We start from the raw sequence: 50,608 nt of genomic DNA on the forward strand, positions 1-50,608 counted from the left end.
GAGCACGACCTTGCCAAGGTCGGGGTCGCGAGTTCGAGTCTCGTTTCCCGCTCCAGTTTAAATACTGTGGCGTCTATGCGGTGCAGTGGTGGTGAAGGTTTTCAAGGCGCTTCACGCCGATAGTGGTAAAGCTTCAAATTGCGGGAATAGCTCAGTTGGTAGAGCACGACCTTGCCAAGGTCGGGGTCGCGAGTTCGAGTCTCGTTTCCCGCTCCAAATATGTAAACAGACGCCCCGACTTGTTCGGGGCGTTTGCTTTTGTACTGAAAAAAGCTCTCCAGCCTCTCATGGCTTCATTTCCCTGGTTCCCAGGACACGGATCGCCCGTTTGGGTTGTACGTGGTGGGCGCACCCTATAACGAGAAATGCTCCCCATCTTTCGATGCGGAGCATTTTTGCGTTTTTGCTTTTCCCAAACCAACAACCTGGCAAGCAAGTTGCCAGGTCATGGCACGCCCGGCCGTGTTGCGGGGCAGTTGCGAACCGCTGTAGTCCACACGTTCCAGGCGGTCCAGGTCGTCGTAGGCGAAGATTTCCTCAAGCAGCAGCACGCCGGACTGATGGCGGGTCCGGATGTGCAACTGGTCATCGTCACGCCATTTCTGCTCCAGCACCTCTACCGTTCCGTTGTCCAGTGTCCTGATGATGAGTTCGAGGATGCATGGCTACCTGGTCAGAGCCGGGGGGCAATTGAATGCCACTGGCGCCACCACCCAGCGCATCAGGGCAAACGCAGGCAGTGAGTTGAACCTGCAAGGCACCACGGTCGATGGGGGAACATTGGAAGGCGTGACGCTCATTTCGGCAAACGGGACTATCAGCGGTAACAGTTCCATACGCGCCGACCTGTTCGGGTTGAGCCTTGCTCGTCAAGGGGTGGTGGGCTCAACGGTGACAGTCAGTGACAGCCATATTGAAGGGGGACAGGGGGGGCGTCACTGAGTGCCGGCTCTGCACTGGTGCTGGAAAACAGTTCACTGGTCAGCAATGGCAACTCGGGGGCGGCGCAATTGTTCGGTAACGCCAGTCTGATTGCCAGCGGCAGCACCATCAGTGGGGCACGCACCGGTCTGGAGATTCTCGCCGACCCAGATTTTGCCGATGCGGCCACGGTAAGCCTGGTTGGGTCTCATGTCGAAGGCCTGGACGGTTCTGCAATCGTCGTAGGCGATGCTTTACTGGGGCCTGCGAGTGCCAATATCCAGGTCGGAGCGGGTTCGACCCTCACGGGCAGCAACGGCACCCTGCTGGAAGTGGTGGGCAACTCCACGGCGAACCTGAGCGTCGACAACGCTCAACTGGTAGGGGATGTACGTGCCGAAGAAGGCTCGACCGCGAATGTGAGCCTGGATAACCATGCCAGTCTTGTCGGCCGCCTGGAAAATGTGGCAAGCCTGACGCTGGCCAACCAGGGGCGTTGGACCATGGTCGAGGACAGCCAGGTCGGCCACCTGCAGATGAACGGCGGTGAGGTACGCTTTGGTGAAGCCAACCAATACCAGCGTTTGACCCTGGGTAGTTTGGCGGGGAGCGGTACTTTCATCATGGACGCCGATTTCGCCAACGGGCAAACCGACTTCCTAGAAGCGACCGGGAATGCCAGCGGTAATCATAGCTTGCTGGTCGGTAGCAGCGGCGCCGAGCCCACCGCGCCGAATTCATTGCACCTGGTCCACATCGAGAGTGGCGATGCTTCGTTCTCGTTGCTCAACGGGCCGGTCGATCTGGGCGCGTTTTCCTATGCCTTGGCACAGCGTGGCAACGATTGGTTCCTTGATGGCTCGAGCAAGGTCATCAGCCCTGGCACCGCATCGGTGCTGGCGTTGTTCAATACTGCGCCGACGGTCTGGTATGGGGAGTTGACCAGCTTGCGTGGGCGCATGGGCGAATTGCGCCTGGACGAGCGCAAGGCAGGGGCCTGGGCCAGAGCTTATGGTAACCAGTACAACGTCGGCGAGCAGGCAGGTTACAAGCAGACGCAACAAGGGTTTTCCCTGGGGGCGGACACGCCGTTGCCTTGGGGCGACGGGCAGTGGTTGGCGGGGGTCATGGCCGGGCACAGTTCGTCCGATCTCAACCTGACCCGTGGCGGTTCTGCCGAAGTCAAAAGCTACTACCTCGGCCTGTATGCCACTTGGCTCGATGCAGGTAGCGGCTATTACTTCGATGGCGTGGTCAAACTCAACCGCTTCGACAACGATTCAAAGGTGACTCTGAGCGATGGCGAGCGTGCCAAGGGCAGCTACGACAACCTGGGTGTCGGTGGATCTGTGGAGTTCGGCCGTCATATCGCCTTGGGCGACGGTTATTTCGTCGAACCGTATACACAGTGGTCGGCAGTGAGCATCGCGGGCAAGGACTACAGCCTGGACAACGGTCTCAAGGCACACGGTGACGACACCCGATCACTGCTGGGCAAGGCCGGCGCCACCCTGGGGCGTACGTTCGTCCTGGGTGAGGGGCGTTTCGCCCAGCCCTATCTTCGCGTCGCGTATGCCCATGAATTCGTGAGCGGTAATGAGGTGAAGGTCAATGATCATCGTTTCGACAATGACCTGGCCGGTTCGCGTGGTGAACTGGGGGTCGGAATAGCGGTGGCGCTGGACGAACGTCTGCAGATGCATGCCGATTTCGATTACAGCAACGGTGAGCGGATCGAGCAACCGTGGGGTGCGAATATCGGCGTGAGCTACCGCTGGTAACGTTGGCCAAGGGTGAGCGAGTGCTCACCCTTGGCGTTCTGGTTTTGGAGGAAGGCAACATGCCTATGGATTCATCACACGGCGCCAATTTTCTCGACCCTCCTTCGACACCAGCGGCGCTGGAGGACATCCCGGATGGCGCGCCTGGGTTGTTGCCGGTTGCAAAGCTGGGCCTTCCCTTGCGGATCGAGGTTCCAATGTGGCCGATTTCCAATCCAGGGCCGGGTGGCAACCGGGAAACTCTCTCTCTTTTCTGGAATGGCGACTTCATTGATGACAAGACCTGGTACGCCGAGATCGATCCTGCTGAGTTGTTCATCGATGTACCGGTCGACTACTTGCTCAAGGAAGGCGAGGTTCTGGTTACCTATTGCGTTCGGGGCTCTAACGGAGTGAAGACTGAATCCAGCGCCCTGACCTTGACCATCGATCGCACTGCACCGATTCTGGGAGGAGACAGAGGACGGCTTGAATTTCCTGACCTGGGCTCACAGCCGGTAACTGACAAGTTTCTCAAGGACCATGGCGAAGTGTTGCGGGCGAGCGTGCCGGACTATCAGGGATTCATGCCGGGCGACACGATCGTCTACTACTGGGATGACGAGCCGCTGGACAACACCCAGGTAGGCGAACGCACCTTGACCGCTGCGGATGCCGGCCAGCCGGTGCTCATTGAATATGACGGCAAGATGATCCGGGAGCGCGGTGATGGTGGCCGCTATGCGCAGTATCTGCTGCGTGATCGTGCCGGAAACACCAGCATGACGTCTGTGCCCAAGGCCGTCACCGTCGATGCCAAACCTGTACCTCGTGTATTGCCCTGGCCTGAAGTGCCGCTGGCGGCTGGCAGTCAGGAGCAGGTGGTTCTGCAACTGAGCGACATGTATGAGCCACTGGAAATACGGATACCCGATTCGGCTGTCATTCATCCGGGCGAGCCGTTCACGGTGGAATGGGCACCTGGATTTTTCGGTGAGCAGTTGCTGCCGGGTGTGGAGGGGGGGCGTCGCTACTGCATTGGCGAGCGTCACGTAGTTGCCATGAGCGGCAAGACGGTACCGCTGCGTTACAAGGTAGACGCAAGCGATGGCCCTTGGGTATCGGCTGTCAGGCAGGTCATGGTACAGCCGTTTCCACGCAACATGATGACTATCCCAAAGCTATCGGGTACCGAAGGTAATACCTTCTCATTGAAGGAGCAGGCGCAGAATCCTGCGATTACCCTGGCGCCCTGGAAACTGATCGGTCTGGACCAGAGGGTTCGCATCGACGTTACTGGGGTATCCGCTGAGGGTGCCGGTAGTGCTCTGCCAGTCATGCACGATCATGCGATCACCGAGGAAGAGGTGACCTCAGGGATCGGTGCAAACGGTGATGTAACGGTGCCACTGACATTCTTGGGCAGTTTGCAGCTGGGGCAGCAATTCTCGGTAGAGGTGAGGGTCAGTTTCGACGCCGGCCAAACCTGGCCGGACTTGCCGAATTTCGAGCCGCTACATATCACCTTGCAGCCTTGAGAGTCAGTGGCTGCCGGATGACGGCAGTAGAGGCACCATAGTCGTTGAGGGTATTGAAAGTTACCTGCAGCCCTTGCAGCCTGCGGATTTGCGTCAGCCGGTAGGACTGTTGGGCGAAAGGAAGTGCCATGGCCATGGCGCTGGGTTTTTCCGATTGCCCGGCACCACTGACTTCCAGTTGGTCGAAAGTGAAGTGAAATGGTGTCGGGTTGTCGACCACCAGATACAGGGCGTCATCGCGTTGCTGCAGAAACCAGTTCAGTTGCTTGACGTTATCCTGCGGCAAGCCCTTGAGTTGGGTGGGGCGATAGAACAGCTTGATGCGGGTACGCATGGCGACGTTCAACTGGTTCCGGCCAGACGTTTCCTGCTGCGGAATTTCCTGGACATTGAAGAAGAACAGCGACTCACGGTCTTGCGGAAGGTCGTTGGGCAGTCGGTTGATCTGCACCAGTTGGTCTTTGCCAGGGTCCAGGCGGAACAGCACCGGGGTTGGCACCAACGGTACGGCGGTGAGTGTATCGTCCGCCTGGGTATTGACCCACGTCTGCACGGCGAAAGGCCTGTTGGTCGGGTTGGCGACCACGACCGAAGAGCTGCGAGCGTCGCTGGCGTGAATCACCCGGGTAGCGTTGATGGTCAGCGCGGCTTCGGCGGCTGGCAGTGAAAGGGCCAGGCACAGAGGGAGCAGGGCGCGTCGGAGGCGTTGGTATCCAGTGTTAGACATGATTTGCACAGGGCGTTGTGAAGTAGGGGCCGCGCCGCGCTCGGCGCGGCCAGGGGGCTATTTCAGGTCGAACACGAAAGGAATCGTGGCGTTGACTGGCCCGGCGGTGACAACGGCTGCGGTCGAGCGCAGGTTGGCGTAGAACAGCATGTTGCTTTCGCCGGTGTCGTTCAGGTCATATTCCTTGGATTCGGCTCCCCAAGGGATGATGGCGCCGGTGTTGTCCTTGATTGCCAGAGCTACGCCAGCGGCGCTGCCAGGGTGCAGTGCATGCAAAGCGTCGCCCGTGCCTGCCGGGCCGTCTTTGCCAGCGAAGGATACGACACCTGTCTTGCCGGTCGGGTCGCAACCGGTTCCGGCAGTGATGCTAATGCCAAAGCCCAGAGGGGTCGACTCTTTGTCAATGGCGCCCGTGAGCTTGGAAGCTTCAGCCTCAGGCAGCACGATTGGGTTCAGTGTCGCACCGCTATAAGGGTCGACAATCTCGATGGAGCAGGTGTTGCCGTTGACTTTGCCGGTGAAGAGGATGGTGTCGGTGTCTGGCAAGGCATGGGCCGTACTGGCGGCCACGGCCAAGCCGAGGGCGATCAAGGTCTTTTTCATTGGAAATACCCGTTGGTCAGTTTTTGAGTCCTGGTCAGCGCTGGTCAGCAATTGCAGGGCCGCATGCAGGTTAAGCAGGCCGGCACCGAGCGTCTGTAAGGCGAATCAACATGAGCACGGGGGATTGCGGTTGGCTACAGCGTCAAGTCGCGCCTCGATCAGGCGCGACTGTCGAGGTGGTCAGTGGCTGGCAGAGTCGCCTGGTAACGAGAGCAGTTGTTTTTCCTGGTGCCAGTCGAACGGCTCGTCGTTCTGCTCCGCTTCGTAGCGGCGCTCTTCAAGGCGCTGGTACAGGTCCAGCTCCTCGTCAGGCATGTAGTGCAGGCAGTCTCCACCGAAGAACCACAGCAGGTCGCGTGGTACCAGGTGCGCGATTTGCGGGTAGCGCTGGATCACCTGGCAGATCAGGTCCTGGCCCAGATATTGGCTTTCCAGCGGATTCTGCGGCAGCAGGCTCAGCAGTTCGTCGAAACGCTCGAGGAACAGGGCGTGGCTTTCCTCTGGTACCTGCTCGGCGTCACCCAGGGCCACCAGGATGGTACGCAGGTGGTTGAGCAGTTGCAGGTGGTATTCCAGGTGGGGGTTGGCCATTGGGGCGGTCCTCGGGGTGGTTGAAACGGGGGCGGAGTATACGCGGGTTACAGAAGGGGCCGCAAAACGGCCCCGCTGGCTCAGCGTACCTTGCCTGGTTCGGGCAGCAACTGTGTCTTGTCGAAGGCATCCACATCGATCACTGCCCGCCGGGCGTGCTCTGCCTCGTGCAGTCGTTGCCCCTCACCAGGCTGTAGCGCACCGCTTTCCACTGCCGCATCGAGTATCGACTGCCCCGTTGCAGGCCGAACCTTGCCTTCCTTGATAGCCTGGTGCAGTGCCTTGTGCAGTGGGGCCGCCCCATCCAGCAAGTCGGCGGCCCGCTGTAGTGCCGCTACCGGGTCGCCTTCGGCCTGCGGGCGGAAGCAACCTGCAAGCAGCTCCTCCAGGGCTGGGTCGCCCTTGCTGCGACCGATCAACGCCGCCACTTCGGCATCCAGTTCATCGCTTGGGCCGGTGTGGCGGCGGCCGAAGGGGAACACCAGCACGCGCAACGCACAGCCGACAAAGCGGTTGGGGAAATTGTCGAGCAACCGATCCAGGGCTGTTTCTGCCTGGCCCAGGCTTTCTTCCATCGCCCAGCGCAGCAAAGGTTGCATATGTTCCGGTGAGCCCAGGTCGTGATAGCGCTTGAGCGCAGCGCTGGCCAGGTACAGGTAACTCAGCACATCCCCCAGCCTTGCACTCAGCCGCTCGCGGCGTTTCAGTGCGCCGCCCAGCAGCATCATCGACAGGTCAGCCAGCATGGCGAAGGCTGCTGCCTGGCGGTTGAGTGCACGGAAGTAGCCTTGGCTCAGGGCATCGCCGGGCACGGATTCCAGTCGCCCCAGCCCCAGGCTGAGTATCAGTGTGCTGGCCGCATTGCCAGCGGCGAACATGATGTGTTTCATCAGCAGGTCATCGAATTCCCTCAATGCCTGGTCACCGTCCTCGCGCCCGGCCAGGGCCATTTCCTTGAGCACGAACGGATGGCAGCGGATGGCGCCCTGGCCGAAGATCATCAGGTTGCGCGAAAGAATGTTGGCGCCTTCGACAGTGATGAAGATCGGCGCGCCTTGCCAGTTGCGCCCCAGGTAGTTGTTCGGGCCCATGATGATGCCCTTGCCGCCATGCACATCCATGGCGTGCTGGATGCACTCGCGGCCACGCTCGGTGAGGTGGTACTTGAGGATCGCCGACAGCACCGAAGGTTTTTCGCCCAGGTCCACGGCCTTGGCGGTCAGCAGCCGCGCGCTGTCCATCAGCCAGGCATTGCCGCCGATGCGTGCCAGCGACTCCTGGATGCCTTCGAATGCGGCCAACGGAACATTGAACTGTTCGCGGATATTGGCATATTGACCGGTGACCAGGCTGGTGTATTTGGCAGCGCCAGTGCCTACGGCCGGCAGGGAGATGGAGCGGCCTACCGACAGGCAGTTCATCAGCATCATCCAGCCCTTGCCGAGCATGGCCTGGCCACCGATGAGGAAATCCAGCGGCACGAATACGTCCTTGCCGCTGTTGGGGCCGTTCATGAACGCGGCGCCCAGTGGCAGGTGGCGTTTGCCGATTTCGACGCCGGGCGTGTCGGTAGGGATCAGCGCCAGGCTGATACCCAGATCTTCCTGCTCGCCCAACAGGTGGTCCGGGTCGTAGGCCTTGAACGCCAGACCCAGCAGGGTGGCGACGGGCCCGAGGGTGATATAGCGCTTTTCCCAGTTCAGGCGCAGGCCGATGACCTCTTCGCCGTTCCATTGCCCCTTGCAGACCACGCCGGTGTCAGGCATGGCGCCTGCGTCGGAGCCGGCCAGCGGGCCGGTGAGGGCGAAGCAGGGGATTTCATCGCCACGCGCCAGGCGTGGCAGGTAGTGGTTGCGTTGTTCGTCGGTGCCGTAATGCAGCAGCAGCTCGGCCGGGCCGAGCGAGTTGGGCACCATCACGGTAGAAGCCAGGTCGCCGCTGCGGGTGGCCAGTTTCATCGCCACCTGGGAGTGGGCGTATGCCGAAAAGCCTTTGCCGCCGTACTCCTTGGGAATTATCAGGGCGAAAAAGCCATTCTGCTTGATATGTGCCCAGGCTTCGGCCGGCAGGTCCATGTCCTGGCCGATCTGCCAGTCGCTGACCATGGCGCACAGTTGTTCCGTCGGGCCGTCGATGAAGGCCTGTTCTTCTTCGGTCAGCTGCGGAGCCGGGTAGGCGAGCAGGGTGCGCCAATCGGGACGGCCGCTGAACAGTTCGCCGTCCCACCATACGGTGCCTGCGTCGATCGCCTCGCGCTCGGTCTGCGACATAGGAGGCAGGGTGCGCTGGAACCAGTTGAACACGGGGCCTGTGAATACCTTGCGGCGCCATTCCGGAAGCGCCACCAGGGCGACTTTCAGGGCCAGCACTATCCAGATCAGTGTCAGCAGCCAGCCGGGAGCACTGCTGAAAATGCCCATCAGCAGTACATAAGCCGCCATGATGCCAAGAATCTGCAAGGGCGCCAGGCGCCGGTGCGTGAGGTACGCCGCGCCGATCACCAGCACTACCAACCACAACAGCAACATAATCGGTCCTCCTTGGAACCAGGGGGGTAAGCCGTCCCAGACAGCTTAGACGCAACGCTGCGAACGGCCGGGTCAGAACAGTGACAGGGTATGGCGGTGGGAGTTTCAGTCCGGTGTTTGTCTGTACCGGCCTCTTCGCGGGTGAACCCGCTCCCACAGGTACTGCATCACTCTCAGGTCTGGCGCAGAACCCTGTAGGAGCGGGTTTACCCGCGAAGAGGCCGGTACAGGCGACGAAAGTCTGGAGTAGACTGCACCACCTCCGCATTCATAAGGACGTTGCCATGCTGAAGATCTGGGGCCGCAAGAATTCGAGCAATGTGCGCAAGGCGCTATGGATCGCCCACGAACTGGGCCTGGATTTCGAGTCGATCGACGCCGGCGGCGCCTTCGGCGTGGTCAACGAGCCGCACTACCGTGCCCGCAACCCCAACGGCCTGGTGCCGATGCTGGAAGACGGCGACCTGACCCTGTGGGAGTCCAATACCATCGTCCGCTACCTGTGCGCCGAGTACGGTGCGGAGCAGGGCTGGTACCTGGACGACCCGCGTCAGCGCGCCCTGGCGGACAAGTGGATGGACTGGACCACCTCGTCCTTCGCCACGCCATTCCGCCCACTGTTCTGGGGCCTGTTGCGCACCCCGGAAGACCAGCGCGACTGGGTGGCGATCAACGCTGCGCACAAGCAATGCGCCCAGCTGCTGGCCATTGCCGACGAGGCCCTGGCCAAACAGCCGTACCTTTCCGGTGACCAGATCGGCATGGGCGACATCCCACTGGGCAGCTTCATCTATGCCTGGTTCGAAATGCCCATCGAGCGCCCGGCCATGCGTCACCTGGAGGCCTGGTACGAGCGCCTCAAGGCCCGTCCTGCCTACCAGGCAGCGGTAATGACTGCGCTGACCTGATCGAACACCACGGCCACTTCGATAGTCATTATCAATACACATGACTGTACTTGTGCGGCCAGGCCAAGCACCATTGGCCGCACTCACTGCGCCAGTGCCTTTACCTGGCGTGTCCTGCACCTTTTTCTCGGTAAGTGACCCGCTATGAGTTCCGCCCTGTCCATCCGACAGCTGACCAAGACCTACGGCAACGGCTTCCAGGCCCTCAAGGGCATCGATCTGGATGTTGCCGAAGGCGATTTCTTCGCCTTGCTCGGCCCCAACGGCGCGGGCAAGTCCACCACCATCGGCATCCTCTCCACCCTGGTCAACAAGACCAGCGGCACGGTCAACGTGTTCGGCCACGACCTGGACCGCGAGCCGTCGGCGCTCAAACGCTGCCTGGGCGTGGTGCCGCAGGAGTTCAACTTCAACCAGTTCGAGAAAACCTTCGACATCGTCGTGACCCAGGCCGGTTACTACGGCATCCCGCCCAAGGTGGCCAAGGAGCGTGCCGAGCAGTACCTGACCCAGCTCGGCCTGTGGGACAAGCGTGACGTGCAGTCGCGTTCGCTGTCGGGGGGCATGAAGCGCCGCCTGATGATTGCCCGCGCGCTGATCCACGAGCCGCGCCTGCTGATTCTCGACGAGCCCACCGCCGGTGTGGACATCGAACTGCGCCGTTCGATGTGGAGCTTCCTCACCGAGCTGAACCAGAAGGGCATCACCATCATCCTCACCACCCACTACCTGGAAGAGGCCGAGCAGCTGTGCCGTAACATCGGCATCATCGACCACGGCACCATCGTCGAGAACACCAGCATGCGCCAGTTGCTGGGCAAGCTGCATGTCGAAACCTTCGTCCTCGACCTCAGGCATGACCTGGCCACTGCACCGGTGCTGCAGGGCTACCCGTGCCGGCTGCTGACCCCGCACACCCTGGAAGTGCAGGTGGACAAGGACATCGGCATCACTGCGCTGTTCGGCCAGCTGGCGCTGCAGAACATCGAGGTGCAGAGCCTGCGCAACAAGACCAATCGACTCGAGGAGCTGTTCGTGTCCCTGGTGGAAAAAAACCTGTCGAAGGTGGCCGTATGAGTGTGGAACTGCGCACCAACTGGGTCGCCCTGAACACCATCGTCTACCGCGAAGTGCGGCGCTTCCTGCGTATCTGGCCGCAGACCCTGCTGCCGCCAGCGATCACCATGGTCCTGTATTTCGTCATCTTCGGTAACCTGATCGGCCGGCAGATCGGCGACATGGGTGGCTTCACCTACATGGAGTACATCGTGCCGGGGCTGATCATGATGTCGGTGATCACCAACTCCTACGGCAACGTGGTGTCGAGCTTCTTCGGCAGCAAGTTCCAGCGCTCCATCGAAGAGTTGATGGTGTCGCCGGTATCGCCACACACCATCCTCGTCGGTTACGTGCTGGGTGGCGTGCTGCGCGGCCTGGCGGTGGGCGTGATCGTGACCTTCCTGTCGCTGTTCTTCACCCACCTGCAGGTGCACCACCTGGGTGTGACTGTGGTCGTGGTGCTGCTGACCGCCACCATCTTCTCGCTGCTGGGCTTCGTCAACGCGGTGTTCGCGCGCAATTTCGACGACATCTCGATCATCCCGACCTTCGTGCTGACGCCGCTGACCTACCTGGGCGGGGTGTTCTACTCGATCAACCTGCTGCCGCCGTTCTGGCAGACCGTGTCGTTGACCAACCCGGTGCTGCACATGGTCAACTCGTTCCGCTACGGCATTCTAGGGGTGTCGGATATCAGCATTGGTACGGCGATTACCTTCATGCTGGTCGCCACCGCGGTGCTCTACCTGGTGTGCGTTCGCCTGCTGGTCAGCGGCCGCGGCATGCGTGCCTGAAGCCTTGCACCGGCATTGGCGCAGACGCCACTGCCGGCCCACCCACCAGCGCCAGTAGAGCATGGTGGTGAAGTAGCCAAGGATGCCCAGCACCACACCGCACACTACCGAGCCGAGCAGGAAGGGTTGCCACAGCGTCGACAACTGGTCGGTGATCCACTGGAAAGTCAGTTCGTCGGGCAGGGTGCGCGGCGGTACCTGCATCAGCCAGGCACCGGTCATGTAGGTGACGAAGAACACCGGTGGCATGGTCAGCGGGTTGGTCAGCCATACCAGGCTGACCGCGATCGGCAGGTTGCCGCGCAGCGGAATGGCCAGCGCGGCGGCCAGCAGCATCTGCGCCGGCATCGGGATCAGCGCCGCGAACAGGCCGACGCCCATTGCCCTCGCCACCGAATGGCGGTTCAGGTGCCAGAGGTTCGGGTCATGCAGCAACTTGCCGAAAAAGCGTAAGGACTTGTGTTCCCGAATACTGGCCGGGTCCGGCATGTAGCGTTTGAAAAGTCGGCGCGGCATGTAGGCTCCCGGAGCGTTGATCCGGGCAGTATGCCCTGATTCCCGCTCAGCCTCGTTTAGAGTTTGTGACAATTGTTGAGCAAGCGCTGGCGGCAATTGGGCTATGCCTCAGAAGGTGATTTCGCTTCTGGAGCTCTACTTCATGCGCACAGGGATGTTTGCGCTCGCGCTCGGGCTGTTGTGTCTGGGCTTTCTCCCCGCATTGCCATCGGTCGGATGGCTGGTGCTGCTGGCTGTAGTCGGTGGCCTCGGCCTGTTCACCCGGCTGTGGCCGCTGGGCTGTTTTCTGTTGGGCCTGTGTTGGGCCTGCTGGTCTGCGCAGCAGGCGCTGGATGACCGCCTGGCCACCGGGCTGGATGGTCGCACCCTGTGGCTTGAGGGCCGGGTGGTCGGCCTGCCGACCCGGACTGCGCAGGGTGTGCGCTTCGAGCTGGACGCGGCCCGCTCGCGGCGGGCAGAGCTGCCGCAGCGCCTGCAACTGAGCTGGTTCGACGGCCCGCCGCTGCGCGCGGGCGAGCAGTGGCGGCTGGCGGTGACCTTGCAGCGCCCGGCCGGGCTGCTCAACCCGCATGGGCCGGACCGTGAGGCGCAATTGCTGGCGCGGCGGGTCGGTGCGACCGGTACGGTCAAGGCCGGGCAGTTGCTGGCGCCGGTTGTCGGCGGCTGGCGCGACACGCTGCGCCAGCGCCTGCTGGCAGTCGAGGCCAATGGCCGGCAGGCAGCGATGGTGGCGCTGGTGCTTGGCGACGGGGCGGGCCTGGCCCGGAAGGACTGGCAAACGTTGCAGGCCACCGGCACGGTGCACCTGCTGGTGATCTCTGGCCAGCACATCGGCCTGGTTGCCGGCTTGCTGTATGGCCTGGTTGCCGGGCTGGCGCGTTGGGGGCTGTGGCCCGCTCGTCTGCCGTGGCTGCCCTGGGCGTGTGGCTTGGCCATGGCTGCGGCACTGGCCTACGGTTGGTTGGCTGGTGGCGGTGTACCGGTGCAGCGTGCCTGCCTGATGCTGGCCGTGGTGTTGCTCTGGCGCCTGCGTTTTCGCCAACTGGGTGCGACCTTGCCGTTGTTGCTGGCGCTGGTTGCCGTGCTGCTGGTGGAGCCGTTGGCCGCGCTGCTGCCCGGGTTCTGGCTATCGTTCGCGGCCGTGGCCACGCTTGTCTATTGCTTCAGTGCCCGCCTGGGCAACTGGCGGCCCTGGCAGGCCTGGACGCGGGCGCAATGGGTGATTGCGATCGGCTTGCTGCCGGTACTGCTGGCTACGGGCTTGCCGGTGAGCTTGAGTGCGCCGCTGGCCAACCTTGTTGCGGTGCCGTGGGTCAGCTTGGCAGTGCTGCCATTGGCGTTGCTGGGCACTTTGCTGCTGCCGTTGAGCGGGATAGGGGAGGCGCTGCTCTGGCTGGCGGGTGGTTTGCTTGATGTGCTTTTCCGGCTGCTGGCGCTGGCGGCGCAGCAGCCGGCGTGGCTGCCACCAGCCCTGCCGTTGTGGGCCTGGCTGCTGGTGTGCCTGGGTGCGCTGCTGGTTTTGATGCCCCGTGGCGTACCACTGCGCGGGTTGGGTGGCGTAATGCTGCTGGCGCTGTGGGTACCCCGGGAGACGGTGCCGTTCGGCCAGGTCGAGGTCTGGCAGCTGGACGTCGGCCAGGGGCTGGCGGTGCTGTTGCGCACTCGGCATCACAACCTGCTGTACGACGCCGGGCCGGCCAGGGGAGAGAGCGACCTGGGCGAGCGGGTGGTGTTGCCGACCTTGCGCAAGCTGGGGGTGGGCAGCCTGGACTTGATGCTGGTCAGCCACGCCCATGCCGACCACGCCGGTGGTGCTGGTGCAATCATACGTGGCCTGCCGGTCAAGCGGGTGATCGGCGGCGAAGTGCTGGATGAAATGCGACTGCAACCTTGTGCCAGTGGCGAGCAATGGACGTGGGATGGCGTGCGCTTTTCGCTGTGGCGCTGGGCTGATGGACAGAGCAGCAATGACCGCTCCTGTGCGTTGCTGGTCGAGGCGCAGGGTGAGCGGTTGTTGCTGGCGGGAGATATGGAAGCCGGTGCCGAACGGGCCTGGCTGGCGGCCACAGAAGCGCCGCGGATCGACTGGCTGCAGTCGCCGCACCATGGCAGCCGCAGTTCGTCCAGCGAGGCCTTCATCCGCGCCACGGCGCCGCGCGGGGTACTGATTTCGCGCGGGCGCAACAACAGCTTCGGGCACCCGCATGCGCAGGTGGTCGAACGTTATCGGCGGCATGGGGTGGTGATGCATGACACGGCGGAGCAGGGGGCGTTGCGGTTGGTGCTGGGGAGGCTGGGGGAAGTCGAGAGTGTGCGCCGACAGCGGCGTTTCTGGAGGGATGCGGGCGGTGGCTGAGCAGGCCCTTTCGCGGGTAAACCCACACAGGGACGGCGTCGCACTTGAGATCACGCGGTACCTGTGGGAGCGGGCATGCCCGCGAACACCGGCAAAGCCGGTGCCATCCACCGCGTCGTCTTTTTCGCGGGCGCGCCCGCTCCCACAGGTACTGCGCTGGCTTCGAATTGACGCTGAACCTGTGGGAGCGGGTTCACCCGCGAAAGGGCCAGTTCAGCCACCCGACATCTCAAGGTAGAAACCGGGTAGGCCAATTCCCTGACCTCCGGCAGATGAGCCCCCGGCGCGCCTATGGTAGAGTGGCGGCCTTTTTCCGAAGGGGCGTTTACTGTGTGGGAATTGGTCAAGTCCGGTGGTTGGATGATGCTGCCGATCATTCTGAGCTCCATCGCTGCCATGGCTATCGTCGTCGAGCGCCTGTGGACCCTGCGCGTCAGTCGCGTCACCCCGCCGCACCTGCTCGGCCAGGTGTGGATATGGATCAAGGACAAGCAACTGACCAGTGACAAGCTCAAGGCCCTGCGTGCTGATTCGCCATTGGGCGAAATCCTTGCCGCCGGCCTGGCCAACTCGCGCCATGGTCGCGAAATCATGAAGGAATGCATCGAGGAGGCCGCCTCGCGCGTCATCCACGAACTGGAACGCTACATCAGCACCCTCGGCACCATCGCCGCCATGGCCCCGCTGCTGGGCCTGCTGGGCACCGTGCTGGGCATGATCGACATCTTCAGCGCCTTCATGGGCTCGCAGATGACCGCCAACGCCGCAGTGCTGGCCGGTGGTATCTCCAAGGCCCTGGTCACCACCGCGGCCGGCCTGATGGTCGGTATCCCGGCGGTATTCTTCCACCGCTTCCTGCTGCGCCGTATCGATGAGTTGGTGGTGGGCATGGAGCAGGAAGCTATCAAGCTGGTGGAAGTGATCCAGGGCGACCGCGAAGTGGAAGTGGCCGGAGGCAAGGCGTGAAGTTCCGGCGCAATCGCCAGCGGGAGAACGTCGACATCAACCTGGCGTCGCTGATCGACGTGGTGTTCGTCCTGCTGCTGTTCTTCGTGGTCACCACCACCTTCACCCGCGAGACCCAGCTGCGCGTCGAGCTGCCCGAAGCCGCCAGCGCCGAGCCGGCGGCGCTCGACCAGGGCAAGCTCGTGGAAATCACCATCAGCGCCGAAGGCGTGTACTCGGTGAACAACCACCTGCTGCCCAAAAGCGACCTGGCCACCCTGAGCGAAGCGATCGAGCGTGAGTCGGGCGGCGACAACAAGCTGCCGCTGGCCATCAGCGCCGACGGCAAGACCCCGCACCAGGCCGTGGTCACTGCGATGGATGCCGCCGGCAAGCTCGGTTTCAGCCAGTTGCGCATGACCACTGTCGAGGCGGCCCAGGGCACACCTTGATGGCCTTCGCCGACCGTCTGCTCGCCGCCTGGTACGCCGGGCACCCGGCCCTGGCGCTGCTGCGCCCGCTGGAGGCACTGTATCGCCGCGTGGTCACGCGCAAGCGGGCGCGTTTTCTCAGCGGCGAAAGTGCCAGCTACCGGGCCCCGGTGCCGGTCATCGTGGTGGGTAACATTACCGTGGGTGGTACCGGCAAGACGCCGATGATCCTCTGGCTGATTGAGCACTGCCGCAAGCAGGGGTTGAAGGTGGGCGTGGTCAGCCGTGGCTATGGCGCCAAACCGCCGCAGCTACCCTGGCGCGTGCAGCCCGATCAGGCGGCTGGGCAGGCCGGCGACGAACCGCTGCTGATCGTGCAGCGCACCGGCGTGCCGCTGATGATCGACCCCGACCGCTCCCGCGCCGTGCAGGCATTACTGGCCAGTGAACCCCTCGACCTGATCCTGTGTGACGACGGCATGCAGCACTATCGCCTGGCGCGCGACCTGGAGCTGGTGCTGATCGATGCCGCCCGCGGCCTGGGCAATGGCCGCTGCCTGCCGGCGGGGCCGTTGCGTGAGCCCGCCGAGCGCCTGCACGAGGCTGATGCAGTGCTGTTCAACGGCGCCAGCGCAGACCGCGCCGATGGCTTCGGCTTCTGCCTGCAGCCATCCGCCCTGGTCAACCTGCGCAGTGGCGAGCGCCGTGCGCTTGACCATTTTCCCGCAGGCCAACGCCTGCACGCGGTGGCCGGTATCGGCAACCCGCAACGTTTCTTCAATACCCTGCTGGGGCTAAACTGGCAGCCGGTGCCGCATCCCTTTGCCGACCATGCGCAGTTCAGCGCCCGGAGCCTGGCCTTCAGCCCGCCGCTGCCGCTGGTCATGACCGAGAAGGATGCGGTGAAATGCCGGGCCTTCGCCGCTGACGACTGGTGGTACCTGGCCGTCGAGGCGCAGCCCACGCCGGCTTTCAGCGCCTGGTTCGACAACCAGTTGCAACGCTTGCTGCGCAAGCCCTGAGCCCTTTTTCAATTCCCGGCCACCTGGCCTAAAGGAAGCCTCAAATGGACACCAAACTGCTCGATATCCTGGCCTGCCCGATCACCAAGGGCCCGCTCAAGCTCAGTGCCGACAAGACCGAGCTGATCAGCAAGGGCGCCGGCCTGGCCTACCCGATCCGCGACGGCATCCCGGTCATGCTGGAAAGCGAGGCGCGCACCCTGACTGATGAAGAGCGTCTGGACAAATGAGCCTGGATTTCACCGTGGTGATCCCCGCCCGTCTGCGCTCCACACGACTGCCGGGCAAGCCATTGCTGCTGATCGCTGGCAAGCCGATGGTGCAGCACGTGTGGGAACAGGCCCGCAAGAGCGGCGCGGGCCGCGTAGTCATCGCCACCGATGACGCCAGCATTCTGGAGGCCTGTCAGGCCTTCGGAGCTGAAGTGCTGATGACCCGTGCTGACCATGAGTCCGGCACCGATCGCCTGGCCGAAGTGGTCGCACACCTGGGGCTGCCGGCCGATGCCATCGTGGTCAACGTACAGGGCGACGAGCCGCTGATCCCGCCGGTGATCATCGACCAGGTGGCAGCCAACCTGGCGGCGCATCCGGAAGCCGGCATCTCCACTCTGGCCGAACCGATCCATGAGCCGGAAACCGTGTTCAACCCCAATGCGGTCAAGGTGGTCAGCGACAAGAATGGCCTCGCCCTGGCCTTCAGCCGTGCGCCGCTGCCCTGGGCCCGCGATGCTTTTGCCAAGGACCGCAACCTGTTGCCAGAAGGCGTGCCATATCGCCGCCACATCGGCATGTACGCGTACCGCGTCGGCTTCCTGCAGGACTTCGTCAGTTGGGGCCCATGCTGGCTTGAGCAAACCGAAGCGCTGGAGCAACTGCGTGCCCTGTGGCATGGCGTGCGCATCCACGTCGAAGACGCCATCGAGGCGCCTGCCGTGGGCGTGGATACCCCTGAAGACCTGGAGCGCGTACGGCGCTTGCTGGAGGCCTGATGCGCGTCCTGTTCGTCTGCCTTGGCAATATCTGTCGCTCGCCCACCGCCGAAGGCGTGCTGCGCCATCAATTGCAGGCTGCCGGGCTTGCCGACCGGGTGCATGTAGCCTCGGCCGGCACCGGCGACTGGCACGTCGGCAAGGCGCCCGACAGCCGCACCTGCAAGGCAGCGCTGGCGCGTGGCTATGACCTCTCGCAGCAACGCGCCCAGCAGGTCAAGGCGGCGCACTTTGCCGAATATGACCTGATCCTGGCCATGGACGAAAGCAACCTCGGCCATTTGCGTGCGATGCGCCCGCACACGGCAGTGGGCGAGCTCGACCTGTTCCTGCGCCGTTATGGCGCAGCGCTGGATGAAGTGCCGGACCCGTACTACGGTGGCGCCGACGGCTTCGAGCAGGTGCTCGACCTGGTTGAAGCGGCGTGCCAGGCGCTGGTCCTGGAAATCAAGGGGCGGCTATGACAGTGCAGTGGCAGGAGCAGGTATCGCTCAAGCCGTACAACACCTTTGGCATCGACGTGAAGGCGCGGTATTTCACCCAGGCACATGATGACCAGGAGGTGCGCCTGGCGCTGGCCCAGGCGCGGCAAGGCGGCGTGCCGGTGCTGGTGATTGGCGGTGGCAGCAACCTGCTGCTGACCCGCGATATCGATGCGCTGGTGCTGCATATGGCCAGCCGTGGTCGGCGCGTGCTCAGCGACGATGGCGAACGTATCGTGGTCGAGGCCGAGGCCGGTGAGCCGTGGCACCCGTTCGTGCAGTGGACACTGGCGCAGGGCTATTGCGGGCTGGAGAACCTCAGCCTGATCCCTGGCACCGTGGGCGCCGCGCCGATGCAGAACGTGGGCGCCTATGGCGTGGAGATCAAGGACGTATTTGTCGGCTTGACCGCCCTGGACCGCGAGACCGGCGAGTTGCGTGACTTCGGCCTGGCTGAATGTGCCTTCGGGTATCGCGACAGCCTGTTCAAGCGCAACCCTGGGCGTTGGTTGATCCTGCGTGTGCGCTTTGCCTTGAGCCGTACGCTACAGGCTCACCTGGACTACGGCCCGGTGCGCCAGCGCCTGGCGGAACAGGGCGTGACCGAGCCGACCGCGCAGGCGATCAGCGAGGCGATCTGCAGCATTCGCCGCGAGAAGCTCCCAGACCCGGCAGAGCTGGGTAATGCCGGGAGCTTCTTCAAGAACCCGGTGGTCTCGGCGGAGCTGGTCGAGCGTATCCGTGCGCAGTACCCGGGAGTGGTGGCGTATCCGCAGGCCGATGGCCAGGTGAAGCTGGCGGCAGGCTGGTTGATCGAGCAGGCTGGCTGGAAGGGCCACCGCGAGGGGGATGCGGGGGTGCATCGTTTGCAGTCGTTGGTGCTGGTCAACTACGGCCAGGCGAGCGGGGCGCAGATGCATGCACTGGCGCGGCGGATCCAGGCCGATATCCTCGAGCGGTTCGGGGTCGAGCTGGAGATGGAGCCTAACCTCTACTGATTCAGTGCCTGGGCTGGCCCTTTCGCGGCTGAAGCCGCTCCCACAGGGACTTCATAGGGCCTGAGGGTGGTGGGCACTGTAGGAGCGGGTTTACCCGCGAAGAGGCCGGTACAGGAAAAACGCCCAGCCAAGAAAAAGCCCCGCCAGTGCGAACTGGCGGGGCTTTTTCATTCAGCCTTGGCTATCAACCGTGATGAGGCTTTTGCTCATCGCTGGCTTCCAGGGCTGGCTCCTCGGTGGCTGCGGCAGCTTCCTGTGCGGCCTTGGCGGCAGCCTCGGCCTCACGCTTGCGGCGACGCACTTCACGCGGGTCGTTCGGCGCACGGCCGTTGGCCAGCATGACAGTGGCAGGTTCCACCGCCGCAGGGGCTTCGACCGGTGCAGGCTCGACGGCCACTGGGGCAGGCTCGGCCACCACTTCTGGCTGGGCTTCGACAACCGGGGCAGGTTGCTCGGCAACCGGAGCGGCCTCGATCACGGCCGGGGCCTGCTCGATTTCACCGGCCTCGACGGCAGGCGCTTCTACCGGTGCTTCGGCAACCACTACCGGTTCGGCAGCAGGTGCTTCGTCGACCACTGGCTGCGGAGCGACTTCGACCACTGGCTCGGCAGTTGCCTCGACCACGGCTACAGGCTCGCTGACCGGCTGCTCGACCACTGGGGCCTCGGCCACTTCTTCAGCCTTGGCGGCAGCTTCGACCTGCTCGAACTTCTCAGCCTGCTCGACCGGCTGGGCGACTTCGGCGGTGGCAAGCTCGGCCTGCTGGTTGGCCTGGGCTTCGGCGTCGGCACTGATGTTGCTGCTGGCGACAGCGGCAGTCACGGCCAGGCCGGCGGCCAGTTCGGCACCCAGCTCGGTGGCCTGGTGCTGTTGTGGCTGCTCTTCGCTGCCTTCTTCCTCGCTGCCATCGATCAGCTCGCCGTTGGCGTTGCGCTGACGCTCACGACGGTTGCTGCGACGACGCTGGCCACGGGAACGGCGGCGCGGGCGCTCGCCATCGGTGCCTTCCTGTTCGTCCTGCAGCAGCTCTTCGTTCGGCAGTTGCTCTTCGGCCAGCTCGGCAGCCTGCTCGGCGGCTTCTTCGGCTACGCGTGGCTGACGCTCTTCGCGTGGTGGGCGAGGGGCACGTTCTTCGCGTGGAGCACGTTCTTCACGAGGTGCGCGCTCTTCACGAGGAGCACGTTCTTCGCGAGGTGCGCGTTCTTCACGTGGAGCACGTTCTTCACGAGGTGCGCGCTCTTCACGTGGTGCGCGTTCCTCGCGAGGTGCACGCTCTTCACGCGGGGCACGTTCTTCACGGGCTACACGTTCCTCGCGCGGCTGACGTTCTTCACGCTCGGCAGGGGTGGCGTCCAGTGGCTCACGCAGTTCGCGCACACGCTCTTCGCCACGATTGCCACGGCGGTCTTCGCGTGGCTGGCGTGGTGCACGTTCTTCACGCGGTGCACGCTCTTCGCGTGGGGCGCGTTCTTCACGAGGTGCGCGTTCTTCGCGCGGGGCACGTTCTTCACGAGGAGCACGTTCTTCACGAGGTGCGCGCTCGGCACGTTCTTCACGCGGCTTGCGTTCTTCGTCGCGACGGCCGTTGCGGTTGCGGCTCTGCTGACGGCCGTTGCGGCGTTCTTCGTTGCGTGGGCTGCGCTCGGCGGCCGGCTTCTCGGTGGCAGTGACAACCGGCGCTGCGGCAGGCTCTTCCTTGCCGGCGAACAGGCTTACCAGCGACTTCACCAGGCCCTTGAACAGGCTTGGCTCCGGGGCGACCGGGGCAGGGGTGACCGGTGCGGCAGGCTGCGGTTCTTCGACAGTGGCCGGTACCGGCGCGTTGGCGCGGGCCGGGGCGGTCTTGACTGCGGCTTCCTGGCGAACCAGGGTGCGGGTGGCGGTCGGCTGCGGCGCTTCTTCGGCTTCGGCGGCGGCGATCTCGTAGCTGGACTGGTTGCTCAGCACTTCCGGATTGTCGTCGCGCAGGCGCTGTACTTCGAAGTGAGGAGTTTCCAGGTGATCGTTCGGCAGGATGATGATGCGCGCACGGGTGCGCAGTTCGATCTTGGTGATCGAGTTGCGCTTCTCGTTGAGCAGGAAGGCAGCCACCGGGATCGGCACCTGGGCGCGAACTTCGGCGGTGCGGTCCTTCAGGGCTTCTTCTTCGATCAGGCGCAGGATGGCCAGCGACAGCGATTCGACGTCACGGATGATGCCGGTGCCGGAGCAGCGTGGGCAGACGATGCCGCTGCTTTCGCCCAGCGAAGGGCGCAGGCGCTGACGGGACATTTCCAGCAGGCCGAAGCGCGAGATGCGGCCGACCTGGACGCGGGCGCGGTCGGCTTCCAGGCACTCGCGAACACGTTCTTCGACGGCGCGCTGGTTTTTCGCCGGGGTCATGTCGATGAAGTCGATGACGATCAGGCCACCGATGTCACGCAGGCGCAGCTGGCGGGCGATTTCCTCGGCCGCTTCCAGGTTGGTCTGCAGGGCGGTTTCTTCGATGTCGCTGCCTTTGGTGGCACGCGCCGAGTTGATGTCGATCGACACCAGGGCTTCGGTCGGGTCGATCACGATCGAACCGCCGGACGGCAGATCGACCACACGCTGGAAGGCGGTCTCGATCTGGCTTTCGATCTGGAAGCGGTTGAACAGCGGCACGCTGTCTTCGTACAGCTTGACCTTGCTGGCGTACTGCGGCATGACCTGGCGGATGAAGGTCAGGGCTTCTTCCTGGGCATCGATGCTGTCGATCAGCACTTCGCCGATGTCCTGGCGCAGGTAGTCGCGGATGGCGCGGATGATGACGTTGCTTTCCTGGTAGATCAGGAATGGCGCGGCGCGGTCCTGGGACGCTTCCTTGATGGCGGTCCACAGTTGCAGCAGGTAGTCGAGGTCCCACTGCATTTCTTCGCTGCTGCGGCCAAGGCCGGCAGTGCGCACGATCAGGCCCATGTCGCCCGGCACGGTCAGGCCGTTCAGGGCTTCACGCAGTTCGTTGCGCTCTTCGCCTTCGATGCGGCGGGAAATGCCACCGGCACGCGGGTTGTTCGGCATCAGCACCAGGTAGCGGCCGGCCAGGCTGATGAAGGTGGTGAGGGCGGCGCCTTTGTTGCCACGCTCTTCCTTCTCGACCTGGACGATGACTTCCTGGCCTTCGCTCAGCACTTCCTTGATGTTGACCCGCCCTTCGGGGGCTTTCTTGAAGTATTCGCGGGAGATTTCTTTCAGCGGCAGGAAGCCGTGACGTTCGGAACCGAAGTCGACGAAGGCGGCTTCGAGGCTGGGTTCGATGCGGGTGATCTTGCCTTTGTAGATGTTGGCCTTTTTCTGCTCGCGCGCGCCGGACTCGATGTCCAGGTCGTAGAGACGTTGGCCGTCCACCAGGGCTACACGCAACTCTTCGGGTTGAGTCGCGTTAATCAGCATTCTTTTCATGTTGTACCGTCGGTTTCCGGGCTGCCGGAAACGGCGTTCGGCACACACGACGTCTCATGGTCGGTGCCAAGGTGCGCAAAGGGTGGCCGGGCCACCCCCGTGTCGAGCAACGTTCGGCACCAGCCGGTTGCCCAGCCTGCCGTTGTCGCGACGACGCGTCCTGTTTGCTGCGGTGCCAACAAGGCCCCGGTGGCTTCGAATTGGAATCCGAATCAACCAAGCGGGCCTTGTGCACTCAGTCAGGAGGAGGAATCAACCGTCAGCCGTGGACGCCCGGAGGCATCTGTTCAGGACCTTATCCGCTCGCCAGCCGCTCAGTGGGCTGGTGGGCCGGACGCGGTGCTACACGGTCCGAGGGCTGTGCATCTCCACCCTGCACGTATCCCTGATAATTCGGGTGCTGCCGCGCGCTGAATCCGCAACGGGTTGCATTTTTCGCCAGCGCAGGTACTGCGCTGGCGCCATTCATGTCCAAGGCAGGTATTTCCGAAGCATTCGCCGGGCGTTGCGTGGAAGCGACGGGGCGGGCAGAGGTGCAGCGAAAAGAATCGGGTAAGCAGGTGAAACACCGCACTTGTCGTTTTTTTTCGGTCTTCTCTACACAGCGCTGGTGGCGATTCCAGGCAATTCGGTAAACTGGCGAAAACCCCGTAGGACGGCCTCGCGTCCTGGAGAATTGCGTTGGTCAGGGACCGGCTAGGAGCCTGGTGCCGCTGGCCTGCCGCTTTTGGCGGCGTTCGCGACTATAGCAGCAATGATTAAGTGCTTCAATTCCATAAAAAATTGTTATGATCCCGCCATGACGACCAATACCCCTCCGACTTCCGGCGTTCAGCTGATCGAAGTCGCGCCGGAGCTTGCCGGCCAACGCATCGACAATTTCCTCATCACGGCCCTCAAGGGCGTGCCCAAGACCCTGGTTTACCGCATCCTGCGCAAGGGTGAAGTACGGGTCAACAAGGGCCGCGTCAAGCCGGAGTACAAGATCCAGGCCGGCGACATCGTGCGGGTACCGCCCGTCCGCCTGCCGGAACGTGACGAGCCGGCGCCGGTAGCCCAGGGCCTGTTGCAGCGCCTGGAAGCGGCCATCGTCTACGAAGACAAGGCGCTGATCGTGATGAACAAGCCGGCCGGCATCGCCGTGCATGGCGGCAGCGGCCTGAGCTTCGGCGTGATCGAGGCGCTGCGCCAGTTGCGCCCGGACGCCAAGGAGCTGGAGCTGGTGCACCGCCTGGACCGCGATACCTCCGGCCTGCTGATGATCGCCAAGAAGCGCAGCATGCTGCGCCACCTGCACGCCGCGCTGCGCGGCGACGGTGTCGACAAGCGTTACATGGCGCTGGTGCGCGGCCACTGGCCGACCTCGAAGAAGCAGGTCAGCGCGCCGTTGCTCAAGAGCAACCTGCGCTCCGGCGAGCGCATGGTCGAGGTGAACGACGAGGGCAAGGAGGCACTGACCCTGTTCCGTGTGCTGCGCCGCTTCGGCGAGTTCGCCACCATTGTCGAGGCGCGCCCGATCACTGGCCGTACCCACCAGATCCGTGTGCACACCCTGCATGCCGGGCATATGATCGCTGGCGACAGCAAGTACGGTGACGAAGACTTCAGTCGTGAAATTCGCGACTTGGGCGGCAAGCGCCTGTTCCTGCATGCCTACGCACTGACCGTGCCGCTGCCGGACGGTGGCGAGCTGAAGCTCGAGGCGCCGGTGGATGAAGTCTGGGCGAAAACCGTTGAGCGTCTGAGTGCGTCCTGATCTATGAAAAAAGGCTATGAGCTACTGATCTTCGACTGGGACGGCACCCTGGCCGACTCGATCGGGCGTATCGTCGAGGCCATGAACGCCGCCGCCGAGCGTGCCGGTGAGGCGCAAAGCAGCGAGGATGCGGTCAAGGGCATCATCGGCCTGGCCCTGGGCGAGGCGATCCACACCCTGTACCCGCACCTGGCGCCTGCTCAGGTCGAAAAGTTTCGTCAGCACTATGCCGATATCTACATGGCCCTGGACCAGCAGCCCTCGCCGCTGTTCGAGGGTGTGGTCGAGTCGCTGGATGCCTTCCGTGCCGAGGGTTACCGCCTGGCGGTGGCCACCGGCAAGGCGCGTCGTGGGCTGGATCGGGTGCTCAAGGCCAATGGCTGGGAGCAGTTCTTCGACATCACTCGCGCCGCCGACGAAACTCGCGGCAAGCCGCACCCGCTGATGCTCGAGGAAATTCTCGGGCATTGCGGTGTCGAAGCAGGGCGTGCGCTGATGGTTGGCGATTCGGCATTCGATCTGCAGATGGCCAGCAATGCCGGCATGCATTCGGTGGCCGTGGGCTATGGTGCCATGTCGCTGCAGGCACTGGCCGAGTTTGGTCCGCAGGTGTGCATCGATCATTTTTCCCAGTTGCGTGAGTGGCTGGGTGGTTCCGCAATTCCATTTCCAAGGTAGGTAAGCATGGCAGACGAATGGAAAGCCCCCGAGGCCGAACCCGAGGAGCGCGAAGAGCGCAAGAGCTGGAAACTGCTGGAAAAGACCCTGCTGGCAGGCGTTCAGGAGCAGCGCCGGGCGCGACGCTGGGGGATCTTCTTCAAGTTGCTGACCTTCGTCTACCTGTTCGGCATCCTGATCCTGTTTACGCCGTTGATGGACATGGACAAGGCAGCGTCGCGCAGTGCCAGCCATACCGCGCTGGTCGAGGTGCGCGGGGTGATTGCCGACCAGGAGCCAGCCAGCGCCGACAATATCGTCAAGAGCCTGCGCGAGGCGTTCAAGGACAGCAAGACCAAGGCTGTGGTGATGCGCATCAACAGCCCGGGAGGCAGCCCGGTGCAGTCGGGTTACGTGTATGACGAAATCCGCCGTCTGCGGGCTGAATATCCGGCCATCAAGCTGTATGCGGTCATCGCTGATCTTGGGGCTTCCGGGGCCTACTACATCGCCAGTGCGGCGGACGAGATCTATGCCGACAAGGCCAGCCTGGTGGGCTCGATTGGTGTGACGGCGGCCGGTTATGGCTTCGTCGGCACCATGGAGAAGCTGGGTGTGGAGCGGCGTACCTACACTGCAGGTGAGCACAAGGCCTTCCTCGATCCGTTCTCGCCGCAGAAGCCGGAAGAGACCGAGTTCTGGCAGGGCGTACTGAATACCACGCACCAGCAGTTCATTGCCATGGTCAAGCAGGGGCGGGGTGAGCGCCTGAAGGACAAGGAGCATCCGGAGCTCTTCAGTGGCCTGGTCTGGTCGGGCGAGCAGGCCAAGGAGCTGGGCCTGGTGGATGGGCTGGGCAGTGCCAGCTATGTGGCGCGCGAGATTGTGGGTGAGAAGGAGTTGGTGGACTTCACCGTGCAGGAATCGGCGCTCGATCGCTTCTCCAAGCGCGTTGGCGCCAGCGTGGCTGAACGCTTGGCGATGTGGATGGGCTTCCAGGGGCCGCAGTTGCGCTGATCCGGGATTGCCGGGGGCGCTTTGCGCCCCTTCGCGGGCATGCCCGCTCCCACAGGGATCGTGCAAGGCCCGCAGGTTGCGACACGCCTGTGGGAGCGGGCGTGCCCGCGAAGGGCCGCAGCGCGGCCCCAAAATCTCAGGGAATCACCACCCCTTCTCTGGTCAACATATCCACCAATCTAATCAGCGGCAGCCCGATCAGGCTGGTCGCATCGCACCCGTGCGTGCTCTGGAACAGGCTCACTCCCAACCCCTCGGCCTTGAAGCTGCCGGCGCAGTCCAGCGGCTGCTCCGCCGCCACATAGCGCTCCACCCGCTGCCGGTCCAGTTCGCGCAGGGTCACGGTAAACGGCACGCAGTCCACCTGGCAGTGCCCGGTGGCGCTGTTCAGCAACGCCAGCCCGGTCAGGAAGCTCACCTGCTGCCCGCTGCACTCCAGCAGCTGCTCGCAGGCCCGCTCGAAGGTATGCGGCTTGCCCAGTACCTGCTCGCCCAGCACCGCAACCTGGTCCGAACCAATGATCAGGTGCCCGGGGTGGCTGCCTGCCAGGGCCTCGGCTTTTTGCCTGGCCAGCCGCCGCACCAGCTCCGCCGCCGGTTCGTCATCCAGGCGTCGCTCGTCTATATCGGGGCTTGCCCAGGTGAAGGGCAGGCGCAGGCGTGCAAGCAGTTCGCGGCGGTAGGCAGAGCTGGAAGCCAGTAACAGAGGAAGCATGGTAGACTCCTGAATCGGTTGAACAAATTCTATCACGCACGATGCCGCCGAATTTCCTTTGACAGGGGCGGGGGGCATCCCTAGAATGCTGCGCCTATGTTGAATGACCCGATTCCACCTCACGTTGACCCGCGCAAATTAGCCGATCGTGGCGTAACCCTTAACGGTTCGCTGCAGCTCGCTGATTTGGAAAGACTCTGCGACCCGCTTTCCGACAATGTCGGTACGGTGCAGGCGAAGTTCGATTTTGAACGAGATGAACAGCACGTGGTGGTTATCCACAGCGAGCTGGACGTCGAGGTCAAGATGGTTTGCCAGCGTTGTCTTGAGCTGGTCACCCTGCCGATCCACAGCGAATGTACATACGCCGTGGTGAAGGAGGGTGCGAATACCCAGTCGTTGCCGAAAGGCTATGACGTGCTGGAACTGGGCGAAGATCCTTTGGATCTGCAGGCATTGATCGAGGAGGAGCTTCTGCTCGCCTTGCCAATCGTGCCTGCTCATCATCCGGAAGAATGCCAGCAGCCGGCGGGCGCAGACGAGCCCGAATCGAGCAAGGACGAGGTATCGCGGTCCAACCCGTTCAGTGTTTTGGCGCAGTTAAAGCGTGACCCAAACGTTTAGGAGTTAATCAATTATGGCTGTTCAGCAGAACAAAAAATCCCGCTCTGCCCGTGACATGCGCCGTTCGCACGACGCCCTGTCGGAAAACGCGCTGTCGGTAGAGAAAACCACCGGTGAAGTACACCTGCGTCACCACGTTTCGCCAGAAGGCGTATACCGTGGTCGCAAAGTGGTCGACAAGGGCGCTGACGAGTAATCCTTGTCCGCTCAGATCATCGCGATCGACGCAATGGGCGGGGACTTCGGTCCCCGCAGCATTGTCCAGGCTAGCATTGCCTGCCTTTCGGCTACCCCCTCGCTGCACCTGACCCTCGTCGGTCAACCCTCTCTCCTCGAAGATCTTGTCAGCGGCCTTGCGGCTGCGGATCGCGCGCGCCTGCAAATCGTGGCCGCCAGCGAGGTAATCGGTATGGACGAGCGGCCATCCCAGGCGCTGCGCGGCAAGCCGGACTCGTCGATGCGCATCGCCCTCGAACTGGTGCGCGACGGCAAGGCTCAGGCCTGCGTCAGCGCTGGCAATACCGGGGCGCTGATGGCGCTCTCGCGTTTCGTGCTCAAGACACTGCCGGGTATCGACCGGCCGGCCATGGTGGCGGCGATCCCGACCCAGACCGGTTACTGCCAGTTGCTCGACCTTGGCGCCAACGTCGACTGCAGCGCCGAGAACCTCTACCAGTTCGCCGTGATGGGCTCGGTGGCCGCCCAGGCCCTGGGTGTGCAGCGGCCGCGCGTGGCGCTGCTTAACATCGGTACCGAGGACATCAAGGGCAACCAGCAGGTCAAGCTGGCGGCCAGCCTGTTGCAGAACGCTCGCGGGCTCAACTACATAGGCTTCGTCGAAGGTGACGGGTTATATCGCGGCGAAGCCGATGTGGTGGTGTGCGACGGGTTCGTCGGCAACATCCTGCTCAAGTCGAGCGAGGGGCTGGCGACAATGATTGGTGCGCGCATCGAGCAGCTGTTCAAGGGTGGTGTGTTGTCGCGGGCGGCCGGGGCTGTGGCCATGCCGCTGCTCAAACGCCTGCAGGCCGATTTGGCACCGGCGCGGCACAATGGCGCGAGTTTCCTGGGGTTGCAGGGCATCGTCATCAAGAGCCATGGCTCGGCGGGGGTGCAGGGCTTCCAGAGTGCCATCCAGCGGGCGTTGATCGAGATCCAGGAAAACCTGCCGCAGCGCTTGCATGGGCGGCTCGAGGACCTGCTGTTGTAGCCTGTTCCGGCCCCTTCGCGGGCTTGCCCGCTCCCACAGGATTGCCACAGGGCTGAAGATTGTGGGGTATCTGTGGGAGCGGGCAAGCCCGCGAAAGGGCCGGTACAGGTAAACAAAGACCTTAGGCATATCGCCGCTGAAGTGCTTAAATGTGACCGCTTGGTCTGTGTATCCATCCAAGCTTTCAGATTCCGCGCCTGGTCCAAAGCCGGCGCACCCTATCCGACGACAAGATCATAAGGGCTTGTTCAATGTCTGCATCTCTCGCATTCGTCTTTCCCGGTCAAGGTTCCCAGTCGCTGGGCATGCTCGCCGAGCTCGGCGCCGAGAAGCCAGTGATCATCGAAACCTTCAAGGAAGCGTCCGAGGCACTCGGTTACGACCTGTGGAAGCTGGTCCAGGAAGGCCCGGAAGAGCAACTCAACCAGACCGACAAGACCCAGCCGGCCATTCTCACCGCCTCCATCGCGCTGTGGCGCCTGTGGCTGGAGGAGGGTGGTGCCAGGCCGGCCTTCGTCTCTGGTCACAGTCTGGGTGAATACAGCGCCCTGGTTGCCGCTGGCAGCCTGAGCCTGAAAGATGCCGTGCGCCTGGTTGAGCGCCGGGGCCAGCTGATGCAGGAAGCCGTGCCGGCCGGACATGGCGCCATGGCCGCCATTCTTGGCCTGGACGACGCCGTGGTCGTGGAAATCTGCGCCGAAGCGGCCGAAGACCAGGTGGTCAGCGCGGTCAACTTCAACTCGCCAGGCCAGGTGGTCATCGCCGGCAACAAGGCCGCCGTCGATCGCGCCATCGAGCTGTGCAAGGCCAAGGGTGCCAAGCGCGCCCTGCCGCTGGCGGTCAGCGTGCCGTCGCACTGCGCGCTGATGAAGCCGGCTGCCGAGCGCTTTGCCGAGTCGGTCAACGCCATTGAGTGGCACGCCCCGCAAATTCCTGTGGTGCAGAACGTGACCGCTGCCGTTGCCGCTGACCTCGATGCCCTCAAGCACGACCTGCTGGCGCAGCTGTACCAGCCAGTGCGCTGGGTCGAATGCGTGCAGACCCTGGCCGCTAACGGTGCGGTCAACCTGGTCGAGTGCGGCCCGGGCAAGGTCCTGGCCGGCCTGAACAAGCGTTGCGCCGATGGCGTGACCACCTACAACCTCAATACCCCTGACGCCGTCGCCGCCACCCGCGCGGCACTGGCCTGATTTGGAGAAGCTTGCATGAGCCTGCAAGGTAAAGTTGCACTGGTCACCGGCGCCAGCCGTGGCATTGGCCAGGCCATCGCCCTCGAGCTGGGCCGCCAGGGCGCGACCGTGATCGGCACCGCCACTTCGGCCTCCGGCGCCGAGCGCATTGCTGCCACCCTGAAAGAACACTGCATCACCGGTACCGGCATGGAACTGAACGTGACCAGCGCCGAATCGGTTGAAGCTGTGCTGGCCGCCATCGGCGAGCAGTTCGGCGCACCGGCCATCCTGGTCAACAACGCCGGTATCACCCGTGACAACCTCATGCTGCGCATGAAGGACGACGAGTGGTTCGACGTGATCGATACCAACCTGAACAGCCTCTACCGTCTGTCCAAGGGTGTGCTGCGTGGCATGACCAAGGCACGTTGGGGCCGTATCATCAGCATCGGCTCGGTCGTCGGTGCCATGGGCAACGCCGGCCAAGCCAACTACGCGGCCGCCAAGGCCGGCCTGGAAGGCTTCAGCCGCGCCCTAGCGCGTGAAGTGGGCTCGCGTGGCATCACCGTCAACTCGGTGACCCCGGGCTTCATCGACACCGACATGACCCGCGAGCTGCCAGAAGCGCAGCGCGAAGCCCTGCAGACCCAGATCCCACTGGGCCGCCTGGGCCAGGCCGACGAAATTGCCAAGGTGGTTTCGTTCCTGGCATCCGACGGCGCAGCCTACGTAACCGGCGCTACCGTGCCGGTCAACGGCGGGATGTACATGTAACACTGCAACTCAATGTGACGGATTTCGTAAAAAAAGAGTCATACTGCGAGCCTAAAATCCGTTATAAAGCTGCAACCAGATTCCAGGCAGCGGGTGTGGTGACTGGTGTGAAGGTGCGTTGAGCTTGAAAAGCGAACGTCTTTCTATAAAATTAGCCACCGGCCAGCTGCCTGACATATGTCCATTAGGAGTGAAAACTAGGTATGAGCACCATCGAAGAACGCGTCAAGAAAATCGTCGCCGAGCAACTGGGCGTCAAGGAAGAGGAAGTGACTCTCGAGAAGTCCTTCGTCGATGACCTGGGTGCCGATTCGCTTGACACCGTTGAGCTGGTGATGGCTCTGGAAGAGGAATTCGAGACCGAAATCCCTGACGAAGAAGCCGAGAAGATCACTACCGTTCAAGCTGCTGTAGACTACGTCAAAGCCCACCAGGCCTAAGACGCTGTAGTCGACGCTTCTTGTCGGGAAAAACCGCACTGCCTTTGCCGGCGTGCGGTTTTTTCTTTGCGAGCACCCTGCGTTTTGCAGGATGGTCTCGTTCACCGGGTATCAAGAGCTTGTTGCCATTTCATTCCATCGCTTGAATGCAATGGCAAGAAACTCTGTCATTAGAAAAGGAGAGTACTGTGTCGCGTAGACGCGTCGTGGTCACCGGTATGGGTATGCTGTCGCCACTGGGTACTGATGTACCGAGCACCTGGCAGGGCATTCTGGCTGGCCGCAGTGGCATCGGTCCGATCGAACACACGGATCTGTCTGCCTACTCCACCCGTTTTGGCGGCTCGGTGAAAGGCTTCGAGGTCGAGCAATACCTGTCGGCCAAAGAGGCCCGCAAGCTCGACCTGTTCATCCAGTACGGCCTGGCGGCCGGGTTCCAGGCAGTGCGTAATGCCGGCCTGGAAGTCACCGACGCCAACCGCCAGCGTATTGGCGTGGCCATGGGCTCGGGTATCGGCGGCCTGACCAATATCGAAGAAACCAGCCGCGCCCTGCACGACTCGGGGCCGCGTCGTATTTCGCCTTTCTTCGTGCCTGGCTCGATCATCAACATGATCTCCGGCTTCCTGTCGATCCACCTGGGGCTTCAAGGGCCGAACTACGCCATCGCCACCGCGTGCACCACTGGTACCCACTGCATCGGCATGGCTGCGCGCAACATCGCCTACGGTGAAGCCGACGTGATGATCGCCGGCGGTGCCGAAATGGCTGCCTGCGGCCTGGGCATGGGCGGCTTCGGCGCCTCCCGCGCACTGTCCACTCGCAACGACGAGCCGACCCGTGCCAGCCGCCCGTGGGACAAGGGCCGCGACGGCTTCGTGCTGTCCGACGGTGCTGGTGCCCTGGTGCTCGAAGAACTGGAGCATGCCAAGGCCCGCGGCGCGACCATCTATGCCGAACTGGTCGGGTTCGGCATGAGCGGTGACGCTTACCACATGACTTCGCCGCCCGACACTGGTGAAGGTGCTGCCCGTTGCATGGCCAACGCCTTGCGCGATGCCGGCATCCAGCCGGAAGAGGTCAGCTACATCAACGCCCATGGCACCTCGACCCCTGCTGGCGACGTGGCCGAAGTGGCGGCGATCAAGCGCGTGTTCGGTGAGCATGCCTACAAGCTGGCGGTCAGCTCGACCAAGTCGATGACCGGCCACCTGTTGGGCGCCGCCGGTGCCGTAGAAGCGATCTTCAGCGTGCTGGCAATCAACAGCCAGATGGCTCCGCCCACCATCAACCTGGACGAGCCGGACGAAGGCTGCGACCTCGACTTCGTGCCGCACCAAGCGCGCAGCATGCCGATCGATGTGGTGCTGTCCAACTCGTTCGGCTTTGGCGGTACCAACGGTTCGCTGGTATTCCGCCGGTTCGCCGGTTGATGCAAAGCTGGATCGATGGCCAGCCGGCGGCTGCAGTCAACCTGCAGAACCGCGGCCTGGCCTACGGCGATGGGCTATTCGAGACCATCGCCGTGCGCGACGGCCGGCCCAGCCTGCTGGACGGCCACCTCGCACGCCTGGCGCTGGGTTGCCAGCGCCTGGCGATCAGTACCGACCTGGCGCTGGTACGCGACGAACTCCTGCGCTATGCCAGCCAGCTCGGTGATGGTGTAGCCAAACTCATCCTTACTCGTGGTGACAGCCAGCGCGGTTACGCACCGGTTGCCGGTGCCGCGCCGCGGCGTATTCTGCAGGGCAGCCCGTTGCCCAGCTATCCTGTCGACAATGCCGAGCAGGGCGTGCGACTGTTTCCGTGCCAGACCCGGCTTGGGGAACAACCGCTGCTGGCCGGCCTCAAACACCTCAACCGCCTGGAGCAGGTGCTGGCCCGTGCCGAATGGCAGGACAGCGAACATGCCGAAGGCCTGATGCGTGATGGGCAGGGCAGGGTGATCGAAGGTGTGTACAGCAATCTGTTCCTGGTGCGCGATGGCGCGCTGTTCACGGCTGACCTCAGCCGCTGTGGCGTCGCTGGCGTGATGCGGGGCGCGTTGCTGGAACAGGCAGTGCTGCAGGGCATCCCGGTGCAGGTCTGCGATCTGCCGTTCGACGCTCTGGAGCAGGCAGATGAAGTATTTGTCTGCAACAGCGTCTACGGTGTCTGGCCCGTGCGAGGCGTTGCCGAGCTAAACTGGTCGCCGGGCCCGCTCACCCGTAAACTGCAGGCCGTTGCCCGTACGTTACTGGAAACCTGAATTCGTGAGACGTAAATTCCTGCTGCTGCTGGAAATGGGCTTGATCCTCGCCGGCCTTGCCGTGGGCTGGTCGGCCTGGAAGGTCAACTCGGTCCTGGAGCAGCCTCTGCACGTGACGCAGGAGCGCCTGCTGGACGTGCCCAATGGCACCACCCCCAACCGCATGTTCTATCGCATGCAGAACGAAGGGTTGCTCGACGACGCCGTCTGGTTGCGTCTGTACTGGCGTTTCAACATGGCTGGCACCCCTCTGCACACCGGTGAGTATCGCCTGACCCCCGGCATGACCGTGGAGCAGCTGTTCGATGCCTGGCGTCGGGCCGACGTGGTGCAGTACAACCTCACCCTGGTCGAAGGCTGGACCTTCCGCCAGGTGCGCGCGGCCGTGGCCAAGCATGAAAAGATCAAGCACACCCTGGACGGGCTGTCCGATTCGGAAGTGATGGACAAGCTCGGCCATACCGGTGTGTTCCCTGAAGGGCGCTTCTTCCCGGACACCTACCGCTTCGTGCGCGGCATGAGCGACGTCGAGTTGCTGCAGCAGGCCTACATGCGCCTGGACGAAGTGCTGGCCAAGGAGTGGGCCGAGCGCACCACCGACCTGCCATACCGCGACCCGTACCAGGCGCTGATCATGGCTTCGCTGGTAGAGAAGGAGACCGGCATTCCCCAGGAGCGCGGGCAGATCGCCGGCGTTTTCGTGCGGCGCCTGCGCCTGGGCATGATGCTGCAGACCGACCCGACGGTGATCTACGGCATGGGTGAGCGCTACAACGGCAAGATCACCCGCGCCGACCTGCGCGAGCCGACGCCCTACAACACCTACACCATCACCGGCCTGCCGCCGACCCCGATCGCCATGGTCGGTCGCGAAGCGATTCACGCGGCGCTCAACCCGTCCGATGGCACCAGCCTGTACTTCGTTGCCCGTGGCGATGGCAGCCACGTGTTTTCCGACGACCTCGACGACCACAACTCGGCGGTGCGCGAGTTCCAGCTCAAGCGCCGTGCGGACTACCGCTCCAGCCCCGCGCCGCAATCGCAGCCAGAGCCACAACCACAATCAGGTACCGACGAGGCCGAACAACCCGAAGCCCCTGCCGACGAGTCTACCGCGCAGCCAGCGCCCGACCAGCCGCCTGTGCAGGACGCCCCTGCCGGCGGCGCGCAAGCGGCCGAACGGCCGATGCCTGACGAACAACATTAAGGACTGCCTGTGAGCGGCTTGTTTATTACTTTGGAAGGCCCGGAAGGTGCGGGCAAGAGCACCAACCGCGACTACCTGGCTGCGCGCCTGTGCGAGCAGGGCCTGGACGTAGTGTTGACCCGTGAGCCCGGCGGCACGCCGCTGGCCGAAAAGGTGCGTGAGCTGCTGCTGGCGCCCAGCGATGAAAGCATGGCGGCCGACACCGAACTGTTGCTGGTGTTCGCTGCGCGTGCCCAGCACCTGGCGCAGGTGATCCGGCCGGCGCTGGCCCGCGGGGCCGTAGTCTTGTGTGACAGGTTTACCGATGCGACATACGCCTACCAGGGCGGCGGGCGTGGTTTGCCAGTCGAGCGTATCGCCATCCTGGAGCAATTCGTCCAGGGCGACCTGCGCCCGGACCTGACTCTGGTCTTCGATCTGCCGGTCGAAGTGGGCCTGGCCCGCGCCGCCGCCCGCGGCCGCCTGGACCGTTTCGAGCAGGAAGGCCAGGCGTTCTTCGAAGCAGTGCGCCAGGCCTACCTGCAGCGCGCCGGCCGCGAACCACAGCGCTATACCCTGCTTGATGCCGCCCAGCCTCTGGAGGCCGTGCAGCGCTCCATCGATGCGTTGCTACCAGGCATCGTGGAGCGTTGCCGTGGCTGAAGCCTATCCCTGGCAGCAGGCCCTCTGGCAGCAGCTGGCCGGCCGCAGCCAGCACGCTCACGCCTACCTGCTGCATGGGCCGCAGGGTATCGGCAAGCGGGCCTTGGCCGAGCGCCTGATGGCCCGCCTGCTGTGCCAGCAGCCCCAGGCCCTGGAGGCCTGTGGCGCGTGCAAGTCCTGCCTGCTGCTCAAGGCCGGCAGCCACCCGGACAACTTCGTACTCGAGCCCGAAGAAGCTGACAAGCCTATCAAGGTAGATCAGGTACGCGAGCTGGTGGCCTTCGTGGTGCAGACCGCGCAGCTGGGTGGGCGCAAGGTGGTACTGATCGAGCCGGTGGAGGCGATGAACGTCAACGCCTCCAACGCCCTGCTCAAGAGCCTCGAAGAACCCTCCGGTGATACCGTGTTGCTGCTGGTCACCCACCAGCCCAGCCGTCTGTTGCCGACCATCAAGAGCCGTTGCCAGCAGGTCGCCTGCCCGCAGCCCAGCCTGGCCCAGAGCCAAGCCTGGCTGGCCGGCGCGCTGCCCGACAGTGACGAGACCGAGCGCGACGAGTTGCTGACCCTGGCTGCCGGTTCGCCGCTGATGGCGGTCAGCTTGCAGGCGCAAGGCGTGCGAGAGCAGCGTGCGCTGGTCACCGACGGGGTGAAGAAGCTGCTCAAGCAGCAGCAATCGCCCAGCCAGCTGGCCGATGCCTGGAACGGTGTGCCGTTGTTGCTGCTGTTCGACTGGTTCTGCGATTGGGCGCACCTGATTCTGCGCTACCAATTGACCCAGGGCGAGGAAGGGCTAGGCTTGGCCGATATGCGCAAGGTGGTGCAGTACCTGGCGCAGAAGAGCCACCAGGCCAAGGTGCTGGAGGTGCAGGCATGGATCCTGGAGCAGCGCCAGAAGGTGCTGGGCAAGGCCAACCTCAACCGCGCCCTGCTGCTTGAATCGCTGCTGGCCCACTGGCTGCAGTTGCCGGGCGCCCGCTGATTTTCATTTTATCATGTGTGTCGTTATCCCATGCTCGTAGATTCCCATTGCCACCTCGACCGTCTTGACCTGAGCGCCCATCAGGGCTCCCTCGATGCTGCCCTGCAGGCGGCGCGTGAGCGCGGGGTCGGGCATTTCCTGTGTATTGGCGTCAGTGCCGAGAATGCTTGTGCGGTGAAGGCGCTGAGCGAGCGTTACGCCGATGTCGATTGCTCGGTGGGCGTGCACCCGCTGGACCTGGCGCCGGGCGAAACGCCGGCGCTGGAATGGCTGCTGCGCGAGCTGGCTCACCCGCATGTGGTGGCGATTGGCGAAACCGGGCTGGATTACCACTACGAGCCGGAAGCAGCCGAGTTGCAGCAAGCCTCGTTCCGCCTGCACCTGGAGGCCTCGCGGCAGACCGGCAAGCCGGTGATCGTGCATACCCGTGCGGCGCGTGCCGATACCCTGGCGCTGCTGCGCGAGGCCAACCTGCCGCAGGCCGGCGTGCTGCACTGCTTCACCGAAGACTGGGACATGGCCAAGGCGGCGCTGGACCTGGGGTATTACATTTCGTTGTCTGGCATCGTTACCTTCCGCAATGCCGATGCCCTGCGTGAAGTGGCGCGGCAGGTGCCGGTCGATCGTTTGCTGGTGGAAACGGATTCGCCGTACCTGGCGCCGATTCCGTATCGCGGCAAGCCGAATTTGCCGCAGTATGTGCGTGAGGTGGCGGAGTACGTGGCTTCGTTGCGCGGGGCCAGTTATGAGCAGTTGGCCGAACAGACCACTGCCAACTTCAAGCGCTTGTTCCCGTTGGCGCGGGTGGCCTGACTCGAAGGGGTGACGGGCGCCTGGTGTTCCTCATGCAATCCCCACCAACCCCAAACCTGAACCCCCGGCTTCATTTCCCCTCGAAACACCCAAAAAAAACCCGGGTTCTGGGGGGGGAATCCGGGTTAAGACCATTAGGAGTAAAACAAAGGTACGCGGTCCCTGAGCACCTTTATCGGCGCGCCACTTGGGGGGGATGCGCCGCGCCAACACTTCAAGTATTAGTCAGCTTTGGCGCAGTGCCAGTGCATATTGATCGATTTTTAAACAAATTTGGAATACGTCCACGTTTCATTCCTCCCGCAGCGCATGGCCATAAGCATCGTGAAACACAGACATGCTTGGATGATCCGTGCAATTTCTTGCAAGTTAGGCATAATAAACCGCTTCGATTGTCATCCAGTCCTTCCTATGCAGAAAGAACCTCGTAAGGTCCGTGAGTTTCGCCGTCGCGAACAGGAAATCCTCGACACCGCGCTCAAGCTGTTTCTCGAACAGGGGGAAGACAGCGTCACCGTCGAGATGATCGCCGACGCCGTGGGCATCGGCAAAGGCACGATCTACAAGCACTTCAAGTCCAAGGCGGAGATCTACCTGCGCCTGATGCTCGACTACGAGCGCGACCTGAACGGGCTGTTGCATTCGGCCGACGTCGATCGCGACAAGGAAGCCCTGTCGCGAGCCTACTTCGAGTTCCGCATGCGCGATCCGCAGCGTTACCGGCTGTTCGACCGCCTGGAAGAAAAGGTGGTCAAGGGCAACCAGGTACCGGAAATGGTCGAACAGCTGCACAGCATACGTGCCTCCAACTTCGACCGCCTGACCCAGCTGATCAAGGGCCGTATCAGCGAAGGCAAGCTCGAAGACGTGCCGCCGTATTTCCACTATTGCGCCGCCTGGGCGCTGGTGCACGGCGCCGTGGCGCTTTACCACTCGCCGTTCTGGAGCAATGTGCTGGAGGACCAGGAAGGCTTCTTCCAGTTCCTGATGGACATTGGCGTGCGCATGGGCAACAAGCGCAAGCGCGACCCGGAACCTTCGAACTGAAGCATCCGCGTTCAGGTAATACGCAGTACCGGTAGCAGCAGCCTTGTGCTGCGAAAGGCTGCTCCTACCTATTTCGGCGATGTGCAGGGCTTGCAAAAACCTGATTTATGAGTCAGGTTTTGCCAGCCCCCATCATCCATGCCGGAGTCATTCATGATCGTCGATCGTCAAGGCAGGCGTTTTCGCAACCTGCGCGTCAGCCTGACGGCTGCCTGTAACTATGCCTGCACCTACTGCGTGCCAGACGGCAAGCGCCTGGTGGCAGCACAGGACGAACTGTCGGCGGAGGCACTGGCTCGTGGCGTGGCCTACCTGATCGAAGCCGCCGGCATCGAACGCTTGCGCATCACCGGCGGTGAGCCATTGGTCAGTCCGCGTCTGGATGCTTTCCTGGCTGCCGTGGCCAAGCTCGACCTTGACGATATCTCGATGACTACCAATGGCCAGTTGCTGGCGCGCAAGTTGCCCCAGTTGCAGGCGGCAGGTATCCGCCGATTGAACGTTTCCCTCGACACCCTCGACCCTCAGGCGTTCCGCCGTATTGCCCGGGGCGGCGACCTGGCCAGCGTGCTGGCGGGGATGGAGCGGGCCAGCGCCATGGGCATGCAGATCAAGGTGAACATGGTGCCGATGCGCGGGCACAACCTCGATCAGGTGCTGCCGCTGCTGGATTATTGCCTTGAGCGCGGCTTCGAACTGCGCTTCATCGAGCTCATGCGCATGGGCCACCTGGCGCGTGACCAAAACGTCTTTCTGCAGCAGTTCGTCGGCCTCGACCAACTGCTCGCACTGATTGCTGGCAAGCATGCCTACGTTCAGGTCGATGCTCCGCTGGACGCCACTGCCTTGCGTTATCAGGTGCCCGGCAGAGGCCACTTCGGCGTGATCGCCAACGAAAGCGTACCGTTCTGCCGCACCTGCTCGCGGCTGCGCCTGTCTTCCACGGGCTGGCTGCATGGCTGCCTGTCGTCGGGCAATCGTCATTTCGTCGGCGACCTTCTGGAAAAACCGCGCCATCAGGCGCTGCCGGCGCTGCAGCGCTTGCTGGTCAAGGCCTTGGCAGACAAGCAGGACCTGGCGTTCTCCGGCGATGTGATGGTGATGAAGGTGATTGGCGGCTGAAGCTGGCGCAAAAGCTGCATCCGCCAGCTATTCGCCGGTTTTTCGTCGCCGGCCACTGGAGGAAAGATGCGTAGCCTGGTTTTGCTGCTGGCGCTGATGGCGTTGGGCGGTTGCATGAATGTCAGCGATATGGGCGAGGGCGTCCGTTACCACATGAGCGATGCCGGTCTGCTGGACCACAGCGATACCCGTCGCACCCTGTCGATCCGCCTGCAGCCCGATTCGTTCATCTTCATCGGCCAGGGCGCGTTCGTGCCTCCGGGCAAGGGACCGGTGCCGCGGCAGAACGCGGTGGCCGAGCAGGCTTACAAGAGCTTCGTCGAATATTTCCCGCTGGTACGTCGCGCCCAAGGGCCACTGGGCCTGGAAGAGGCCATTGCCCAGGCGCGTTCGGTGGGTGCCGACTACGTGCTGTACACCCGCTTCGCGCGCACCGACGACCGTATCGGCAATGGCGACGAGTGGTATGACGAACAAGCGGTCGACCGCCTGGGCTGGGACACCGGCGTGGTGCAGATGATGCTCATCGAAACCAGCACCCGCTACCTGATCGACACTGCACGTATCAAGAGTCGTGGCGGTTTGTTGACGTTCCACGATAAAACTCCGGAGGATTTGCTAGGCGCGCCGATGCGCGAGTACGCTCGTAGCCTTCTGGGTGTGAGTGAATGAGGCAAGCGTGATGAGCGATTCCGGCAAGGCCAATGATCTTCTGGCGCAGATTCCCAAGGCCAAGGGCCTGCCGCCGGTACATCTGTGGAACCCGGACTTCTGCGGTGACATCGACATGCGCATCGCCCGTGATGGCACCTGGTATTACCTGGGAACGCCGATCGGTCGCAAGCCGATGGTGCGGCTGTTTTCCACCATCATCCGCCGCGATGGCGATGACTACTTCCTGATTACCCCGGTAGAGAAGGTGGGCATCCGCGTCGACGAGGCGCCGTTCGTGGCTGTGGCGTTGGATGTGGAAGGTGAGGGTGAGGGTGAGCAGCAGGTGCTGCGCTTCACCAGCAATGTCGAGGACCAGGTCGAAGCCGGGCCGGCCAACCCGCTGCGCGTGGTGATCGACCCGGTCACGCAGGAGCCATCGCCGTATGTGCTGATGCGCAGCAACCTCGAGGCGCTGATTCATCGCAATGTGTTCTACCAGTTGGTAGAGCTGGCGGTGCCGCGTGAGATCGACGGGGAAGAGTGGCTTGGGGTCTGGAGCCACGGTGAGTTTTATCCCATCGGGCGTAGCAGCTGAGATATCTGGTGCCTGCACCGGCCTTTTCGCGGGATCGCCCGATCCCACAGGGTTTTCTGGAGGCTTCAGGGACTGCGCCGTACCTGTGGGAGCGGGCAAGCCCGCGAAGAGGACGGCACAGGCAATGATCGGCCTCTTGGTTTTTCCCCGAATTGGTCATTTGTCTCTCTGCCCCACAGGCCTAACCTGCAGGCAATTGCCATCCAGGAGAAGCCCCCATGAAACCCTTTAGCATCATCCTTCTTGCCCTGTTCGTCGCTCAAACCCCTGCCTGGGCGCACGGCGACGCTGCCGACCAAGTCAAGGTCCTGCAGCAGCAACAACCCTCGAACGCCCCCGGCAAGAGCGCCGTGATGCTCACCGTCAGCTACGCCCCCGGCCAGGCATCACCCGCGCATCAGCACCCGGGCGCAGTGATGGCCTACGTGCTGGAAGGGGCAGTGGTATCGAAGCTCGATAACGAGCCGGAGAAAACCTACAAGGCCGGTGAATATTGGTATGAAGCCCCGGGTACCGTGCACAGCGTGTCGCGCAACGCCAGTCAGAAGCAGTCAGCCAAGTTGCTGGTCTGGAGCCTGGTGGATGAAGGCAGTGCGGTCACATTGCCCTATCCGGCAGCAGGCTCGGAGCGCTGAGCCTGCCCCAGCCGGGTTGTAACTTCCTGCATCAGGTTCGGGTCCAGTACCTGGCAAGGCGCGACCTGCACGTTGCTCGTGTAGAACGGCGGCAGATTCTGCGCCAGTCGCGCAACATCCTTGGCAGTGCAGCCTGTTGGCAGCAATACATATTGCAGGCTTGAGGGGAAGGACGGCGCGGTGTGCCGTTCCATGGTGGAGCCATACGCGCCAAGGGTCATGACCGCCTCGCTGCCGGCTGGGTCCGGAAAACGGAGCAGGACGAATGTGCAGTAACGGGGGTGGGTGAGATGCTGGTGTGCTTCGTCGCGGACCTGTGGGTCGTCATGGTTCATCAGGTTCCAGCGCAGCGCGGCGTAGCTGCGAGTGGTCTCCATGAACGCAGTGCGAATGGGGGAGCGCGTTTCGTCACCGCCCAGGCAGGACAGCAGATTGCCGAATGGGTCCAGCAAGGCTACGGCGTTGCACGTATCTGCCGCGAGAGCTGTGTCGACCAATGGCGCGGCCAGTTCGATGCCGGGCAGGCGAGGATCTGCACTTTTGCTGCGCAGGCTCCATGGGCTCAAGCCCTCCAGGGCCTGGCGTACCAGGCTCCGGCTGGGTAGGGTGATCGGGTCTTTCAGGGCAGATGGCGGGAGGCCGGCGTTGCTGCTTTCGTCGTGCACGTGGTTCACGCTGGCCTCGAACAACGAACGGGTAAGGCACATCGTTGCGGCGTCGATGCGTTCGCCAGCGTAGACCGGCCCTTGCGGCGGCCCGACATAGTCGCGATCAAAAGGGTTGCCGACAGCATAGTAGCCCCACGTGGCTTGCGCGCGCAGACGAAGTGCGGCCGGCAGGCCGGGGAATTCGAAACGGCCGTCATGATTGACGCCGGCAAAGGTGTCGAGCGCACTTACGGCAACATTGAAGCCGGCAGTCAGCAAGGCACCTGCGCACATGGCGCAGGGGTCGAGCGTGGTGATGACGGTCAGTTCATGCGTGGGGGGGAGGGCAAGGCGCTGCTGGTTGTCGAAATACCAGTCGACCAGCCGGCGCTCACCATGCCCCGTTGGGTCGCGGAGCCTGAATGCGGGTTGCGCCTGGCTGGCAGAGGGCTCCAGCACGCGGTTGTGCAGGGCGATCAGTACCTTGCCAGTGGCATTTTCGATGATGCAGCCACCCACGGCGAACGTTGCTTGTCGGCTTGCCAAGAGGGCCTGGTTGGCGGCGATTGCTACCGCTTGCTGAGCGTTCTGGGTGAAATCGTTGGCTTTCATGCTTGCCTGTGCTCGTCGAGGGATCTCGGACGATACAGCAGCCGTGCGCTGGCATGAGGGGATAAGTGCAACAAAAAACCTCCAGTGCTTGCGCATCTGGAGGTTTTCAAATTTTGGCTCCGCGACCTGGACTCGAACCAGGGACCCAATGATTAACAGTCATTTGCTCTACCGACTGAGCTATCGCGGAATCTGTGCGTATCTTACTGATTGCCCAGGGGAAGTCAAGCCACCCCTAGGCAAAACAATGAGTTACAGCACCTGCACGATAGCTTTGGTCACTACGTGGATGTTGCTCTGGTTCAGCGCGGCCACGGCGATGCGGCCGGTGTCCAGCGCATAGATGCCGAACTCGTTCTTCAGGCGGGCGACCTGTTCGACGGTCAGGCCCGAGTACGAGAACATGCCAACCTGGCGGCCAACGAAGCTGAAGTCGCGGTTGGCGCCATATTCGGCCAGCAGCGAAACCATCTGCTTGCGCATGCCGTGGATGCGCTCGCGCATTTCGGCCAGCTCGGTTTCCCACATCTGGCGCAGTTCGGCGCTGTTCAGCACGGTGGCAACGATGGTTGCACCGTGGGTCGGCGGGTTGGAGTAGGTGGTGCGGATCACGCGCTTGACCTGCGACAGCACGCGGGTGCTCTCGTCCTTGGAGGCGGTGACGATCGACAGCGCACCGACGCGCTCGCCGTACAGCGAGAACGACTTGGAGAATGAGCTGGACACGAAGAACTCCAGGCCCGACTCGGCGAACAGGCGCACGGCGAAGGCGTCTTCGGCGATGCCGTCACCGAAGCCCTGGTAGGCCATGTCGAGGAATGGCACGTGGCCCTTGGCCTTGACCACTTCCAGGACGTTTTTCCAGTCGTCCAGGTTCAGGTCGACGCCGGTCGGGTTGTGGCAGCAGGCGTGCAGCACCACGATCGAGCCGGACGGCAGGTTGTTCAGGTCTTCGAGCATGCCGGCGCGGTTGACGTCGTTGGTCGGCGCGTCGTAGTAGCGGTAGTTCTGCACCGGGAAGCCGGCCGATTCGAACAGCGCACGGTGGTTTTCCCAGCTCGGGTCGCTGATGGCAACCACGGCGTTTGGCGACACACGCTTGAGGAAGTCGGCGCCAATCTTCAGTGCGCCGGTACCGCCGACGGCCTGCACAGTAACCACGCGGCCAGCGGCCAGCAGTGGCGACTCGGCGCCGAACAGCAGCTTTTGTACAGCCTGGTCGTAGGTGGCGATACCGTCGATCGGCAGGTAGCCGCGCGAGGCGTGCTGGGCGGCACGCTGGGTCTCGGCTTCGATCACGGCGCGCAGCAGCGGAATGCGGCCTTCCTCATTGCAATATACGCCCACGCCCAGGTTGACCTTGTCGGTACGTGGGTCGGCGTTGAATGCTTCGTTGAGGCCCAGAATAGGGTCGCGGGGTGCCAGCTCGACAGCGGAAAACAGGCTCATTGTTACCTTGGCTCTGATTGGAGTGTGATAGGACGTACACGCTCCAGCCCGAATGCACTGAAGCGGTGCACAAACGGGGAGTCAGTATAGTGATACCGACCGGTCACCGCGACAGTCCGGCATCGCTTTTCAGGTCATTTGCGCAAATATTTTTCGACCATTGGTCTAATTGCCGGGTCCACCGTAACAAGCGCTCACAGCTGTGCCTTGAAACTGCCCCCCGGCGGGCGCATTTGGGTATAGACTACTGGCTAAATTTACAGTTGCTGCAACACCGCGAGGTCCGTCATGTCCGAGTTCCAGCTCGTCACCCGTTTCCAGCCGGCCGGCGACCAGCCCGAGGCCATCCGCCAGATGGTCGAAGGTATCGAGGCGGGGCTGTCGCACCAGACGCTGCTCGGGGTGACTGGCTCGGGCAAGACCTTCAGCATCGCCAACGTCATTCAGCAGGTGCAGCGGCCTACCCTGGTGCTTGCGCCGAACAAGACCCTGGCCGCGCAGCTTTATGGCGAATTCAAGGCATTCTTCCCCAACAATGCGGTGGAGTACTTCGTTTCCTACTACGACTACTACCAGCCTGAAGCCTACGTACCGTCGTCCGACACCTTCATCGAGAAGGACGCTTCGATCAACGACCACATCGAGCAGATGCGCCTGTCAGCGACCAAGGCATTGCTGGAGCGGCGTGACGCGATCATCGTCACCACCGTGTCGTGCATCTACGGCCTGGGCAGCCCCGAGACCTACCTGAAAATGGTCCTGCACGTGGACCGCGGCGACAAGCTCGACCAGCGCGCGCTGCTGCGCCGCCTGGCCGACCTGCAATACACCCGCAACGAGATGGACTTTGCCCGCGCCACCTTCCGCGTGCGCGGCGATGTGATCGACATCTTCCCGGCCGAATCGGACCTCGAGGCCATCCGCGTCGAACTGTTCGATGACGAGGTGGAGAACATCGCAGCCTTCGACCCGCTGACCGGCGAGGTCTTCCGCAAACTGCCGCGTTTCACCTTCTACCCCAAGAGCCACTACGTCACCCCGCGGGAAACCCTGCTGGAGGCGGTGGAAGGCATCAAGGAAGAGCTCAAGGACCGCCTGGAGTACCTACAGAAGGCCAACAAGCTGGTCGAGGCCCAGCGCCTGGAGCAACGCACCCGCTTCGATCTGGAGATGATCCTGGAGCTGGGCTACTGCAACGGCATCGAGAACTACTCGCGCTACCTGTCCGGGCGCCCGGCCGGGGCGCCGCCGCCCACCCTGTACGACTACCTGCCGCCCGATGCGCTGCTGGTGATCGACGAATCCCACGTCAGCGTTCCGCAGGTCGGCGCCATGTACAAGGGCGACCGCTCGCGCAAGGAAACCCTGGTCGAGTACGGCTTCCGCCTGCCTTCGGCGCTGGACAACCGGCCGATGCGTTTCGACGAGTGGGAGGACGTCAGCCCGCAGACCATCTTCGTCTCCGCCACCCCGGGTCCCTATGAGGCCGAGCACGCCGGGCGCGTGGTAGAGCAGGTGGTGCGCCCCACCGGCCTGGTCGACCCACAGGTAGAAGTACGCCCGGCGCTTACCCAGGTGGATGACCTGCTGTCGGAAATCCGCAAGCGCGTGGCACAGGGCGAGCGGGTGCTGGCCACCACGTTGACCAAGCGCATGGCCGAAGACCTCACCGACTACCTGGCCGACCACGATGTGCGGGTGCGTTACCTGCACTCGGACATCGACACCGTCGAGCGGGTGGAGATCATCCGCGACTTGCGCCTGGGTACCTTCGACGTGCTGGTGGGCATCAACCTTCTGCGTGAGGGCCTGGATATGCCCGAGGTGTCGCTCGTGGCGATCCTCGATGCCGACAAGGAAGGTTTCCTGCGCTCCGAGCGCTCACTGATCCAGACCATCGGCCGTGCTGCGCGTAACCTCAATGGCCGGGCCATCCTGTATGCCGACAACATCACCGGTTCCATGCAGCGCGCCATCGACGAGACCGAGCGTCGTCGCGAGAAGCAGATCGCCTTCAACCAGGCCAATGGAATCGTGCCCAAAGGCGTGGTCAAGGACATCACCGATATCATGGAAGGCGCGACCGTGCCCGGCGCGCGCAGCAAGAAGCGCAAGGGCATGGCCAAGGCAGCGGAGGAGAGCGCCCGTTACGAGGCCGAGCTGCGCACGCCGGGCGAGATCACCAAGCGCATCAAGCAGCTGGAAGAGAAGATGATGCAGTTCGCCCGCGATCTGGAGTTCGAGGCCGCGGCGCAATTGCGCGACGAGATTGCCCAACTGCGCGAGCGGCTGATCACCAGCTGATTTCTTTACTGCCTGCACTGGCCTCTTCGCGGGTAAACCCGCTCCCACAGGATCGTTGTAATCCTTGAGCTCTGCGCAGTACCTGTGGGAGCGGGTTTACCCGCGAAGAGGCCGGCTCAGGCGACAACCCCATTCAGTGGGCCTCCCCAGCCTTCAGCCCCTCCGGCAACTTGCGGGTCAACAACACCGCCACCATGCTCACCGCCAACCCGATCCCCACAAAGTGGAACGCATCGTTATAGGCCATGATCAACGCCTGCTGGTGAGTGATCTCGCTCAACTTGCCCAGCGCCGCATTGTCATTGCCCAGCCGCTCCGCCAGTTGCGCCAATCGTTCCGCCACCTGCGGGTTGCTCGGCACCACTGCCTCCCTCAGGTAATCGAAATACACCTTGGTCCTTGCATCCAGCAGCGTGGCCAGCAGCGCAATGCCGATCGCACCGCCCAGGTTACGCAGGATATTGAACAGGCTCGACGCCGAACCCGCATCCTGCGGCTGTATATACGCCGTGGCGATCAGCGAAATGGTCACCATGATCATTGGCTGGCCGATGGCACGGATGATCTGGATATGGTTGAACTGCGGCCCTGCAAAATCCGGGTTGAGCACCCCCGAGCCGAAACTGGCGGCGCCGAACAGGCAGAACCCCAGGGCACACAACACCTTGGGCGACACCACTTTCATCAGTTGCGGCACCAACGGGATCAGGAACAGCTGCGGGATACCCATCCACATGATCACCTCGCCGATCTGCAAGGCGTTGTAGCCCTGCACCTGCGCCAGGTACAGCGGCAGCAGGTAGATCGACCCGTACAAGCCCACCCCCATGCCAAGGCTGGCGATGCTCGACAGGCCAAAGTTGCGGTTGCCGAGGATGCGCAGGTTGATCAGCGGGTGTGGCTTGGAAAACTGCAGGATGACGAAGGTGATCAGGCTGACCAGGGCGATGCTGCCCAGGCCGACGATCAGCTGCGATTCCAGCCAGTCCTTGCGGTGGCCTTCCTCCAGGAACACCTGCAGGCAGCCAAGCCCCAGGCCCAGGGTGAGGATGCCGGCGTAATCGGTGCTTTTCAGCAGTTCCCAGTGCGCGTCCTTCTTTTCCAGCCCGTACAGCAGGCCGGCGATCATCACCAGGCCCGGTGGGATATTGATGTAGAAAATGTACTCCCAGCCCCAGTTCTCGGTCAGCCAGCCGCCCAAGGTGGGGCCGATGGAGGGGGCGAAGGTGGCGGTCATGGCGAACATGGCCATGCCCTTGGCGCGGTGGTGTTCGGGCAGCTTGATCAGGGTCAGGGTGAAGGCCAGCGGGATCAGCGCACCGCCGGTAAAACCTTGCAGGGCGCGGAACAGGATCATGCTCTCCAGGTTCCAGGCCATCGAACATAACAGCGACGACAACAGGAAGCCGCCGGATACCCACACGGCCAGGCGCCGCGCCGACAGCAGCTGCACCAGCCAGGCGGTGAGCGGGATCATGATGATTTCCGCGACCAGGTAAGAGGTGGAAATCCACGAGCCTTCCTCCAGCGTCGCCGACAGTGCGCCCTGGATGTCCTTGAGCGACGAGTTGGTGATCTGGATGTCCAGCACCGCCATGAAGGCGCCGAGCATCACGCTCATTACCGCGATCCAGTCCCGCCGTGTCGGCTCCGCGGTTGGCCTGAGCAGCTGGTCACCGGCCATTGTGGCCTTCGTCTTCGCTGCGCAGGTCGACGGTGGCGGTCACCGACATGCCAGGGCGGATGCGCCCGTGCAGCGGGTTGTCAGCGCGGAAGGTCAGCTTGACCGGAATACGCTGCACCACCTTGGTGAAGTTGCCGGTGGCGTTGTCGGGCGGTAGCAGGCTGAACTGCGCGCCGGAGGCGGCGAAAAGGCTGTCGACCCGGCCTTCTATCGGTGTGTCGGGGTAGCTGTCGAACAGCAGCTCGGCACGCTGGCCGGGCTGCATGCGGCCGATCTGGGTTTCCTTGAAGTTGGCCTGCACCCAGATGTCTTCGTCCGGCACGATCGACAGCAGGTAGGCACCGGCCTGTACCACCTGGCCATTACGCGCGTTGCGCTGGCCGATACTGCCACTGATCGGTGCGCGGATTTCGCAGCGGGTCAGGTTCAGTTCGGCTTGTGCCAGGTCGGCGCGGGCGTTGGCGATCTGCGCGTCGAGGCGCTTGAGTTCGGCGGTCAATGCGTTGACTTGCTGGCGCTGGCTTTGCAGGTCGGCACGGGCCTTGTCGACCTGCGAGCCGGCGACATGGCTGTCCGCGGACAGGGTGGTGACCCGTTCTTCCGATACGAAACCTGGTTTGCGCAGCTTCTCGGCACGGCTCAGGTCCAGGCGCGAGCGGTCAAATGTAGCTTGGTTGGCCGCCACCTGGGCCTGGCCGGCGGCGATCAGGCTGGCTTGCTGCGTCAGGCGGCTTTGCGCCTGCACCTGCTCAGCTTCGCGGGTGGCCAGGGCGGCGCGGGCGCGTTGCACGGCCAGTTCGAAGTCGGCGGCCTCCAGGCGCACCAGCAGGTCGCCTTTTTTGACGTGCTGGTTGTCCTCGACCCGCACCTCGTCGATGCGTGCGCCCAACTGGCTGGAAATGCGGGTGATCTCGCCCTGTACGTAGGCGTTGTCGGTGCTTTCGTAGAAGCGGCCCTTGAAGTACCAGTGGCCCAGGAAGGCGAGGGCGATGACGGCCACCAAGGTGAAGAAGACCAGCAGGCGGCGTTTGAGTTGGGCAGGCATGAGGACTATCGTTCCAGAAATGTAAATAAATTTAACAGCGGCACATGGCCAGTCGACAAGTGACGTTCGCGCCATTGCTGGAGCCCGGTGCCTGCCTCCTGCTAACATCCCGCCTTTGTTTCATCTTTCGTTCGAGACTCTCCATGACCACCGTACGCACGCGTATCGCGCCATCGCCTACCGGCGACCCCCATGTCGGCACTGCCTACATCGCCCTGTTCAACTACTGCTTTGCCAAGCAGCACGGCGGTGAGTTCATCCTGCGCATCGAAGACACCGACCAGCTGCGCTCCACGCGCGAGTCGGAGCAGCAGATCTTCGATGCCCTGCGCTGGCTCGGCATCGAATGGAACGAAGGTCCGGACGTCGGCGGCCCGCACGGCCCTTACCGGCAGAGCGAGCGTGGCGAAATCTACGCCAGGTACGCCAAGGAGCTGGTTGACGCCGGCCATGCCTTCTACTGCTTCTGCACCGCCGAAGAGCTGGAGCAGATGCGCGCCGAGCAGCAAGCCCGTGGCGAAACCCCGCGCTACGACGGCCGCGCGCTGCTGCTGAGCGCCGAGGAAGTGCAGCGCCGCCTGGACGCTGGCGAGCCGCACGTTATCCGCATGAAAGTGCCGAGCGAAGGCGTGTGCGTGGTACCGGACATGCTGCGTGGCGATGTCGAGATCCCGTGGGACCGCATGGACATGCAGGTGCTGATGAAGAACGACGGCCTGCCGACGTACTTCCTGGCCAACGTGGTCGACGACCATCTGATGGGCATCACCCACGTGCTGCGCGGCGAAGAGTGGCTGCCATCGGCACCCAAGCTGATCAAGCTGTACGAATACTTCGGCTGGGAACAGCCCAAGCTGTGCTACATGCCGCTGCTGCGTAACCCGGACAAGTCCAAGCTGTCCAAGCGCAAGAACCCGACCTCGGTGACTTTCTACGAGCGCATGGGCTTCATGCCCGAGGCGATGCTCAACTACCTGGGCCGCATGGGCTGGTCGATGCCAGACGAGCGCGAGAAGTTCTCGCTGGCCGAGATGGTCGAGCACTTCGACCTGTCGCGTATCTCGCTGGGCGGCCCGATCTTCGACATCGAGAAGCTGTCCTGGCTGAACGGCCAGTGGCTGCGCGAACTGCCGGTCGAGGAGTTCGCCGCGCGCCTGCAGAAGTGGGCGTTCAACAGCGACTACATGATGAAGATCGCCCCACACGTGCAAGGCCGGGTGGAAACCTTCAGCCAGGTTGCCCCGCTGGGCGGGTTCTTCTTCGAAGGCGCGCTGAAGCTGGACGTCAAGCTGTTCGAAAGCAAGAAGCTGTCGGCCGACCAGGTACGCCAGGTGATCCAGCTGATCCTGTGGAAGCTCGAAAGCCTGCGTCAGTGGGAAAAAGAGCGCATCACCGGTTGCATCCAGGCGGTGGTCGAGGCGCTGGAGCTGAAGCTGCGTGATGCCATGCCGCTGATGTTTGCCGCCATTACCGGCCAGGCCAGCTCGGTTTCGGTACTGGACGCGATGGAAATCCTTGGCCCGGACCTGACCCGCTACCGCCTGCGCCAGGCCCTGGACCTGCTGGGTGGTGTGTCGAAGAAAGAAAACAAAGAGTGGGAAAAGCTGCTGGCCTCTATCGCCTGACAGTGGTCCCGAGGCCACAAGCCGAACTTGTGGGAGCGGGTTCACCCGCGAATACGATGGTGCGTTTTCCGTCGCATTCGCGGGTAAACCCGCTCCCACAGGGCTCACTGTTCGGTTTTGGCAAGGGGAGGGCGGTAAGTGATTGTTATCTGTGAAAAATTTTTTGAATATTTTGAAAAATTCGTTTGACAGCCCTGCAATCCGATCTTAATATGCGCCCCGTCCACAGCGATGAACGAAAACGAAACGCCAGGCACCCAGCCAGCGCTTCGGTTCAAAGCGACATTGTGGGGCTATAGCTCAGCTGGGAGAGCGCCTGCATGGCATGCAGGAGGTCAGCGGTT

Annotated in this window: 47 protein-coding genes, 2 tRNA genes and 1 pseudogene; 37 read left to right on the top strand and 13 right to left on the bottom strand. The window is 63.1% G+C overall.

The window, feature by feature from the left end; genetic code table 11:
- Nucleotides 1–140: 140 nt before the first annotated feature.
- A tRNA-Gly gene (locus MJ643_RS23245) sits at nucleotides 141–216 on the top strand.
- A gap of 137 nt (nucleotides 217–353) precedes the next feature.
- On the opposite strand, the gene MJ643_RS23250 is transcribed toward MJ643_RS23245, so the two are convergent.
- Nucleotides 354–614: a hypothetical protein gene (locus MJ643_RS23250; protein ID WP_023661069.1), complete on the bottom strand. Its 261-nt coding sequence runs from the start codon at nucleotides 612–614 to the stop codon at nucleotides 354–356.
- A gap of 43 nt (nucleotides 615–657) precedes the next feature.
- Here MJ643_RS23250 and MJ643_RS23255 point away from each other — a divergent pair, with 43 nt between their 5' ends.
- Genes MJ643_RS23255 through MJ643_RS23265 form a run of 3 tightly spaced genes read left to right on the top strand, consistent with a single transcriptional unit; the run spans nucleotide 658 to nucleotide 4,219 of the window.
- The gene (locus MJ643_RS23255; protein WP_235366096.1) at nucleotides 658–942 is read left to right on the top strand and encodes a hypothetical protein; all 285 of its coding nucleotides are present in this window, start codon (nucleotides 658–660) and stop codon (nucleotides 940–942) included.
- Between the two features lie 17 nt (nucleotides 943–959).
- Nucleotides 960–2,702, top strand: a complete 1,743-nt coding sequence (locus MJ643_RS23260; RefSeq protein ID WP_247727003.1) for an autotransporter outer membrane beta-barrel domain-containing protein — start codon at nucleotides 960–962, stop codon at nucleotides 2,700–2,702.
- Between the two features lie 59 nt (nucleotides 2,703–2,761).
- The gene (locus MJ643_RS23265) at nucleotides 2,762–4,219 is read left to right on the top strand and encodes a hypothetical protein (protein ID WP_023661067.1); all 1,458 of its coding nucleotides are present in this window, start codon (nucleotides 2,762–2,764) and stop codon (nucleotides 4,217–4,219) included.
- Here MJ643_RS23265 and MJ643_RS23270 read toward each other — a convergent pair.
- From MJ643_RS23270 to MJ643_RS23285, 4 genes are all read right to left on the bottom strand, one after another.
- On the bottom strand, nucleotides 4,203–4,946 hold the full coding sequence (locus tag MJ643_RS23270; RefSeq protein WP_031324438.1) for a molecular chaperone: 744 nt from the start codon (nucleotides 4,944–4,946) through the stop codon (nucleotides 4,203–4,205). The two genes, MJ643_RS23265 and MJ643_RS23270, sit on opposite strands and share 17 nt — an antisense overlap.
- Before the next feature lie 57 nt (nucleotides 4,947–5,003).
- Nucleotides 5,004–5,537: a fimbrial protein gene (locus MJ643_RS23275; protein ID WP_247727004.1), complete on the bottom strand. Its 534-nt coding sequence runs from the start codon at nucleotides 5,535–5,537 to the stop codon at nucleotides 5,004–5,006.
- Nucleotides 5,538–5,729: 192 nt separating this feature from the next.
- Nucleotides 5,730–6,140 carry a PA2817 family protein gene (locus tag MJ643_RS23280; protein WP_013971557.1) on the bottom strand — a complete coding sequence of 137 codons (411 nt, stop codon included), beginning with the start codon at nucleotides 6,138–6,140 and terminating at the stop codon, nucleotides 5,730–5,732.
- A gap of 80 nt (nucleotides 6,141–6,220) precedes the next feature.
- On the bottom strand, nucleotides 6,221–8,668 hold the full coding sequence (locus tag MJ643_RS23285; RefSeq protein WP_247727005.1) for an acyl-CoA dehydrogenase: 2,448 nt from the start codon (nucleotides 8,666–8,668) through the stop codon (nucleotides 6,221–6,223).
- A 284-nt stretch (nucleotides 8,669–8,952) separates the two neighbouring features.
- Here MJ643_RS23285 and MJ643_RS23290 point away from each other — a divergent pair, with 284 nt between their 5' ends.
- The 3 genes from MJ643_RS23290 to MJ643_RS23300 all read left to right on the top strand — a co-directional run bounded on the left by MJ643_RS23290 (nucleotide 8,953) and on the right by MJ643_RS23300 (nucleotide 11,429).
- Complete coding sequence (locus tag MJ643_RS23290; protein WP_024086519.1) at nucleotides 8,953–9,576, top strand: glutathione S-transferase; 624 nt, start codon at nucleotides 8,953–8,955, stop codon at nucleotides 9,574–9,576.
- 144 nt (nucleotides 9,577–9,720) lie between these two features.
- Nucleotides 9,721–10,653, top strand: a complete 933-nt coding sequence (locus MJ643_RS23295) for an ABC transporter ATP-binding protein (RefSeq protein ID WP_247727006.1) — start codon at nucleotides 9,721–9,723, stop codon at nucleotides 10,651–10,653.
- On the top strand, nucleotides 10,650–11,429 hold the full coding sequence (locus MJ643_RS23300; protein WP_247727007.1) for an ABC transporter permease: 780 nt from the start codon (nucleotides 10,650–10,652) through the stop codon (nucleotides 11,427–11,429). The genes MJ643_RS23295 and MJ643_RS23300 overlap by 4 nt, the downstream gene beginning before the upstream one ends.
- Nucleotides 11,430–11,438: 9 nt before the next feature.
- Here MJ643_RS23300 and MJ643_RS23305 read toward each other — a convergent pair.
- Nucleotides 11,439–11,945 (bottom strand): annotated as a pseudogene (locus MJ643_RS23305) (DUF2062 domain-containing protein); the annotation flags it as partial.
- 142 nt (nucleotides 11,946–12,087) lie between these two features.
- On the opposite strand from MJ643_RS23305, the gene MJ643_RS23310 reads away from it, so the two are divergent.
- From MJ643_RS23310 to murB, 8 genes are all read left to right on the top strand, one after another.
- Complete coding sequence (locus tag MJ643_RS23310) at nucleotides 12,088–14,301, top strand: DNA internalization-related competence protein ComEC/Rec2 (protein ID WP_247727008.1); 2,214 nt, start codon at nucleotides 12,088–12,090, stop codon at nucleotides 14,299–14,301.
- A gap of 330 nt (nucleotides 14,302–14,631) precedes the next feature.
- Complete coding sequence (locus MJ643_RS23315; protein ID WP_003259970.1) at nucleotides 14,632–15,267, top strand: MotA/TolQ/ExbB proton channel family protein; 636 nt, start codon at nucleotides 14,632–14,634, stop codon at nucleotides 15,265–15,267.
- Nucleotides 15,264–15,698, top strand: coding sequence for a biopolymer transporter ExbD (locus tag MJ643_RS23320; RefSeq protein WP_023662669.1), 435 nt, complete (start codon nucleotides 15,264–15,266; stop codon nucleotides 15,696–15,698). The genes MJ643_RS23315 and MJ643_RS23320 overlap by 4 nt, the downstream gene beginning before the upstream one ends.
- Complete coding sequence (gene lpxK / locus MJ643_RS23325) at nucleotides 15,698–16,699, top strand: tetraacyldisaccharide 4'-kinase (protein ID WP_182328557.1); 1,002 nt, start codon at nucleotides 15,698–15,700, stop codon at nucleotides 16,697–16,699. The genes MJ643_RS23320 and lpxK overlap by 1 nt, the downstream gene beginning before the upstream one ends.
- Before the next feature lie 44 nt (nucleotides 16,700–16,743).
- Nucleotides 16,744–16,929 carry a Trm112 family protein gene (locus MJ643_RS23330; protein WP_011532874.1) on the top strand — a complete coding sequence of 62 codons (186 nt, stop codon included), beginning with the start codon at nucleotides 16,744–16,746 and terminating at the stop codon, nucleotides 16,927–16,929.
- On the top strand, nucleotides 16,926–17,690 hold the full coding sequence (gene kdsB / locus MJ643_RS23335) for a 3-deoxy-manno-octulosonate cytidylyltransferase (protein ID WP_013971566.1): 765 nt from the start codon (nucleotides 16,926–16,928) through the stop codon (nucleotides 17,688–17,690). Before MJ643_RS23330 ends, kdsB begins: the two co-directional genes overlap by 4 nt.
- Nucleotides 17,690–18,154, top strand: a complete 465-nt coding sequence (locus tag MJ643_RS23340) for a low molecular weight protein-tyrosine-phosphatase (RefSeq protein ID WP_003259973.1) — start codon at nucleotides 17,690–17,692, stop codon at nucleotides 18,152–18,154. Before kdsB ends, MJ643_RS23340 begins: the two co-directional genes overlap by 1 nt.
- Nucleotides 18,151–19,170 carry a UDP-N-acetylmuramate dehydrogenase gene (murB, locus tag MJ643_RS23345; protein ID WP_023662429.1) on the top strand — a complete coding sequence of 340 codons (1,020 nt, stop codon included), beginning with the start codon at nucleotides 18,151–18,153 and terminating at the stop codon, nucleotides 19,168–19,170. Before MJ643_RS23340 ends, murB begins: the two co-directional genes overlap by 4 nt.
- Nucleotides 19,171–19,354: 184 nt before the next feature.
- On the opposite strand, the gene rne is transcribed toward murB, so the two are convergent.
- The gene (gene rne, locus MJ643_RS23350; RefSeq protein WP_196184116.1) at nucleotides 19,355–22,591 is read right to left on the bottom strand and encodes a ribonuclease E; all 3,237 of its coding nucleotides are present in this window, start codon (nucleotides 22,589–22,591) and stop codon (nucleotides 19,355–19,357) included.
- 799 nt (nucleotides 22,592–23,390) lie between these two features.
- Between rne and rluC the strand changes: the two genes are divergently transcribed.
- The 3 genes from rluC to sppA are packed head-to-tail and all read left to right on the top strand — an operon-like array spanning nucleotide 23,391 to nucleotide 26,021.
- A complete protein-coding gene (gene rluC, locus MJ643_RS23355) occupies nucleotides 23,391–24,347 on the top strand; it encodes a 23S rRNA pseudouridine(955/2504/2580) synthase RluC (protein WP_013971570.1) in 957 nt (318 codons plus the stop codon).
- 3 nt (nucleotides 24,348–24,350) lie between these two features.
- On the top strand, nucleotides 24,351–25,025 hold the full coding sequence (locus MJ643_RS23360) for an HAD family hydrolase (RefSeq protein ID WP_013971571.1): 675 nt from the start codon (nucleotides 24,351–24,353) through the stop codon (nucleotides 25,023–25,025).
- Nucleotides 25,026–25,031: 6 nt separating this feature from the next.
- Nucleotides 25,032–26,021 carry a signal peptide peptidase SppA gene (sppA, locus tag MJ643_RS23365; RefSeq protein WP_013971572.1) on the top strand — a complete coding sequence of 330 codons (990 nt, stop codon included), beginning with the start codon at nucleotides 25,032–25,034 and terminating at the stop codon, nucleotides 26,019–26,021.
- Between the two features lie 136 nt (nucleotides 26,022–26,157).
- Here sppA and MJ643_RS23370 read toward each other — a convergent pair whose 3' ends face one another.
- Nucleotides 26,158–26,736: a nucleoside triphosphate pyrophosphatase gene (locus MJ643_RS23370; RefSeq protein WP_039614719.1), complete on the bottom strand. Its 579-nt coding sequence runs from the start codon at nucleotides 26,734–26,736 to the stop codon at nucleotides 26,158–26,160.
- A 96-nt stretch (nucleotides 26,737–26,832) separates the two neighbouring features.
- On the opposite strand from MJ643_RS23370, the gene MJ643_RS23375 reads away from it, so the two are divergent.
- The 17 genes from MJ643_RS23375 to MJ643_RS23455 all read left to right on the top strand — a co-directional run bounded on the left by MJ643_RS23375 (nucleotide 26,833) and on the right by MJ643_RS23455 (nucleotide 40,898).
- Entirely contained in the window at nucleotides 26,833–27,360 is a 528-nt protein-coding gene (locus tag MJ643_RS23375) for a YceD family protein (protein ID WP_012313431.1), read from the top strand.
- A 13-nt stretch (nucleotides 27,361–27,373) separates the two neighbouring features.
- Complete coding sequence (gene rpmF, locus MJ643_RS23380) at nucleotides 27,374–27,556, top strand: 50S ribosomal protein L32 (protein ID WP_003247154.1); 183 nt, start codon at nucleotides 27,374–27,376, stop codon at nucleotides 27,554–27,556.
- Nucleotides 27,557–27,589: 33 nt separating this feature from the next.
- Entirely contained in the window at nucleotides 27,590–28,570 is a 981-nt protein-coding gene (plsX, locus tag MJ643_RS23385) for a phosphate acyltransferase PlsX (protein WP_024086524.1), read from the top strand.
- A gap of 251 nt (nucleotides 28,571–28,821) precedes the next feature.
- Nucleotides 28,822–29,760: an ACP S-malonyltransferase gene (gene fabD / locus MJ643_RS23390; protein ID WP_023661404.1), complete on the top strand. Its 939-nt coding sequence runs from the start codon at nucleotides 28,822–28,824 to the stop codon at nucleotides 29,758–29,760.
- 15 nt (nucleotides 29,761–29,775) lie between these two features.
- Nucleotides 29,776–30,516, top strand: coding sequence for a 3-oxoacyl-ACP reductase FabG (gene fabG, locus MJ643_RS23395; RefSeq protein WP_247727009.1), 741 nt, complete (start codon nucleotides 29,776–29,778; stop codon nucleotides 30,514–30,516).
- Nucleotides 30,517–30,719: 203 nt separating this feature from the next.
- Nucleotides 30,720–30,956, top strand: a complete 237-nt coding sequence (acpP, locus tag MJ643_RS23400; RefSeq protein ID WP_013971576.1) for an acyl carrier protein — start codon at nucleotides 30,720–30,722, stop codon at nucleotides 30,954–30,956.
- A 188-nt stretch (nucleotides 30,957–31,144) separates the two neighbouring features.
- Nucleotides 31,145–32,389: a beta-ketoacyl-ACP synthase II gene (gene fabF / locus MJ643_RS23405; protein WP_208209528.1), complete on the top strand. Its 1,245-nt coding sequence runs from the start codon at nucleotides 31,145–31,147 to the stop codon at nucleotides 32,387–32,389.
- On the top strand, nucleotides 32,389–33,204 hold the full coding sequence (pabC, locus tag MJ643_RS23410; RefSeq protein WP_013971578.1) for an aminodeoxychorismate lyase: 816 nt from the start codon (nucleotides 32,389–32,391) through the stop codon (nucleotides 33,202–33,204). The genes fabF and pabC overlap by 1 nt, the downstream gene beginning before the upstream one ends.
- Before the next feature lie 4 nt (nucleotides 33,205–33,208).
- Nucleotides 33,209–34,411, top strand: coding sequence for an endolytic transglycosylase MltG (gene mltG, locus MJ643_RS23415; RefSeq protein ID WP_013971579.1), 1,203 nt, complete (start codon nucleotides 33,209–33,211; stop codon nucleotides 34,409–34,411).
- A 9-nt stretch (nucleotides 34,412–34,420) separates the two neighbouring features.
- Nucleotides 34,421–35,053, top strand: coding sequence for a dTMP kinase (gene tmk, locus MJ643_RS23420; protein WP_023661450.1), 633 nt, complete (start codon nucleotides 34,421–34,423; stop codon nucleotides 35,051–35,053).
- Nucleotides 35,046–36,032, top strand: a complete 987-nt coding sequence (locus MJ643_RS23425) for a DNA polymerase III subunit delta' (RefSeq protein ID WP_196184632.1) — start codon at nucleotides 35,046–35,048, stop codon at nucleotides 36,030–36,032. The genes tmk and MJ643_RS23425 overlap by 8 nt, the downstream gene beginning before the upstream one ends.
- A 30-nt stretch (nucleotides 36,033–36,062) precedes the next feature.
- Nucleotides 36,063–36,845 carry a TatD family hydrolase gene (locus tag MJ643_RS23430; protein WP_247727010.1) on the top strand — a complete coding sequence of 261 codons (783 nt, stop codon included), beginning with the start codon at nucleotides 36,063–36,065 and terminating at the stop codon, nucleotides 36,843–36,845.
- A 411-nt stretch (nucleotides 36,846–37,256) separates the two neighbouring features.
- Entirely contained in the window at nucleotides 37,257–37,892 is a 636-nt protein-coding gene (locus tag MJ643_RS23435) for a TetR/AcrR family transcriptional regulator (protein WP_013971583.1), read from the top strand.
- A gap of 153 nt (nucleotides 37,893–38,045) precedes the next feature.
- The gene (locus tag MJ643_RS23440; protein WP_015269416.1) at nucleotides 38,046–39,014 is read left to right on the top strand and encodes a radical SAM protein; all 969 of its coding nucleotides are present in this window, start codon (nucleotides 38,046–38,048) and stop codon (nucleotides 39,012–39,014) included.
- A gap of 66 nt (nucleotides 39,015–39,080) precedes the next feature.
- Nucleotides 39,081–39,686, top strand: coding sequence for a DUF4823 domain-containing protein (locus MJ643_RS23445; RefSeq protein WP_013971585.1), 606 nt, complete (start codon nucleotides 39,081–39,083; stop codon nucleotides 39,684–39,686).
- A 10-nt stretch (nucleotides 39,687–39,696) separates the two neighbouring features.
- Nucleotides 39,697–40,263 carry a DUF1285 domain-containing protein gene (locus MJ643_RS23450; protein WP_196184633.1) on the top strand — a complete coding sequence of 189 codons (567 nt, stop codon included), beginning with the start codon at nucleotides 39,697–39,699 and terminating at the stop codon, nucleotides 40,261–40,263.
- Between the two features lie 218 nt (nucleotides 40,264–40,481).
- Complete coding sequence (locus MJ643_RS23455) at nucleotides 40,482–40,898, top strand: cupin domain-containing protein (RefSeq protein ID WP_013971587.1); 417 nt, start codon at nucleotides 40,482–40,484, stop codon at nucleotides 40,896–40,898.
- Here MJ643_RS23455 and MJ643_RS23460 read toward each other — a convergent pair.
- The 3 genes from MJ643_RS23460 to MJ643_RS23470 form a co-directional block, all read right to left on the bottom strand.
- Entirely contained in the window at nucleotides 40,871–42,157 is a 1,287-nt protein-coding gene (locus tag MJ643_RS23460) for a nucleoside deaminase (RefSeq protein ID WP_196184634.1), read from the bottom strand. The two genes, MJ643_RS23455 and MJ643_RS23460, sit on opposite strands and share 28 nt — an antisense overlap.
- A 114-nt stretch (nucleotides 42,158–42,271) precedes the next feature.
- Nucleotides 42,272–42,347: transfer RNA gene (locus tag MJ643_RS23465), tRNA-Asn, on the bottom strand.
- 62 nt (nucleotides 42,348–42,409) lie between these two features.
- Nucleotides 42,410–43,606 carry an amino acid aminotransferase gene (locus MJ643_RS23470; protein WP_013971589.1) on the bottom strand — a complete coding sequence of 399 codons (1,197 nt, stop codon included), beginning with the start codon at nucleotides 43,604–43,606 and terminating at the stop codon, nucleotides 42,410–42,412.
- Between the two features lie 288 nt (nucleotides 43,607–43,894).
- Between MJ643_RS23470 and uvrB the strand changes: the two genes are divergently transcribed.
- A complete protein-coding gene (uvrB, locus tag MJ643_RS23475; protein ID WP_013971590.1) occupies nucleotides 43,895–45,910 on the top strand; it encodes an excinuclease ABC subunit UvrB in 2,016 nt (671 codons plus the stop codon).
- A gap of 133 nt (nucleotides 45,911–46,043) precedes the next feature.
- On the opposite strand, the gene MJ643_RS23480 is transcribed toward uvrB, so the two are convergent.
- Together MJ643_RS23480 and MJ643_RS23485 are read right to left on the bottom strand one after the other, a co-directional pair.
- Nucleotides 46,044–47,594, bottom strand: a complete 1,551-nt coding sequence (locus MJ643_RS23480; protein ID WP_023661890.1) for an MDR family MFS transporter — start codon at nucleotides 47,592–47,594, stop codon at nucleotides 46,044–46,046.
- Nucleotides 47,584–48,639 (bottom strand): HlyD family secretion protein, encoded by a 1,056-nt coding sequence (locus tag MJ643_RS23485; RefSeq protein WP_013971592.1) that lies wholly within the window; start codon nucleotides 48,637–48,639, stop codon nucleotides 47,584–47,586. The genes MJ643_RS23480 and MJ643_RS23485 overlap by 11 nt, the downstream gene beginning before the upstream one ends.
- 143 nt (nucleotides 48,640–48,782) lie before the next feature.
- Here MJ643_RS23485 and gltX point away from each other — a divergent pair, with 143 nt between their 5' ends.
- Nucleotides 48,783–50,264 carry a glutamate--tRNA ligase gene (gene gltX, locus MJ643_RS23490; protein ID WP_013971593.1) on the top strand — a complete coding sequence of 494 codons (1,482 nt, stop codon included), beginning with the start codon at nucleotides 48,783–48,785 and terminating at the stop codon, nucleotides 50,262–50,264.
- Nucleotides 50,265–50,608 lie beyond the last annotated feature (344 nt).

It is taken from the genome of Pseudomonas sp. PNPG3, assembly GCF_023093815.1.
Taxonomy (GTDB): Bacteria; Pseudomonadota; Gammaproteobacteria; order Pseudomonadales; family Pseudomonadaceae; genus Aquipseudomonas; species Aquipseudomonas asiatica.

What these genes read in the sequence shown, in the direction of transcription:
- MJ643_RS23255 (WP_235366096.1), top strand. Translation starts at nt 658, where the DNA reads ATGCATGGCTACCTGGTCAGAGCCGGGGGGCAATTGAATGCCACTGGC.
- MJ643_RS23265 (WP_023661067.1), top strand. Translation starts at nt 2,762, where the DNA reads ATGCCTATGGATTCATCACACGGCGCCAATTTTCTCGACCCTCCTTCG.
- MJ643_RS23270 (WP_031324438.1), bottom strand. Translation starts at nt 4,946, where the DNA reads ATGTCTAACACTGGATACCAACGCCTCCGACGCGCCCTGCTCCCTCTG.
- MJ643_RS23280 (WP_013971557.1), bottom strand. Translation starts at nt 6,140, where the DNA reads ATGGCCAACCCCCACCTGGAATACCACCTGCAACTGCTCAACCACCTG.
- MJ643_RS23285 (WP_247727005.1), bottom strand. Translation starts at nt 8,668, where the DNA reads ATGTTGCTGTTGTGGTTGGTAGTGCTGGTGATCGGCGCGGCGTACCTC.
- MJ643_RS23290 (WP_024086519.1), top strand. Translation starts at nt 8,953, where the DNA reads ATGCTGAAGATCTGGGGCCGCAAGAATTCGAGCAATGTGCGCAAGGCG.
- MJ643_RS23295 (WP_247727006.1), top strand. Translation starts at nt 9,721, where the DNA reads ATGAGTTCCGCCCTGTCCATCCGACAGCTGACCAAGACCTACGGCAAC.
- MJ643_RS23300 (WP_247727007.1), top strand. Translation starts at nt 10,650, where the DNA reads ATGAGTGTGGAACTGCGCACCAACTGGGTCGCCCTGAACACCATCGTC.
- MJ643_RS23310 (WP_247727008.1), top strand. Translation starts at nt 12,088, where the DNA reads ATGCGCACAGGGATGTTTGCGCTCGCGCTCGGGCTGTTGTGTCTGGGC.
- lpxK (WP_182328557.1), top strand. Translation starts at nt 15,698, where the DNA reads ATGGCCTTCGCCGACCGTCTGCTCGCCGCCTGGTACGCCGGGCACCCG.
- MJ643_RS23330 (WP_011532874.1), top strand. Translation starts at nt 16,744, where the DNA reads ATGGACACCAAACTGCTCGATATCCTGGCCTGCCCGATCACCAAGGGC.
- kdsB (WP_013971566.1), top strand. Translation starts at nt 16,926, where the DNA reads ATGAGCCTGGATTTCACCGTGGTGATCCCCGCCCGTCTGCGCTCCACA.
- MJ643_RS23340 (WP_003259973.1), top strand. Translation starts at nt 17,690, where the DNA reads ATGCGCGTCCTGTTCGTCTGCCTTGGCAATATCTGTCGCTCGCCCACC.
- murB (WP_023662429.1), top strand. Translation starts at nt 18,151, where the DNA reads ATGACAGTGCAGTGGCAGGAGCAGGTATCGCTCAAGCCGTACAACACC.
- rne (WP_196184116.1), bottom strand. Translation starts at nt 22,591, where the DNA reads ATGAAAAGAATGCTGATTAACGCGACTCAACCCGAAGAGTTGCGTGTA.
- rluC (WP_013971570.1), top strand. Translation starts at nt 23,391, where the DNA reads ATGACGACCAATACCCCTCCGACTTCCGGCGTTCAGCTGATCGAAGTC.
- MJ643_RS23360 (WP_013971571.1), top strand. Translation starts at nt 24,351, where the DNA reads ATGAAAAAAGGCTATGAGCTACTGATCTTCGACTGGGACGGCACCCTG.
- sppA (WP_013971572.1), top strand. Translation starts at nt 25,032, where the DNA reads ATGGCAGACGAATGGAAAGCCCCCGAGGCCGAACCCGAGGAGCGCGAA.
- MJ643_RS23370 (WP_039614719.1), bottom strand. Translation starts at nt 26,736, where the DNA reads ATGCTTCCTCTGTTACTGGCTTCCAGCTCTGCCTACCGCCGCGAACTG.
- MJ643_RS23375 (WP_012313431.1), top strand. Translation starts at nt 26,833, where the DNA reads ATGTTGAATGACCCGATTCCACCTCACGTTGACCCGCGCAAATTAGCC.
- rpmF (WP_003247154.1), top strand. Translation starts at nt 27,374, where the DNA reads ATGGCTGTTCAGCAGAACAAAAAATCCCGCTCTGCCCGTGACATGCGC.
- plsX (WP_024086524.1), top strand. Translation starts at nt 27,590, where the DNA reads ATGGGCGGGGACTTCGGTCCCCGCAGCATTGTCCAGGCTAGCATTGCC.
- fabD (WP_023661404.1), top strand. Translation starts at nt 28,822, where the DNA reads ATGTCTGCATCTCTCGCATTCGTCTTTCCCGGTCAAGGTTCCCAGTCG.
- fabG (WP_247727009.1), top strand. Translation starts at nt 29,776, where the DNA reads ATGAGCCTGCAAGGTAAAGTTGCACTGGTCACCGGCGCCAGCCGTGGC.
- acpP (WP_013971576.1), top strand. Translation starts at nt 30,720, where the DNA reads ATGAGCACCATCGAAGAACGCGTCAAGAAAATCGTCGCCGAGCAACTG.
- pabC (WP_013971578.1), top strand. Translation starts at nt 32,389, where the DNA reads ATGCAAAGCTGGATCGATGGCCAGCCGGCGGCTGCAGTCAACCTGCAG.
- MJ643_RS23430 (WP_247727010.1), top strand. Translation starts at nt 36,063, where the DNA reads ATGCTCGTAGATTCCCATTGCCACCTCGACCGTCTTGACCTGAGCGCC.
- MJ643_RS23435 (WP_013971583.1), top strand. Translation starts at nt 37,257, where the DNA reads ATGCAGAAAGAACCTCGTAAGGTCCGTGAGTTTCGCCGTCGCGAACAG.
- MJ643_RS23440 (WP_015269416.1), top strand. Translation starts at nt 38,046, where the DNA reads ATGATCGTCGATCGTCAAGGCAGGCGTTTTCGCAACCTGCGCGTCAGC.
- MJ643_RS23445 (WP_013971585.1), top strand. Translation starts at nt 39,081, where the DNA reads ATGCGTAGCCTGGTTTTGCTGCTGGCGCTGATGGCGTTGGGCGGTTGC.
- MJ643_RS23450 (WP_196184633.1), top strand. Translation starts at nt 39,697, where the DNA reads ATGAGCGATTCCGGCAAGGCCAATGATCTTCTGGCGCAGATTCCCAAG.
- MJ643_RS23455 (WP_013971587.1), top strand. Translation starts at nt 40,482, where the DNA reads ATGAAACCCTTTAGCATCATCCTTCTTGCCCTGTTCGTCGCTCAAACC.
- MJ643_RS23460 (WP_196184634.1), bottom strand. Translation starts at nt 42,157, where the DNA reads ATGAAAGCCAACGATTTCACCCAGAACGCTCAGCAAGCGGTAGCAATC.
- MJ643_RS23470 (WP_013971589.1), bottom strand. Translation starts at nt 43,606, where the DNA reads ATGAGCCTGTTTTCCGCTGTCGAGCTGGCACCCCGCGACCCTATTCTG.
- uvrB (WP_013971590.1), top strand. Translation starts at nt 43,895, where the DNA reads ATGTCCGAGTTCCAGCTCGTCACCCGTTTCCAGCCGGCCGGCGACCAG.
- MJ643_RS23480 (WP_023661890.1), bottom strand. Translation starts at nt 47,594, where the DNA reads ATGGCCGGTGACCAGCTGCTCAGGCCAACCGCGGAGCCGACACGGCGG.
- MJ643_RS23485 (WP_013971592.1), bottom strand. Translation starts at nt 48,639, where the DNA reads ATGCCTGCCCAACTCAAACGCCGCCTGCTGGTCTTCTTCACCTTGGTG.
- gltX (WP_013971593.1), top strand. Translation starts at nt 48,783, where the DNA reads ATGACCACCGTACGCACGCGTATCGCGCCATCGCCTACCGGCGACCCC.